At 56.1% G+C, this 53226-nt stretch carries 50 protein-coding genes and 6 tRNA genes; 21 read left to right on the plus strand and 35 right to left on the minus strand.

Features of this window, described 5'->3' with window-relative positions; all coding sequences use genetic code 11:
* Nucleotides 1-109: 109 nt before the first annotated feature.
* On the minus strand, nucleotides 110-1324 hold the full coding sequence (fabB, locus tag ACGS9J_RS24675; RefSeq protein WP_044552704.1) for a beta-ketoacyl-ACP synthase I: 1215 nt from the start codon (nucleotides 1322-1324) through the stop codon (nucleotides 110-112).
* Between the two features lie 170 nt (nucleotides 1325-1494).
* Here fabB and mnmC point away from each other — a divergent pair, with 170 nt between their 5' ends.
* The gene (gene mnmC, locus ACGS9J_RS24680) at nucleotides 1495-3519 is read left to right on the plus strand and encodes a bifunctional tRNA (5-methylaminomethyl-2-thiouridine)(34)-methyltransferase MnmD/FAD-dependent 5-carboxymethylaminomethyl-2-thiouridine(34) oxidoreductase MnmC (RefSeq protein WP_442233261.1); all 2025 of its coding nucleotides are present in this window, start codon (nucleotides 1495-1497) and stop codon (nucleotides 3517-3519) included.
* A 42-nt stretch (nucleotides 3520-3561) separates the two neighbouring features.
* Here the strand turns inward: mnmC and ACGS9J_RS24685 are convergent, their stop codons facing one another.
* The 6 genes from ACGS9J_RS24685 to prmB form a co-directional block, all read right to left on the minus strand.
* Nucleotides 3562-3843, minus strand: a complete 282-nt coding sequence (locus ACGS9J_RS24685) for a YfcL family protein (protein ID WP_442233262.1) — start codon at nucleotides 3841-3843, stop codon at nucleotides 3562-3564.
* Between the two features lie 31 nt (nucleotides 3844-3874).
* Nucleotides 3875-4432, minus strand: coding sequence for an elongation factor P hydroxylase (locus tag ACGS9J_RS24690; RefSeq protein WP_442233263.1), 558 nt, complete (start codon nucleotides 4430-4432; stop codon nucleotides 3875-3877).
* Between the two features lie 67 nt (nucleotides 4433-4499).
* Nucleotides 4500-5300, minus strand: coding sequence for a sulfite exporter TauE/SafE family protein (locus ACGS9J_RS24695; protein WP_442233264.1), 801 nt, complete (start codon nucleotides 5298-5300; stop codon nucleotides 4500-4502).
* A gap of 3 nt (nucleotides 5301-5303) precedes the next feature.
* Nucleotides 5304-6131, minus strand: a complete 828-nt coding sequence (gene mepA, locus ACGS9J_RS24700; RefSeq protein WP_442233265.1) for a penicillin-insensitive murein endopeptidase — start codon at nucleotides 6129-6131, stop codon at nucleotides 5304-5306.
* A gap of 5 nt (nucleotides 6132-6136) precedes the next feature.
* Nucleotides 6137-7222, minus strand: a complete 1086-nt coding sequence (gene aroC / locus ACGS9J_RS24705; RefSeq protein WP_442233266.1) for a chorismate synthase — start codon at nucleotides 7220-7222, stop codon at nucleotides 6137-6139.
* Between the two features lie 62 nt (nucleotides 7223-7284).
* Nucleotides 7285-8217: a 50S ribosomal protein L3 N(5)-glutamine methyltransferase gene (gene prmB / locus ACGS9J_RS24710; protein WP_442233267.1), complete on the minus strand. Its 933-nt coding sequence runs from the start codon at nucleotides 8215-8217 to the stop codon at nucleotides 7285-7287.
* 170 nt (nucleotides 8218-8387) lie between these two features.
* On the opposite strand from prmB, the gene smrB reads away from it, so the two are divergent.
* Nucleotides 8388-8918: an endonuclease SmrB gene (gene smrB / locus ACGS9J_RS24715; protein WP_442233268.1), complete on the plus strand. Its 531-nt coding sequence runs from the start codon at nucleotides 8388-8390 to the stop codon at nucleotides 8916-8918.
* Nucleotides 8919-8984: 66 nt separating this feature from the next.
* Here the strand turns inward: smrB and sixA are convergent, their stop codons facing one another.
* From sixA to ACGS9J_RS24735, 4 genes are all read right to left on the minus strand, one after another.
* Nucleotides 8985-9467, minus strand: coding sequence for a phosphohistidine phosphatase SixA (gene sixA / locus ACGS9J_RS24720; protein ID WP_442233269.1), 483 nt, complete (start codon nucleotides 9465-9467; stop codon nucleotides 8985-8987).
* Nucleotides 9468-9873: 406 nt separating this feature from the next.
* Nucleotides 9874-12039 carry a fatty acid oxidation complex subunit alpha FadJ gene (gene fadJ / locus ACGS9J_RS24725; protein WP_442233270.1) on the minus strand — a complete coding sequence of 722 codons (2166 nt, stop codon included), beginning with the start codon at nucleotides 12037-12039 and terminating at the stop codon, nucleotides 9874-9876.
* Nucleotides 12039-13349, minus strand: a complete 1311-nt coding sequence (gene fadI / locus ACGS9J_RS24730; RefSeq protein WP_442233271.1) for an acetyl-CoA C-acyltransferase FadI — start codon at nucleotides 13347-13349, stop codon at nucleotides 12039-12041. The genes fadJ and fadI overlap by 1 nt, the downstream gene beginning before the upstream one ends.
* Nucleotides 13350-13541: 192 nt before the next feature.
* A complete protein-coding gene (locus ACGS9J_RS24735; protein ID WP_020827916.1) occupies nucleotides 13542-13838 on the minus strand; it encodes a YfcZ/YiiS family protein in 297 nt (98 codons plus the stop codon).
* A 406-nt stretch (nucleotides 13839-14244) separates the two neighbouring features.
* On the opposite strand from ACGS9J_RS24735, the gene fadL reads away from it, so the two are divergent.
* Entirely contained in the window at nucleotides 14245-15567 is a 1323-nt protein-coding gene (gene fadL, locus ACGS9J_RS24740; protein ID WP_442233272.1) for a long-chain fatty acid transporter FadL, read from the plus strand.
* Between the two features lie 113 nt (nucleotides 15568-15680).
* Here the strand turns inward: fadL and mlaA are convergent, their stop codons facing one another.
* From mlaA to ccmA, 10 genes are all read right to left on the minus strand, one after another.
* Nucleotides 15681-16439: a phospholipid-binding lipoprotein MlaA gene (gene mlaA / locus ACGS9J_RS24745; RefSeq protein WP_442233273.1), complete on the minus strand. Its 759-nt coding sequence runs from the start codon at nucleotides 16437-16439 to the stop codon at nucleotides 15681-15683.
* A 35-nt stretch (nucleotides 16440-16474) separates the two neighbouring features.
* Nucleotides 16475-17686: a c-type cytochrome biogenesis protein CcmI gene (gene ccmI / locus ACGS9J_RS24750; protein WP_442233274.1), complete on the minus strand. Its 1212-nt coding sequence runs from the start codon at nucleotides 17684-17686 to the stop codon at nucleotides 16475-16477.
* Entirely contained in the window at nucleotides 17686-18159 is a 474-nt protein-coding gene (locus tag ACGS9J_RS24755) for a cytochrome c-type biogenesis protein (RefSeq protein ID WP_442233275.1), read from the minus strand. The genes ccmI and ACGS9J_RS24755 overlap by 1 nt, the downstream gene beginning before the upstream one ends.
* A complete protein-coding gene (locus tag ACGS9J_RS24760) occupies nucleotides 18156-18707 on the minus strand; it encodes a DsbE family thiol:disulfide interchange protein (protein ID WP_442233276.1) in 552 nt (183 codons plus the stop codon). The genes ACGS9J_RS24755 and ACGS9J_RS24760 overlap by 4 nt, the downstream gene beginning before the upstream one ends.
* Nucleotides 18704-20674, minus strand: coding sequence for a heme lyase CcmF/NrfE family subunit (locus tag ACGS9J_RS24765; RefSeq protein ID WP_442233277.1), 1971 nt, complete (start codon nucleotides 20672-20674; stop codon nucleotides 18704-18706). Before ACGS9J_RS24765 ends, ACGS9J_RS24760 begins: the two co-directional genes overlap by 4 nt.
* Nucleotides 20671-21165 (minus strand): cytochrome c maturation protein CcmE, encoded by a 495-nt coding sequence (gene ccmE, locus ACGS9J_RS24770; RefSeq protein ID WP_442233278.1) that lies wholly within the window; start codon nucleotides 21163-21165, stop codon nucleotides 20671-20673. The genes ACGS9J_RS24765 and ccmE overlap by 4 nt, the downstream gene beginning before the upstream one ends.
* Complete coding sequence (gene ccmD / locus ACGS9J_RS24775) at nucleotides 21162-21398, minus strand: heme exporter protein CcmD (protein WP_442233279.1); 237 nt, start codon at nucleotides 21396-21398, stop codon at nucleotides 21162-21164. The genes ccmE and ccmD overlap by 4 nt, the downstream gene beginning before the upstream one ends.
* Entirely contained in the window at nucleotides 21395-22132 is a 738-nt protein-coding gene (locus ACGS9J_RS24780) for a heme ABC transporter permease (RefSeq protein ID WP_442233280.1), read from the minus strand. Before ACGS9J_RS24780 ends, ccmD begins: the two co-directional genes overlap by 4 nt.
* Before the next feature lie 118 nt (nucleotides 22133-22250).
* Nucleotides 22251-22910, minus strand: coding sequence for a heme exporter protein CcmB (ccmB, locus tag ACGS9J_RS24785; protein WP_442233281.1), 660 nt, complete (start codon nucleotides 22908-22910; stop codon nucleotides 22251-22253).
* Nucleotides 22910-23542 (minus strand): cytochrome c biogenesis heme-transporting ATPase CcmA, encoded by a 633-nt coding sequence (ccmA, locus tag ACGS9J_RS24790; RefSeq protein ID WP_442233282.1) that lies wholly within the window; start codon nucleotides 23540-23542, stop codon nucleotides 22910-22912. Before ccmA ends, ccmB begins: the two co-directional genes overlap by 1 nt.
* Nucleotides 23543-23793: 251 nt before the next feature.
* On the opposite strand from ccmA, the gene ACGS9J_RS24795 reads away from it, so the two are divergent.
* The 4 genes from ACGS9J_RS24795 (at nucleotide 23794) to ACGS9J_RS24810 (ending at nucleotide 27229) form a co-directional block, all read left to right on the plus strand.
* Nucleotides 23794-24723 carry a formate/nitrite transporter family protein gene (locus tag ACGS9J_RS24795; protein ID WP_442233283.1) on the plus strand — a complete coding sequence of 310 codons (930 nt, stop codon included), beginning with the start codon at nucleotides 23794-23796 and terminating at the stop codon, nucleotides 24721-24723.
* Nucleotides 24724-24852: 129 nt separating this feature from the next.
* A tRNA-Arg gene (locus ACGS9J_RS24800) sits at nucleotides 24853-24927 on the plus strand.
* Between the two features lie 227 nt (nucleotides 24928-25154).
* A complete protein-coding gene (locus tag ACGS9J_RS24805) occupies nucleotides 25155-25694 on the plus strand; it encodes a DUF2058 domain-containing protein (protein ID WP_442233284.1) in 540 nt (179 codons plus the stop codon).
* 383 nt (nucleotides 25695-26077) lie between these two features.
* Nucleotides 26078-27229, plus strand: coding sequence for a porin (locus ACGS9J_RS24810; RefSeq protein ID WP_442233285.1), 1152 nt, complete (start codon nucleotides 26078-26080; stop codon nucleotides 27227-27229).
* A gap of 244 nt (nucleotides 27230-27473) precedes the next feature.
* Here ACGS9J_RS24810 and mltB read toward each other — a convergent pair whose 3' ends face one another.
* Nucleotides 27474-28559: a lytic murein transglycosylase B gene (gene mltB, locus ACGS9J_RS24815; protein WP_442233286.1), complete on the minus strand. Its 1086-nt coding sequence runs from the start codon at nucleotides 28557-28559 to the stop codon at nucleotides 27474-27476.
* A gap of 288 nt (nucleotides 28560-28847) precedes the next feature.
* Between mltB and ACGS9J_RS24820 the strand changes: the two genes are divergently transcribed.
* Entirely contained in the window at nucleotides 28848-29288 is a 441-nt protein-coding gene (locus ACGS9J_RS24820) for a hypothetical protein (RefSeq protein ID WP_442233287.1), read from the plus strand.
* 558 nt (nucleotides 29289-29846) lie between these two features.
* Entirely contained in the window at nucleotides 29847-29921 is a 75-nt protein-coding gene (gene ypdK, locus ACGS9J_RS24825) for a membrane protein YpdK (RefSeq protein ID WP_104410986.1), read from the plus strand.
* A 67-nt stretch (nucleotides 29922-29988) separates the two neighbouring features.
* Here the strand turns inward: ypdK and ACGS9J_RS24830 are convergent, their stop codons facing one another.
* From ACGS9J_RS24830 to ACGS9J_RS24840, 3 genes are all read right to left on the minus strand, one after another.
* A complete protein-coding gene (locus ACGS9J_RS24830) occupies nucleotides 29989-30513 on the minus strand; it encodes a cytochrome b (protein WP_442233288.1) in 525 nt (174 codons plus the stop codon).
* A 110-nt stretch (nucleotides 30514-30623) separates the two neighbouring features.
* Nucleotides 30624-31859: an alanine transaminase gene (alaC, locus tag ACGS9J_RS24835; protein ID WP_442233289.1), complete on the minus strand. Its 1236-nt coding sequence runs from the start codon at nucleotides 31857-31859 to the stop codon at nucleotides 30624-30626.
* Between the two features lie 120 nt (nucleotides 31860-31979).
* Nucleotides 31980-32519 carry a GNAT family N-acetyltransferase gene (locus ACGS9J_RS24840; protein WP_442233304.1) on the minus strand — a complete coding sequence of 180 codons (540 nt, stop codon included), beginning with the start codon at nucleotides 32517-32519 and terminating at the stop codon, nucleotides 31980-31982.
* A gap of 171 nt (nucleotides 32520-32690) precedes the next feature.
* Between ACGS9J_RS24840 and ACGS9J_RS24845 the strand changes: the two genes are divergently transcribed.
* The 3 genes from ACGS9J_RS24845 to ACGS9J_RS24855 all read left to right on the plus strand — a co-directional run bounded on the left by ACGS9J_RS24845 (nucleotide 32691) and on the right by ACGS9J_RS24855 (nucleotide 36468).
* Nucleotides 32691-33935, plus strand: a complete 1245-nt coding sequence (locus ACGS9J_RS24845; protein WP_442233290.1) for a DUF1479 domain-containing protein — start codon at nucleotides 32691-32693, stop codon at nucleotides 33933-33935.
* A gap of 110 nt (nucleotides 33936-34045) precedes the next feature.
* Nucleotides 34046-35737 carry a LytS/YhcK type 5TM receptor domain-containing protein gene (locus ACGS9J_RS24850; protein WP_442233305.1) on the plus strand — a complete coding sequence of 564 codons (1692 nt, stop codon included), beginning with the start codon at nucleotides 34046-34048 and terminating at the stop codon, nucleotides 35735-35737.
* A complete protein-coding gene (locus ACGS9J_RS24855; protein WP_442233291.1) occupies nucleotides 35734-36468 on the plus strand; it encodes a LytR/AlgR family response regulator transcription factor in 735 nt (244 codons plus the stop codon). Before ACGS9J_RS24850 ends, ACGS9J_RS24855 begins: the two co-directional genes overlap by 4 nt.
* A 10-nt stretch (nucleotides 36469-36478) precedes the next feature.
* Here ACGS9J_RS24855 and ACGS9J_RS24860 read toward each other — a convergent pair whose 3' ends face one another.
* A complete protein-coding gene (locus ACGS9J_RS24860) occupies nucleotides 36479-36811 on the minus strand; it encodes a DUF2502 domain-containing protein (RefSeq protein WP_442233292.1) in 333 nt (110 codons plus the stop codon).
* A 397-nt stretch (nucleotides 36812-37208) separates the two neighbouring features.
* Between ACGS9J_RS24860 and ACGS9J_RS24865 the strand changes: the two genes are divergently transcribed.
* Nucleotides 37209-38435 (plus strand): L-lactate MFS transporter, encoded by a 1227-nt coding sequence (locus ACGS9J_RS24865; protein ID WP_442233293.1) that lies wholly within the window; start codon nucleotides 37209-37211, stop codon nucleotides 38433-38435.
* A gap of 65 nt (nucleotides 38436-38500) precedes the next feature.
* Here ACGS9J_RS24865 and glk read toward each other — a convergent pair whose 3' ends face one another.
* Nucleotides 38501-39466: a glucokinase gene (gene glk / locus ACGS9J_RS24870; protein WP_442233306.1), complete on the minus strand. Its 966-nt coding sequence runs from the start codon at nucleotides 39464-39466 to the stop codon at nucleotides 38501-38503.
* A 342-nt stretch (nucleotides 39467-39808) separates the two neighbouring features.
* Between glk and ACGS9J_RS24875 the strand changes: the two genes are divergently transcribed.
* On the plus strand, nucleotides 39809-41056 hold the full coding sequence (locus tag ACGS9J_RS24875) for an ion channel protein (protein ID WP_442233294.1): 1248 nt from the start codon (nucleotides 39809-39811) through the stop codon (nucleotides 41054-41056).
* Here the strand turns inward: ACGS9J_RS24875 and ACGS9J_RS24880 are convergent.
* Nucleotides 41053-41745, minus strand: a complete 693-nt coding sequence (locus tag ACGS9J_RS24880; RefSeq protein WP_442233295.1) for an aspartate/glutamate racemase family protein — start codon at nucleotides 41743-41745, stop codon at nucleotides 41053-41055. The genes ACGS9J_RS24875 and ACGS9J_RS24880 overlap by 4 nt on opposite strands.
* Nucleotides 41746-41812: 67 nt before the next feature.
* The gene (locus tag ACGS9J_RS24885) at nucleotides 41813-42265 is read right to left on the minus strand and encodes a multidrug/biocide efflux PACE transporter (protein ID WP_442233296.1); all 453 of its coding nucleotides are present in this window, start codon (nucleotides 42263-42265) and stop codon (nucleotides 41813-41815) included.
* Between the two features lie 157 nt (nucleotides 42266-42422).
* Here ACGS9J_RS24885 and ACGS9J_RS24890 point away from each other — a divergent pair, with 157 nt between their 5' ends.
* Nucleotides 42423-43313, plus strand: a complete 891-nt coding sequence (locus ACGS9J_RS24890) for a LysR family transcriptional regulator (RefSeq protein ID WP_442233297.1) — start codon at nucleotides 42423-42425, stop codon at nucleotides 43311-43313.
* Here ACGS9J_RS24890 and ACGS9J_RS24895 read toward each other — a convergent pair.
* Nucleotides 43289-44950 (minus strand): alpha-keto acid decarboxylase family protein, encoded by a 1662-nt coding sequence (locus tag ACGS9J_RS24895; RefSeq protein WP_442233298.1) that lies wholly within the window; start codon nucleotides 44948-44950, stop codon nucleotides 43289-43291. The two genes, ACGS9J_RS24890 and ACGS9J_RS24895, sit on opposite strands and share 25 nt — an antisense overlap.
* 248 nt (nucleotides 44951-45198) lie before the next feature.
* Here ACGS9J_RS24895 and mgrA point away from each other — a divergent pair, with 248 nt between their 5' ends.
* The gene (gene mgrA / locus ACGS9J_RS24900) at nucleotides 45199-46188 is read left to right on the plus strand and encodes an L-glyceraldehyde 3-phosphate reductase (RefSeq protein WP_442233299.1); all 990 of its coding nucleotides are present in this window, start codon (nucleotides 45199-45201) and stop codon (nucleotides 46186-46188) included.
* Nucleotides 46189-46403: 215 nt separating this feature from the next.
* Nucleotides 46404-46805, plus strand: a complete 402-nt coding sequence (locus tag ACGS9J_RS24905) for a DUF2502 domain-containing protein (RefSeq protein WP_442233300.1) — start codon at nucleotides 46404-46406, stop codon at nucleotides 46803-46805.
* Nucleotides 46806-46849: 44 nt separating this feature from the next.
* Here the strand turns inward: ACGS9J_RS24905 and ACGS9J_RS24910 are convergent, their stop codons facing one another.
* Entirely contained in the window at nucleotides 46850-48082 is a 1233-nt protein-coding gene (locus tag ACGS9J_RS24910; RefSeq protein WP_442233301.1) for an Nramp family divalent metal transporter, read from the minus strand.
* Between the two features lie 378 nt (nucleotides 48083-48460).
* Here ACGS9J_RS24910 and ACGS9J_RS24915 point away from each other — a divergent pair, with 378 nt between their 5' ends.
* Nucleotides 48461-49648: a NupC/NupG family nucleoside CNT transporter gene (locus tag ACGS9J_RS24915; protein ID WP_414072770.1), complete on the plus strand. Its 1188-nt coding sequence runs from the start codon at nucleotides 48461-48463 to the stop codon at nucleotides 49646-49648.
* A 118-nt stretch (nucleotides 49649-49766) separates the two neighbouring features.
* Here the strand turns inward: ACGS9J_RS24915 and ACGS9J_RS24920 are convergent.
* From ACGS9J_RS24920 to ACGS9J_RS24930, 3 genes are all read right to left on the minus strand, one after another.
* Nucleotides 49767-49842: transfer RNA gene (locus tag ACGS9J_RS24920), tRNA-Ala, on the minus strand.
* Between the two features lie 60 nt (nucleotides 49843-49902).
* Nucleotides 49903-49978: transfer RNA gene (locus tag ACGS9J_RS24925), tRNA-Ala, on the minus strand.
* 60 nt (nucleotides 49979-50038) lie between these two features.
* Nucleotides 50039-50114: transfer RNA gene (locus ACGS9J_RS24930), tRNA-Ala, on the minus strand.
* A gap of 308 nt (nucleotides 50115-50422) precedes the next feature.
* On the opposite strand from ACGS9J_RS24930, the gene ACGS9J_RS24935 reads away from it, so the two are divergent.
* Complete coding sequence (locus ACGS9J_RS24935; protein ID WP_442233302.1) at nucleotides 50423-51208, plus strand: formate/nitrite transporter family protein; 786 nt, start codon at nucleotides 50423-50425, stop codon at nucleotides 51206-51208.
* 117 nt (nucleotides 51209-51325) lie between these two features.
* Here ACGS9J_RS24935 and gltX read toward each other — a convergent pair whose 3' ends face one another.
* Nucleotides 51326-52741, minus strand: coding sequence for a glutamate--tRNA ligase (gltX, locus tag ACGS9J_RS24940; protein ID WP_442233303.1), 1416 nt, complete (start codon nucleotides 52739-52741; stop codon nucleotides 51326-51328).
* 292 nt (nucleotides 52742-53033) lie between these two features.
* Between gltX and ACGS9J_RS24945 the strand changes: the two genes are divergently transcribed.
* Together ACGS9J_RS24945 and ACGS9J_RS24950 are read left to right on the plus strand one after the other, a co-directional pair.
* Nucleotides 53034-53109 (plus strand) — tRNA-Val (locus ACGS9J_RS24945).
* 40 nt (nucleotides 53110-53149) lie between these two features.
* A tRNA-Val gene (locus ACGS9J_RS24950) sits at nucleotides 53150-53225 on the plus strand.
* The last annotated feature ends 1 nt before the right edge of the window (nucleotide 53226 follow it).

A 53226-nucleotide genomic window follows, 5' to 3' on the forward strand; every position in this document is an offset into this window, starting at 1 on the left:
GAGGGAGTATTTTGGTTTTGCCATAAAAAACTGCACCTTATTCAGTTGGGTGTCCAACTTTTGGGGTGCAGTTCAAAATGCGGGCTTGATCCTGAGCTTTGGGCCGGAATTACTTCTGCAGCTTGCGCATCACCAGCGTGGCGTTGGTGCCGCCGAAACCGAAGCTGTTGGACATCACGGTGGTCAGCTCACGTTGAGTCGGCTGAGTCACGATGTTCATGCCTGCGGCTTTCTCATCCAGATTGTCGATGTTGATGCTCGGCGCGATAAAGCCGTGCTCAACCATCAGCAGGCTGTAGATCGCTTCCTGCACGCCGGCGGCGCCCAGTGAGTGACCGGTCATCGCCTTGGTGGAGGAGATTGCCGGGGTGTTGTCGCCAAACACTTCGCGAATAGCACCCAGCTCTTTCACGTCGCCTACCGGCGTGGAGGTGCCGTGAACGTTCATGTAGTCGATTGGCGTATCAACGCCCTGCAGCGCCATCTTCATGCAGCGCACTGCGCCTTCACCTGATGGAGCCACCATGTCGGCACCGTCTGAGGTCGCACCGTAGCCGATGATTTCAGCATAGATGTGCGCGCCACGTGCCAGAGCGTGTTCCAGCTCTTCAACCACCACCATACCGCCGCCGCCGGCGATGACGAAGCCGTCACGCGCAGAGTCGTAAGTACGGGAAGCTTTTTCCGGAGTGTCGTTGTAGCTGGTGGACAGTGCGCCCATCGCATCGAACTCACAAGCCATTTCCCAGCACAGTTCTTCACCGCCGCCGGCAAAGACCACGTCCTGTTTGCCCAGTTGGATCAGTTCAACCGCGTGACCAATGCAGTGTGCAGAGGTTGCGCAGGCAGAGCTGATGGAATAGTTAACGCCACGAATTTTGAATGGGGTTGCCAGGCAGGCAGAAACGCCTGAAGCCATAGCTTTGGTCACCATGTACGGGCCAACGCCGCGCAGGCCTTTGGCACGCATGCCATCGGATCCGGCAACCTGGTTGCGCGGAGAACCACCACCTGAGCCAACAACCAGACCGGTGCGATCGTTGGAAACCTGATCGGCAGCCAGACCTGAGTCCTTGATGGCTTCTTCCATGGAAAGATAGGCATAAACGGACGCGTCGCTCATAAAGCGCATCACTTTACGGTCGATCAGACCCGTAGTGTCCAGTTTAACATCGCCCCATACGTGACTACGCATGCCGGAATCTTTCAGCTCCTGGGAGAAAGTGATCCCAGAACGACCTTCCTGCAGGCTCGCCAGGACCTCCTGCTGGTTGTTACCAATGCTGGAGACGATTCCCAGGCCAGTAATCACTGCACGTTTCATTCAATACCTCTTCCACAATTTTACATTCGGGATTTTGCCTCGCACTTTAGCGTACAGATGTACGCCGAACAAGTCCGATCAGCGTTTTTCAGCTTTATTCTTATCCAGTTTGCGCCATAACGCCCGCACCGTTAGAATCCCGTCACCCCTTGAGTTACGAGCGACTAACCGTGAGCCACGCCCCGATCCAAACCGCAGCGTTATCCTGGAATGAACAGGGTACACCTGTTTCGAAACAGTTTGATGACGTCTACTTTTCTAATCAGGATGGGCTGGAAGAAACCCGCTATGTCTTTCTCAAGGGCAACCGATTACCGCAACGTTTTGCCGGGCACCCTCGCCCGCTGTTTATCGTCGCGGAAACCGGCTTCGGCACCGGACTTAACTTTTTAACCCTGTGGCAGGCCTTTGCTGCCTTCCGTGTAACCACGCCGAACGCCACGCTGCAGCGCCTGCACTTTATCAGCTTTGAAAAATTCCCGCTGCTGCAGGCCGATCTGGCGGCGGCGCATGCGCGTTGGCCGGAACTGGCTCCCTATGCCGATGAGTTACGCGCTCAATGGCCTTTGCCGCTGCCGGGCTGCCACCGTCTGTTGCTGGCCGAAGGCCGCATCACGCTCGATCTGTGGTTCGGCGACGTTAACGCATTGCTGCCGCACTTCGACGCCAGCATGAACCGCCAAATCGACGCCTGGTTCCTCGACGGTTTCGCCCCGGCAAAGAACCCGGATATGTGGACGGAGCAGCTGTTCGCCGCCATGGCGCGCTTTGCCCGGCCGGGCGGCAGCCTGGCCACTTTTACCGCCGCAGGCTTCGTACGGCGCGGTTTGCAGCAAGCCGGGTTCGATGTCATCAAAACCAAAGGGTTCGGCCAGAAACGCGAAATGTTGACCGGCGAGTTACCTGCCGATACGCCGGACATCCCCCATCCAGCCCCCTGGCTGCTGCGCCCGGCGGCGGAGAACACCGATGACATCGCGATTATCGGCGGTGGCGTTGCCAGCGCACTGACCGCCCTCGCCCTGTTGCGGCGCGGCGCGAAAGTCACGCTGTACTGTGCCGATCCGCAGCCGGCCGAAGGGGCATCGGGTAACCGTCAGGGTGCGCTCTACCCTTTGCTGAACGGCCGGGGGGATGCGCTGGAAAACTTTTTCAGTGCCGCCTTCCCGTTTGCCCGCCGCCAGTACGATGCGCTGGTGCAACAGGGCGTGGTGTTCGACCACCAGTGGTGTGGCGTCAGCCAACTGGCTTTTGATGACAAGAGCGCCGGGAAAATTGCCAAAATGCAGGCGGTTGAATGGCCGCAGGCGCTGGCGATGCCGGCCGATCGCACGACGCTCAGCGCCTTGTGCGGCGTCGACAGCGGTTTTGGCGGCATCAACTATCCGCAAGGCGGCTGGCTGTGTCCGGCCGAACTGACGCGCAGTGCGATTGCTCTGGCGCAACGTCAGGGAATGAACTGCCATTATGACTCAGCCGTCAGCGCCCTGACCGCCAAGGACTCAGGTTGGCAGCTCAGCTTCAACAGCGGCGAAACCCGCCAGCATGCGACGGTGATCCTGGCCAACGGCCACCGGCTTCCCGAACTGACGCAAAGTAAGGCGCTGCCGGTTTACGCGGTACGCGGGCAGGTTTCCCACATCCCCACCACTGCGGTGCTGAGTGAATTGAAGCAGGTATTGTGTTACGACGGCTACCTGACGCCGGTCAATGCCAACAACCAGCAGCACTGTATCGGCGCCAGCTACCAGCGCGGTGAAACTACCACCGACTATCGTGAGGAAGAACAGCAGGAAAACCGCGATCGTCTGCTGCGTTGTCTGCCGGATCAGACCTGGCCGTTGGAGGTGGACGTCAGCGGCCGCCAGGCTCGCTGCGGCGTACGCAGCGCCACTCGCGATCACCTGCCCATGACAGGCGCAGTGCCGGACTACCAGGCCACGCTGACGCAATACCAGGATTTGCAACGTCAGCACCAACGCGGCGAGGTTATCGCCGACGCGCCGACCTATCCAAATCTGTTTGTCATTGGCGGTTTAGGCTCACGCGGGCTGTGCTCTGCACCTTTGGTGGCGGAGATTTTGGCGGCGCAGCTGTTCGGCGAACCCTTGCCGGGCGACGCAGACATGTTGGCGGCATTGAACCCGAACCGGATGTGGGTAAGAAAATTACTGAAGGGACGTGCGGTGGTTTAAGGCCAATCTCACAGGGCGCGGCTGCGCCCTGTGGAAACAGTGTCAGGCGGTCGGCAGTGCGGTTTGGTACAGATTTTCCCACATGCCATACACCAACACCTGGTCCGGTGGCGACAACTCACCGGCGGCAATGGCTTTATGCAGGCTACCTTCTACCTGCGCCTTCAGCGCCTCCGCGGTGTGCTCACCCAGCTCTTCCACTTCGGCAACCGCCAGCGTCAGATGACCGCGCAGGTAGCCACCGGCAAACAGTTCATCATCGCTGGCGTGCTCTACCATGTCATCAATCAGCGCCAAAATGCGCGCTTCGAATTCTGCGATCATCAAATTTCCTCATTAAATAACAAACTGGCAATCAGTTGAGATCTTCCGGGTAGGGAAAATGCTCAGCCGCCAGCGGTGGCGTATTGTAAAACGATTGTAACGCCTGAATAAAGCGCGCAGGTCTTGTGGGTATTCCCTGTTCCAACAGCAACAGCACCCGTTCACGCACCTTGCGCTGGAAGGCGATGCGATCCGGCTCGCAGTCACCGTTGAGGTTGTCGCAACTGACATTGAACGGGAAACCGGCGGCGACGCAGAACATCCACTCCAAAGACTGCGGTTTAATTTCCACCGCTTCGAATTCGCTTTGCGTCTGCGCGTCTCGCCCGTCCGGGCAGTACCAGTAACCGAAATCCACCAGCTTGCGACGCTGTTCGCCGGCGATACACCAGTGCGAGATTTCATGCATGCCACTGGCGTAATAGCCGTGGGCAAAGACGATGCGGTGATACGGCAGTTCATCGTCGGCGGGCAAATAGATCGGCTCATCGTCGCCTTTTACCAGCCGCGTGTTGTAATCATCGCTGAAGCACTGATTAAAAATTTCAATCAGTTGGGAATATTGATGGGTAGCCTGTGTGTCTGACATAAATAAAAAACCCAATAACCACAAATATAAAGCGGTAATTATTTCACTTTACCGCTCTCTTGGCATGTTAAATATGCAATGCCAACCACTGCTGAATTTCAGCACCGTGATTGTCGTACAGCAGCTTGCAGCTCATCACCAACGAAACGATGACGATCATCGGCCGGATCAGCTTTTGCCCACGGGTCATCACCATGTGCGCCCCCAGACGTGCGCCGAGCACCTGCCCTACCAACATCACCAAACCTATGCCCCACAACACCTTGCCGCCGATGATAAACAACACCAGGCTGCCAAAGTTGGAAGTGAAGTTCAGCACTTTGGCGTGCGCGGTAGATTTAGCCAGGTTAAAACCGCACAGCGTCACATAAGCCAACGCATAGAAGGAACCGGCGCCAGGCCCAAAAAAGCCATCGTAAAACCCGACACAACCCCCGGCCACCAGCCCGAACGGCAAGGCGCTTAGACGGCGTTGCCGATCGTTTTCCCCCAAACGCGGGGTCAGCAGAAAGTACAGCCCAATGCCGATCACCAATAACGGCAGCATTTGCCGCAGCAGATCGGCGCGCATGTGCTGCACCAGGATCGCCCCGGCGATGGAACCGATCAGCGCCAGCAGAATAGTCAGTTTTTGATCGTTGAGATCGACTGCTCGTCGGCGGATAAAGTACAGACTGGCGGATAAGGAACCGCCTACCGATTGCAGCTTGTTGGTCGCCAGCGCCTGAGCCGGGGGAACCCCTACCGCCAGCAGCGCCGGCACGGTTAACAGGCCGCCGCCACCGGCGATAGAGTCGATAAAGCCTGCGAGTAATGCCACCACAAACAAAACCCCGAGCATCTCGGGGCCAACGACGAACCAGTCCATTTATTATTCCGCAGCGAAATGGTTATCCAGCAAAGCCTGACAGGTAGGCGGCAATGGCGGTGGCACCGGTTTACCCGGTTTGGCACTCGGTTGATGCGGCACGAACCAGCTTGCCAGTTCGGCACCACAACCGTCACCCGGCGGCGGCGTATCCTGTTCTTTACACTCCAGGCTGCCTGCCGGACAGCGCAGACGCACATGCATGTGCGCACGATGACCAAACCACGGGCGCACCTTGTGCAACCAATCGCGATCGGCGCCGGCATCCAGACACAGACGCTGCTTGATCGCCGGGTTGACGAAGATGCGGGTCACTTCCTGATCCTGCGCTGCAGCTTTGATCAGCGATTCAATCTGCGGTTGCCACTGGCGAGCGACTACCTGCTTGCCGTCGCCGGAAACCAAATCGATCGGCTGCGGCTTCAGCAGTTGTTGTGCGCTCCAACGCTGGCGCGGCAACTGTAACCAGATGTCGACATCAAGCCCGGACTGATGGCTGGCATGGCCGCTGCTAAAGCGTCCACCGGCCGGCATCGCCATATCGCCAATCAGCACCGTGCCCAAATTTCTTTGGTTGGCCTTGCTGCTCAGACGCTGGATAAACGCCAGCAGATCAGGATGGCCGAAATAGCGGCGCTGATCGGGACGCATCACCTGATAATCCGGCGAGTTCAGCGGCAGCGGCTGGGCACCAATCACACAACCATTGGCAAAACCGCCCACCGCCTGCGGCGCCCCGGCCACCGGGTGATCGATTTTCTGCCACGGCGTCAGCGCCAGGGCCGAGCCCGAAGCCATCAGGGCAACGATGCCCAACATCCAGTTTTTCATGGTGATTACCAGCGTGGAACGTTAGAGACCACATCACCGTTCTGCGCACGCTGGCGCAACAGGTGATCCATCAGCACAATCGCCATCATCGCTTCGGCGATAGGCACCGCACGGATACCTACGCAGGGATCGTGACGGCCACGGGTGACCATCTCTACCGCTTCGCCCTGACGATTGATGGTTCGGCCCGGCACCATAATGCTGGAGGTCGGTTTCAGTGCCAGATGGGCCACCACCGGCTGGCCGCTGCTGATGCCGCCGAGAATGCCGCCCGCATGGTTGCTCTGGAAGCCTTCCGGAGTGATTTCATCGCGGTTTTCGCTGCCGCGCTTGGTGACCACGGCAAAACCGTCACCGATTTCCACGCCTTTTACCGCATTGATACTCATCAGCGCATGCGCCAAATCCGCATCGAGGCGGTCAAATACCGGCTCACCGAGGCCGACCGGTACGTTTTCGGCGATCACGCTGACCTTGGCGCCAATCGAGTCGCCTTCTTTCTTCAGCGCGCGCATCAGCTCGTCCAGGGCTTCAAGCTTGTCAGGATCCGGACAGAAGAACGGGTTCTGTTCGACCTGCTCCCAGTCTTTCAGCTCACAGACGACGTCGCCGATTTGTGCCAGGTAGCCACGCACCTGCACGCCGAATTTCTGCTGCAGGTATTTCTTGGCGATAGCCCCTGCCGCAACGCGCATTGCGGTTTCACGCGCCGAAGAACGGCCACCGCCGCGATAATCGCGCACGCCGTATTTTTGCTCGTAGGTGTAATCCGCATGCCCCGGACGGAACACGTCTTTGATGGCGCCGTAATCCTGCGAACGCTGGTCGGTGTTTTCAATCATCAGCCCAATGCTGGTGCCGGTGGTCACACCTTCAAACACGCCGGAAAGAATGCGCACCTGGTCCGGTTCGCGACGTTGAGTGGTATAGCGAGAAGTGCCTGGACGGCGGCGGTCCAGGTCGTGCTGCAGATCGGCTTCGGTCAGCGGGATACCCGGCGGTACGCCATCTACGATACAGCCCAGCGCCACACCGTGAGATTCACCAAATGTGGTGACGCGGAAAATCTGCCCAATACTGTTTCCTGCCATCGCGGCTCCTTACCCTTAATTATTATCTTTGTGGGGCCCGCCAAAGCCGGCCCGAAGAATGCTTAGCTGCGGTAGAGGCTGAAGTGCTCTTTGCAATCCACCAGTTGCTGTTTGGTCAGCATGAACACGCCGTCACCGCCGTTTTCGAACTCCAGCCAGGTGAACGGAATATCCGGATACTGTTCCATCAGATGTACCATGCTGTTACCCACTTCACAAATCAGCACGCCGTCGTCGCTCAGGTAATCCGGCGCGCAGGCCAGAATACGGCGCACCAGCTTCAGGCCGTCGCTGCCTGCCGCCAGACCCAATTCCGGTTCAAAACGGAATTCCTGCGGCAGATCGGACATGTCTTCCGCATCCACATACGGTGGGTTGGTGACGATCAGATCGTACTGGATCGCGGGAACGTCGCGGAACAGATCGGAGCGGATCGGGATCACCTGCTGTTCAACCCCCAGCGCCTGGATATTGCGTTCGGTCACCGCCAGCACGTCGCTGGAAATATCAACCGCATCGACTTCCGCTTCCGGGAAAGCGTAGCCGCAGGCAATGGCGATACAACCGCTGCCGGTGCACATGTCGAGAATATGACGCGGTGGGTGTGGGATCAGGGCGCTGAAGCGATCGTTGATCAGCTCGCCAATCGGGGAGCGCGGTACCAACACGCGCTCATCGACATAGAACTCCAGATCGCAGAACCAGGCTTTGTTGGTCAGATAAGCGACAGGAATGCGCTCGTTGACGCGGCGGATCACGCGCTCAACGATGCGGTGGCGCTCGCTGGAGGTCAAACGTGCGGTGTGCATATCCTCTGGAATATCCAGCGGCAGGAACAGGCTTGGCAGCACCAATTGCACCGCTTCGTCCCACGGATTATCGGTTCCGTGACCATAGTAGATATCGGCGGCGTTAAAACGGCTGACCGTCCAGCGCAGCATATCTTGAATGGTGTGCAGTTCGTTCACTGCTTCCTCGACGAAAATTTTGTCCAATTTGCCCTCCGGCAGGCACTGTGATTCATGATTTAGCCGCATAGTTTGCCATGAAGCCCGCGACAAATCACGCTAACCCCTTGCGCTTTTCATTCTGGCGCGAATTTTGCGTCGACAGAGACCGGCGACAAGGTAAACTATCGCGATAAATGATTTCCGGTGAGTACAAAATGAAGAACAAGCACCCTCTGAGCAAAGACGAATTGCAGCTCTTCAGAGAGTCGGTAGTAGACGCAAAAAAGCTGCGTCAGGACACCATCGTCCACCGTAAACCCAAGCCGAAAACCAAGCAAGTTGCACCGCAGCGCCTGCTGCAGGAACAGGTCGACGCCAGTTATTATTTTTCGGACGAGTACCAACCGCAGTTGGAAGAGGAAGGTCCAACGCGCTATGTGCGCCCCGGTTACAGTGCCTTCGAGCTGAAAAAACTGCGGCGCGGCGATTATTCGCCAGAGCTGTTTCTCGATCTGCACGGCCTGACCCAACTGCAGGCCAAGCAGGAACTGGGGGCGCTGATCGCCGCCTGCAAACGCGAGCACGTGCACTGCGCCTGCGTGATGCACGGCCACGGCAAACACATCCTCAAACAACAAACGCCGCTATGGCTGGCGCAGCACCCTGACGTGCTGGTGTTCCATCAGGCGCCCAAAGAATGGGGCGGTAACGCAGCCATTTTGCTGCTGGTCGAACTGGCCGAGTAAACCGCAGAAATGACAAAGGGCGATGTTTGACATCGCCCTTTCGTTTTGGCCCCGCCTTGCGGTGCCTTATACTTTAGCCATCACCTGCGATGGACTGACCTGCCATTCAAACTTACCGTAGCTGCCGTCGGCTGCCAGATCAACATTGGCAATCGCCGAGGTCGCGAACATCGGTGGGCATTCGCCCGGACAGAGTTCAGCCACCAGATACCCCACCAGCGGTAAGTGGGAGACGATCAGCACCGAGTTAATCCCCTGCTGCGCCAGCACCTGCAAATAGCTGCCTACCAGGCTGGCGTCCCCGCCTGGCGTCAGCTCAGGCAGCACTTCTTCACTTGCCGGCAAGGTTAAAGCTTCGCGTACCGTAGCCAGCGTCTGCTCGGCCCGCAAGTAGGGGCTGACCAGCACTCGTTCAATATCCACAGACTTGGTATTTAACCAGGCCGCCATCTGACGTGACTCATCACGGCCACAAACAGTAAGAGGTCTTACCGAATCGCTGGCCGCATCAAGTGCCGCCTCTCCGTGACGCATAATCAAAACTTGCATATTGCACCGCTGTTGTTGACAAAATAACGCTATACAGAAACGCCGAGCGTGCTGTATCGCCGAGTTTTACAACCCCAAAGCAAAAGCTTTGAAACGATAACGCGCCGTCTCTTTATGGCGGCCGGGCATTTTGCCTGAAAGTTCACGTAAAGAAAACGCTGTTTTTTACATCAATGGCGCCATAGGGTGAACTTGACGCTCACATAACAACCAATTCAACAGGTTAAATTTTAACCTTTCCATCATGAATTTTATTGATGGCGATCAGGCTTTCACCGCCATCGGGGTACGTTACCGCGTCCCTATCTCCCTGTATAGCGTCAGGGATTGCCGGTATTGCAAGGAGTGATAGCGATCACAATGCAACCTTGATCCTACTCTAGTACAAATCACGTCACCGCGCCGCTCACGCCCCTTGCGGATAGAAGCGTTCGCCCTGCTGTGCCATGCGCTGCAGGCGTTCGCAAGGCGCAAAATATTCACCGTGCTGCCGCTGCAGATACTCCAGCGTTTTAACCACCTTCTCGGCGCCAAGTTGATCCATATAACGGAACGGCCCGCCGAGGAATGGCGGGAAACCAATGCCGAACACAGCACCGATATCGCCGTCGCGCGCGCTGCGGATCACGCCTTCATCCAGACAACGCGCCGCTTCGTTGAGCATCATCATGACGCAGCGCTGGGCGATGACCGCCGGTTGCAGATGCGACTTCGGTGTGATGCCTAACAATAGATAGACCGAGGTATCGGCACGCTTGCTCCGTTGACGCTGCTGGCCCTCGCTGGGATACAGATAGAAGCCACGGCCATTTTTGCGCCCTTTGCGCCCGTCTTTCAACACCGCCTCGAAGGCGGCCGGGGCGGCAAAGCGCGGACCCAACTGTTCCACCAATACCGGGATAATCTTGGTGCCGACGTCGATGCCCACTTCGTCCAGCAGGGTTATCGGCCCAACCGGGAAGCCAAAATCCACCAACGCCTTGTCCAGCGCTTCGATCGGCTCGCCTTCCAGCAGGCAACGAGTCGCTTCATTTATATAAGGTGCCAGAATGCGGTTAACGTAAAAACCGGCGCGGTCGGCGACGACAATCGCCGTCTTGCCCTGTTTATGCGCCAGTGCCACGGTGGTGGCAATGGTTGCCTCACTGGTGGTGGCGTGCGGGATCACTTCGACCAACGGCATTTTATCCACCGGGCTGAAATAATGCAGACCGATCACCTGCTCGGGTCGCTGCGCCTTGGCGGCAATCTGGCCAATCGGCAGCGATGAGGTATTGGAGGCAAAAATGGTGTGCGGCGCAGCATGCTGTTCTATCTCTGCCACCATCTGCTGCTTCAGCGTCAGATCTTCAAACACCGCCTCAATCACCACATCCACCTGTTCAAACCCGATGTAGTCGGTCGAGCCGGAGATCAGCATCATCTGTTTTTGCCGTTCCGCCGGGCGCATACGTTTGCTGCGTACCCGCTTGCCAAGCACGTCCCAGCTGTATTTCAACGCGTGGTTAATGCCCGTTTCGTTGACGTCTTTAATCCGCACCGGCAGACCACCGCGTGTGGCTGTCACACAGGCGATACCTCCGCCCATCAGGCCGCCACCCAGAATGCCGATACGGTGCAGTTCATGAGGTTGTGCGTTGCCGCCACGCTCTTTCTTCAGCGCGGTGGAGGCAAAGAACAGGCTACGCAACGCGGCTGACTGCGGCGTCATGGCCAATTCGCCAAACGCCCGCGCTTCGGCTTCATAGCCACTGGCGTTGCCGTGATCCAGACCGGTGCGCACCACCTGGATGATGCGTTCGGCCGCCGGGTAGTTGCCGTGCGTTTTCTCCAGCGTTTTCTTGCGCACGATGCTGAACAACAGGCTTTTGCCTAACGGGCCATTGAGCAAACGCTCCTGCCACGGCAATTCACGCCGGCTCTGCCAGCCCTGTTTGACCCGTTCGACAGCGACCTGCAGCAAAATCGACTGTGGCACCGCATCGTCCACCAACCCCATGCGCAACGCCTGACGCGCCCGAATATGTTTGCCGGTCAGGATCATGTCCAGCGCCTTGCTGGCGCCGATCAACCGCGGTAAACGTTGGGTGCCGCCGGAGCCCGGCAATAAACCGAGCTGAACTTCCGGCAGGCCGAGTGCGGTTTTATCATCCAGAGAACAAACGCGGCTGTGGCAAGCCAAAGCCAGCTCCAGCCCACCGCCCAAACAGGCACCGTGAATAGCCGCCACCACGGGAACCTGGAACGCGGCAATCTGTGCCAGCGTGCTTTGGCCTTTTTTCGCCAGCGCTTCGGCTTCTTTGGCGGTGGTACAGGCGGCAATCATGCTGATGTCCGCCCCGGCAATAAACGAATCCGGCTTGCCGGAAATAATCACCAATCCTTCCAGCGCCGGATGCTGCTGCGCACGGATCAGTACGTCGTTGACCTGTTCGACAAACTCGGCCTTCAGCGTGTTCACCTTCTCCCCCGGGACATCAATGGTAATCACACCGATGTTGTCCGGGCGAATGGTCAGCTGAAAAGCCGAGGGTTTGGCCCGCTGTTCGTGCAATGCATTTTCAAAGCTCATTATTCCACCTCTACGATCATTGCGGCCCCTAACCCTCCGGCCGCGCAGGCAGTAGTCAACCCCAGCCCGCCGCCACGGCGTTTCAGCTCGTGCAACGTTTGGGTGATCATGCGCGCGCCGGTAGCGGCAAATGGGTGGCCGTAAGCAATTGAGCCACCCAATACGTTGAATTTTTCCATATCCACTTCGCCAATCGCCCGGCTGCGGCCCAGCTTTTTCTGAGCGAACTCGTCGCTGGCAAACATCTTCAGGTTGGCCAGGGTCTGGGCGGCAAAGGCTTCATGCATATCGATGAGCGTCAGATCGGCCAAGCCGATGCCGGCGCGGTCCAGCGCCAGTGGCGTAGCGTAAGACGGGCCGAGCAGCATGTCTTCCCACACGTCGATGGCGGAGAAAGCAAAGCTGCGCAGGTAACCCAGCGGTTGTAACCCTAACTCTTTCGCGCGTGATTCGCTCATCATCAGCACCGCCGCCGCACCGTCGGTCAGCGGTGTGCTGTTGGCCGCGGTGACGCTGCCGTGCTTGCGATCAAATGCCGGTTTCAGCTTGGCATAAGAAGCCAGGCTGGAGTCTTTGCGGACGTTGTTGTCTTCGGTAATTTGCGTGCGGTACGGCGGCACATAGGCGGTCATCACCTCATCGTGCAGCAGCCCCTGCTCCCAGGCTCTGGCTGCCAACTGGTGAGAACGGTGCGCCAGGGCATCCTGCTCTTCCCGGGTGATGCCGTGGCTTTTCGCCATTTGCTCGGCGGTATCGCCCATGCGCAGCCCCGTGGAATATTCGGCCACCGCCGGCGGCACCGGCATCAGGTCGCGAAACTTCAGCCGACTGAATAATTTAAGACGCTGTGAAAGGGTGCGAGCTTTGTTGACGTCCACCAGCGTGCGCGCCAGCGCTTTGCTGACGCCGATGGGCAGAACGGAAGACGAGTCGGCCCCCCCGGCGATGCCAATACTGATGCTGCCCGCCATGATGCTTTCCGCCACGTTGGCAATCGCCTGGAAGCTGGTAGCGCAGGCGCGCGACACGCTGTAAGCGTCGGTATGTACGCTCATGCCGGTGCCGAGCACAATTTCACGCGCAATATTCGGCGCTTCAGGCATTTGCACCACCTGGCCGAACACCAGTTGTTCAATCAACGTCGGATCAATACCGCTGCGAGCCAACAGTTCACTGACCGCCGTTTTGCCCAGCTCCACCGCCGGAATACCGTGATACGCGGTCGCCTGTTTGGCAAAGGGAGTCCGCAGTCCATTTACAATCGCAATACGGTCACCGTGACGGGTCACCAGCGGCAGTGCCTTACTCATAAACGCTCCTGAAGAGAATAACGTCAGCGCAACGGTCAAAAAGAGGTCTGACCTGATGAGAGCATTGTTAACCAAATGTTTACATTTGGCAAACCGGCAGAGGTGAAAACTGAGAGCAGGAGCAACTTTCTAACGGGGGATTAATCAGGAAGGGCGCAGTGCGGGTTGCCCCGCACTATTTTGAAGCCGTTATTAACGCAGGCCGAGCTGGAAAATCAGGGTTTCCGCCTGGCAGGCAAAGGTGAAATCAGCCACCAGTTCCACACCACCGTCAACCGGTTTAATGCTACTGCTGATGTCACAAGGGTCAGATTCCACGCCCCGGGCTTTTTCGGTCAGCGTGGCCAGCATTTTCTCTGCATCCTGCTGATTGGCAAACACCTGGCTGTAGGAGGCGGTGCAATCGGTATTGTCCATCACGGTACCGACATCAACACAGCAACAGGCGGCAGTTTCCTGGGCGCTACATTTATTAATGGGATTGGACATGATTAATTCTCCTCAGGGACCGCCATTACGCGAGTCCGAATTGCCATTTAGCTACTAGTGCAAAGACACAAGATTCTGCGCTTATTTTACTCTGCGATGAAACCGATCACTAGCACTTACTTTTTATAGGTGTTTTAAGTGATGGAAATCACAAATGAAAATCGCTGTCTGCTAAGGAACGGTAAGAATATTGTTATGCATTGCTGGTTTTTTGTTATGCAGATCTCCTTTTTGATATCAATTTGGAAATATCTCAAAAACAATGTTGCAACATTTTCACAGGTCGGACCTATAATTCAGCCACTGGTCTGATTTGTCTGAATAGGATCGGACCCTACAATCGCGCGCTCCTTGTTACTCTATGTAACATGTTTAAATAATAAACACATAAAATGAGGTTTTGGTCATGAGCCAGAAAAACCTATTTACTAAATCAGCTCTCGCAGCTGCAGTGGCAATTATTTCTTCAAACGTGTCTGCCGCAGGATTCCAGCTGAATGAGTTCTCATCAGCTGGTTTAGGACGTTCGTATTCTGGCGAAGGCGCCATGGCAGACACCGCGGCTTCAGCCAGCCGCAACCCAGCCCTCTTGATGATGTACACCCGCCCGGAACTCTCCCTCGGTGCAGTATTTATCGATCCGGACGTAGACATCACCGGCAAATCACCCTCTGGTGCCAGCCTGGACTCCAAGAACATCGCCCCGGTCGCCTGGGTGCCAAACCTGCACTATGTACAGCCGATTAACGATCAGTTTGCCGTGGGCGGCTCGGTCACCAGTAACTACGGTCTGGCCACCGAATTCAACGACGGCTATACCGCAGGCGCTTACGGCGGTAAAACCGACCTGACCACCATCAACCTGAACCTGAGCGGTGCCTACCGTCTGAACCAACAATTCAGCTTCGGCCTGGGCTTCGATGCGGTTTACGCCAAAGCCAAGCTTGAGCGTTATGCCGGCGAATTACCAAAACTGATCGCAGGTTCTGGTCAACTGCCACCACAATTGGCCGGCCCGGTCTCGCAGATCCCGGCGGATACCCAGATTTCTCACCTGAAAGGTGACAAATGGGGCTTTGGCTGGAACGCCGGTATCTTGTATGAAGTAGATGAAAACAACCGTTACGGTTTCACCTACCGTTCCGAAGTTAAAATCAAGTTTGACGGTGATTACAAAAGCAGCCTGCCATCCGCCTATAACCCACTCTTGGGCGCTCTCGGTCTGCCTATGGGCACCGACGGCACCACCATCCCTGGTTCTCTGGATCTGAACCTGCCGGAAATGTGGGAAATCTCGGGTTACAACAAGGTTGCGCCGCAGTGGGCTATCCACTACAGCCTGGCTTACACCAGTTGGAGTCAGTTCCAGGAGCTGAAAGCTACCGGCAACAGCGGCCAAACGCTGTTTGAGAAGCATGAAGGCTTTAAAGACGCTTACCGCATCGCGCTGGGTACCACCTACTTCTATGACGACAACTGGACCTTCCGTACCGGTATCGCCTTCGATGACAGCCCGGTACCGGCTCAGAACCGTTCTATCTCAATCCCGGATCAGGACCGTCTGTGGCTGAGTGCCGGTACCAGCTATGCGTTCAACAAAGACGCCTCTGTCGACGTTGGTATTTCCTACATGCACGGCCAGAAAGTCACCATCAAGGAAGGTCCATACACCTTCAACTCGGTGGGCAAGGCCTGGCTGTACGGCGCCAACTTCAACTACCGCTTCTAATCTTGTCGATCAAGAAGCCGAGAGCGCCCTTAGGGGCGCTTTTTTTTGCCTGCTTATACCCAAGCACAAAAAACCCGCCATCGAGGCGGGTTCTTTATGTTCGCTAACCGAGATTATTGCGAGTCGATATCGTCCAGATCGCCCTGGATCGCCTCGGCGTTCGGGTTGGTTTCCGGCTTCAGCGAGCCACCGTTCGCCAGGAAATCGTTACGCTGGAAGTAGGCTTCGCGCACCATCAGGTACGGATCGGAAGAGTTGTGCAGCAGGCCGTCGGAATCCAACAGCTCGGCGCGGGTTTCAATCCCTTCAACCACCCATTTGCCCGCCGACATCCAGAAGGTCAGGTAGCTCAGCACCGGATAAACGGTATCTGCCCAGTCACCGCCCTCTTCACGCAGGGTGAAACTGCCGTAGCCCGGCAACATCACATAAGGACCGTAGCCAACGCCATAATGCCCCAGGGTGCTGCCGAAACGGTTCGGCTCTTCGCGAGCCAGTTTCGGGTTGGCCATCCCCGCCACGTCGATCAAACCGCCCATCCCCAGAAGGGTATTGAGGAAGAAACGGTTAAAGTGGATCATCCCTTTGTACGGGTCGCCTTTCAGGAAGGAGTTGACCATGCTGGCCGGCTCTTCCAGGTTGGAAGTAAAGTTGCTGATGCCATTACGCGCCGGCATCGGCAAATAATTGCGCCAGGCCACGGCCACCGGGCGAAGTACGTACGGATCCAGGACGTTATAGTTGAAGTTGAACATCGTCCGGTTAAATCCTTCCAGAGGATCGGATCGCCCTTGTGGTTCATCTTGTGGCGCGCTGGCACAGCCCACCAATAATACCGTTGTGAAAGCCAGCCCAGTCAGGCGAAAGTTCATATTTTTCTCCATAAAAACACGTTCGGTCTTTTTATTTAAGGGACCTGTTTGTTTATCTGAACGTCAATCTGCTCTTTACCGCTGAAATTCTGCAGCGCACTCTCGCCGAACCAATCACCCGACTGTGGTGTGGCCAGACCATCCTGAGAAATTCGTACCCGCACCTTGACCTGATGCTGAGCCGAAAGCAGGCGTTCCGGCATCATGGCGTTGCTGTCATCCAGAGAAAATGACAGCGGGAAACGGCTTAAGGGCAGTTGTTTCACCGCAACCGGTACCGGACTCGTACCATCGGTCACCGAGATGACCAGGGTCCCCTGCTGCGGCAAAGCGTTCGTCGCCTGTGGCGATATCGTCACGTTAACCCCAAGTTTAACAGTTTCTTCGCCCGCCTGCGTTTTTGCTTGTTCAATGCTGCGCTTTATCACTTCGGCGCGTTGATCGTTGGCCGGCAACAGTTTCAGCATCACCTGCCAGGCGCCGATCGCCTGCTTGAAATCACCCTGTTCGAAGGCGTTGAACGCCAACAAACTCAGCACGCGCATATTGGTATGATCTTCGGCGATCATCTTGCGCAGCATCTGTGTGGCCTGCTTGTTATCCTCTGGATCGTTGGATCGCGTCAAGACTTCTGCATAGCCGAGGCGAACTTCCAGACTATTCGGATCCAGTTGATAAGCATGCGCAAATGCCTGAGTGGCGGTGGTTGCGTTGTTCAGCGCCATCCCCACCCGGCCGAGCATCATCCAGTCGTTGATGTTGCGATCGTCTTGTTGCAGCGCGGTGCGCAGTCCCAGTCCGAGGCGGGCAATCTCTTCCATGCTCAGCGGTTGTGCGCGTTCATTAGCGACGCGTGCGCGCAGATCCGGCATTTGCGCCTCGACCTGCTGCCAGTCCAGTACCTGCGCCAACCCGCCGGTTTTCAGATAAAACCCCAGGGTGACCACCACCAGCAAGGCGACTCCGGGCACCAATGCCCAGCGATTGATGGGCTTTTCCTGCGTGTCTTGTTGACCGGGAATATCATTCAGCAGATTTTGCTGCAGTTCCTTCACCAGCTCAGGGCGTTCGGCAACCACGCCCTGTTCTTCGTCCTGCTCCAGCTCGTGCAGACGATCTTGATAAAACGCCTTGTTCAGCGTATCGCGGCTAGCGGCGGTGCTTTTACCGCTGTGGCGCATCGCCGGCACCACCAGCAACGCCGCAGCGCCTACCAGCAGTACAATAATAGTCAGCCAAAAAGCCATTAGGGTTTCTTCCTGTCAGTCTCTTTCAGCAGCGCCGCCAGACGCTGTTGCTCCTGTTCGGAGAATTCATCGTTAGCATTAGCGGCACCGACGCGACGATGGCGAGTGCGCAGTATCACTACCGCGCCGCCGATCAGCACAAACAACAACGGGCCAACCCACAGGATCAGCGTCGCCGGGGTGAGCGGCGGTTCGTAGGTGACGAAATTACCGTAGCGCGCCACCATGTAGTCGATAATCTGCTGCTTGTTCTGCCCCTGCATCATCAGCTCGTACACCTTGGTACGCATGTCCGCCGCGATGATGGCATTAGAATCGGCGATGCTGTTGTTCTGGCATTTAGGGCAGCGCAGTTGCTCCGTCAGCTCCCGGTATTGCTGTTCCTGCTCGACCGAGTTGAACCGGTAAGTATCGATAGCCGCAGCGGCGCTCCAACTCAGCAGCGCGGCGAACACCAGGGTCAGTAACCTCATGCCTCACCCCCATACTTTTTGTACAGCGGCAAGACTTCCTGCTGCCAAACGCGCTCGTTCATGTCCCCGGCATGGCGGTAGCGAATAATGCCTTGTCCGTCGATCAGGAAGGTTTCCGGCGCGCCGTACACCCCAAGATCCAGTCCCAGCATGCCGTCGCCGTCATACAGGCTGAGCGCATAAGGGTTGCCCAGAGAGTTCAGCCAGGTCACCGCTTTGCCGCGATCGTCTTTATAGTTCAGCCCCACTACGCGAATGCCGCGTGCGGCCAGCGTATTGAGGTATTGATGTTCGGCGCGACAGGTTGGGCACCAGGTCGCCCAAACGTTGAGCAACATCGGCTTGCCATTGCGCAGCACTGCCTGATCGTAGGTATTGCCGGGCTGATCGAGGGATTCCAGCTTGAAGGTCGGCACCGGCTTGCCGATCAACGCCGACTCCAGCATGGTCGGGTCCTCGCCACCGGCGTTGCGCGTCAGTTGCACCATAAACGCCGCCACCAGCAGCAGAAACAGGATTAACGGGATAAACAGCAATTTACGGTTCATGCCTGCTCCTCCAGCTTACCTTCACGCTTGAGTTTTTTGCTCATCCGATAGCGCGGATCGAGAATGCACAGGATACCGCCGATCGCCATAAATACCCCACCGAACCAGATCCAGCGTACGAAGGGTTTGTAGTACAACCGCACCGCCCAGGAACCGTCGTCCAGTTCCTCGCCCAGCGCCGCATACAGGTCACGGCTGAAACCGCCGTCAATTGCCGCTTCGGTCATCATGCTGCGCGCTACGCTGTAATAGCGTTTCTCCGCGTGCAGCGTCGCCTCCGGCTTGCCATTGCGCGTAACGTCGATGATGCCGACGCCGCCGCTGTAGTTCGGCCCGCGAATGTCGTGCACGTCGCGGAACACAAAGTGATAGTTGTGGATATCCACGCTGTCGCCGGCCTTCATGCGCACATCGCGTTCCACGCTGTAGTTTTGGCTGAATGCGATGCCGATTACCGTTACCGCCACACCCAGGTGGCCCAGCACCATACCCCAGTGGCTGCGGGAGAGATGGCTCAGGCCGCGCCAGAAACCGTGGCGATGGGTTGCACGTTCATGCAGCTCCATCAGCGTCAGGATAATCACCCAAACCGCCATGATCAGCCCCACCACCGTCATACCGGCGATGCTGTCTTGTAGCAGCCACGGCAGCAGGATCGACAGCACCAGCGTGATCACCAGCGCCACACTCAGGCGGCGCCACAGCTTGGTCGGTTCGTCACGGCGCCAGCGTACCAGTGGGCCAATGCCCATCAGCAAAGCCATCGGCGCCATCAGCCAGGTGAACATGGTATTGAAGAATGGCTCGCCGATAGAAATGCTGCCCAGGCCCAGTTGCTTGTGCACCAGTGGTAACAGCGTGCCCAGCAACACCACCAGCATGGCGGCGATCAACAGCACGTTATTGCCCAGCAAGAAGGTTTCCCGCGAGAAGGTTTCATGCTGCACCCGGCTGCGTACCTGCCCGCCCTTGACCGCATACAGCAGCAGGGAACCGCCGATCACGATCACCAGATAGGCGAGGATAAACATGCCGCGCGCCGGGTCAGAAGCAAAGGAGTGCACCGAAACCAATACGCCGGAGCGCACCAGGAAGGTCCCCAGCAGACACAGCGAGAAGGCGGTAATCGCCAGCAGCACCGTCCAGGCTTTGAAGGTGCCACGTTTTTCGGTCACCGCCAACGAGTGCATCAGCGCGGTACCGGCCAACCACGGCATAAATGAAGCGTTTTCTACTGGATCCCAGAACCACCAGCCGCCCCAGCCCAGCTCGTAATAGGCCCAGGCGGACCCCAGTACGATGCCCATGGTGAGGAACACCCAGGCCGCAGTGGTCCAGGGCCGCGACCAGCGCGCCCAGGCGGTATCGAGCCGACCGGCCATCAGTGAGGCGATGGCAAAAGCGAAGGCTACCGAGAAACCGACATACCCCATGTACAACAGCGGCGGATGGAAAATCAGGCCAATATCCTGCAGCAGCGGGTTGAGGTCACTGCCGTCGATCGGGAAGTTCGGCAGCGTACGAGTGAACGGGTTGGAGGTCATGATGATAAACAGCAGGAAGCCTGCGGTGATCATGCCCATTACCGACAGCACGCGCGCCACGGCATCTTGCGGCATCGAACGGCTGCACAAGGCCACCGCCAGCGACCAACAGCTCAGCAACAGCACCCACAGCAGCAGCGATCCCTCATGGGCGCCCCAGGTGGCGGCAATACGGTAATACACCGGCAGTTGGGTGTTGGAGTTGGCGGCCACATAAGCCACGGTAAAATCGTTGACGACAAAGGCGTGCACCAGGCAGACAAACGCCAACGCAATGGCGGCAAACATGCCATAGGTCAGCGGGCGTGCCACCGCCATCATGCGACGGTCCTGACGCGCCGCGCCCCACTGCGGGTAAATGCTCAGCAGCAGCGAAATCGCCAGCGCCAGGCACAGCAGAAAACTTCCCGTTTCCGGCATCATGATTTAGCGCCCTCATTTTGCGGGGTAGCGTAGGCCGAAGCCGGTCCCTTGTGATTTTCTTTCATGGCGTCGGCCACTTCCGGCGGGGTGTATTTTTCATCGTGTTTCGCCAGCACTTCACGTGCGTTCACCACGTTGCCTTCTCCCAGTACGCCCTGCGCCACCACGCCCTGCCCTTCACGGAACAGATCCGGCAGGATACCGGTGTAGGTGACGTCGATCGCACCGCGCGCGTCATAAACTTTGAAACTGACCTGCAGCGTTTTCTGATCGCGTTTTACCGTTCCTGGCATCACCATGCCGCCAATGCGCAGGCGCTGGCCCACTTCCGGCTTCTCATGGTTTTCGCCCTTGCCCTGCAGAATTTCACTCGGGGTATAAAACAGATCGATGTTGGAGCGCAGCGCATACAGCATCAGGGTCGCGGTCAGCGCAACGCCGATCAGCACTACGATTGCCAGATACAGGCGACTTTTACGACGTGGGTTCACAATGATTTCTCCCGCGGGTTAGCGGTTTTTTGTTTCGACTGCTGCGACTGACGAATACGTCGTTCGCGCGCCTGACGGCGTCCGATTTCATCCAGCAATTGGCGGCGCTGCCAGAAAGTATGAGCCACCAGGCCCAGCAACGAGAGCAGCGTAACGGCTACCGCCAACCAAACGTAGAAGGCATAGCCCCCCATGGCGAAAAACGCCTGCCAGGAAGTAAAGGCGGCATTCATGGTTGGCGCTCCTTATTGACCAGCCCGGCCACCCACGGACGCTGGCGTTCCTGAGACAAAATCAGATTGCGCAGACGCATCAGGGTGAGAGTGATGAAGAACAGCAGATAGCCGAGGATCGCCCAACGCAACGGGGTGCGCATGCTTGGCGCGATGCTCTGTTGCATATTGGTGGACCCCTGGTGCAGGGTGTTCCACCATTCGACCGAGAAATGAATAATGGGGATGTTCACCACCCCGACCAGCACCAGAATGCCGGCGGCACGGCCCGCCAGGCGGCGGTCCTCAAAAGCGTTGTACAGCGCAATGATGCCAATATAAAGAAACAGCAACACCAGTTCAGAGGTCAGACGCGCGTCCCACACCCACCAGGTGCCCCACATCGGCTTGCCCCAGGCGGAGCCGGTGACCAACGCAATGAAGGTAAACACCGCGCCGACCGGTGCCATCGCCGCCACCACGGTATCGGACATTTTCATCTGCCACACCAGGCCGATAAATGCCGCTACCGCCATCGAACCGTAGATCCCCATCGACCACATCGCCGCCGGCACGTGGATATACATGATGCGGAAGCTATCGCCCTGTTGGTAATCCTTGGGCGCGAAGCCGAATCCCCAGACCCAGCCCAGCAGCAGGCAAGCCGCACCGGCCAGCCCCAGCCAGGGGATAAAGCGGCCGCAGACGTGATACAGCCGTTCAGGCTGGGCAAATTGATGTAACCATTTCCACATTGTCGTCATTGCTCACGGTAAATTTATACGGTGGCCGCCTCGTTTACCGGGGCGACGAAAATTGCTTTTGCGGTGGAACACGCTCTTGGTGGCGTTAACCCGCATTTCAATAAGTTAGCTAGTGCACGCTCACTCGCAGCGCCGCGGCGGTGGCGAAAGGCGCCAGCGTTATGCTCCCCGCCAGCATCGCGCCCAGTATCGCCAGGTAGCCGTCGATCGGCATTCCCATAGAGGCGGCATCGATGGCAGCGGTAGAAAATATCAGCACCGGGATATACAGCGGCAGCACCAGCAGGCTTAGCAGCACGCCGCCCTTGCGTAACCCGACGGTCAGCGCCACGCCGATAGCGCCAATCAGGCTCAGCGTCGGCGTGCCCAACAGCAGCGTAAAAGCCACCGCCAGCCAGGTATTCATATCCAGCGACAGCAACAACGCCACCAGCGGCGACAGGATTAACAGGGGTAAGCCTGTTACTACCCAGTGAGCACACACTTTGCCTAACACCGTCATCGGCAGCGGCGTTGGCAATAACAACAGTTGCTCCAGCGAGCCATCGAGGAAATCATCGCGAAACAAACGCTCCAGCGACAACAGCGCCGCCAGCAGCGCCGCCACCCAGATAATCCCCGGCGAAATACGCGCCAGCAGCTGCGGCTCCGGCCCAATCCCTAACGGAAACAGCGTGATAACGATCAGGAAGAACCACAACGGATTAACGATTTCCGACCCTTTGCGAAAGGCAATCTTCAGCTCACGGCGCAATACAGTCAAAAACATCAAAGAGTCTCCACGCGGTTTTCCGTCAGGCTGATTTTTCCTACCGCCTGCGTTGCGCCGGCCAAATCCTGATGCGTGGTCAACAATACCATGCCGCCCTGCTGAGCATGTTGCTCAAAAAGGCTAATTAATTCAGCCACGCCCTGCTTGTCTATTGCCGTCAGCGGCTCATCCAGGATCCACAGCGGACTGTCGCTGAGCCATAACCGCGCCAGCGCCACTCGTCGCTGTTGACCGGCGGAAAGCTGCGCCACCGGTAAATCTTCATAACCCACTAACCCCACCTGCTCCAGCGCCTGCCAAATGGCCTGACGTTCGGGCGTGCCACGCACCGCCTGGTAAAACTGCAGGTTTTCAAAGGGTGTCAACATGGCTTTAATCCCCGGCTGATGGCCAAGGAACAACAAATCCTGATAATAACGTTCGCGGTGGCGCAACGTATTTTGCCCGTGCCAGCAGACTTCACCGCCTTCCGGGCGCGCCAGGCCGGCCAAAATCCGCAGCAGGCTGGTCTTCCCCGCCCCGTTTGGCCCTTCCACCTGAATAATATCGCCCGGCTTCACCGTAAAGCTTAACGCGCTAAACAGGGTGCGTTCATCACGGACGCAACTCAGATTTTTAGCTTCCAGCATCGGGAGAACTCATATTTTTCTTTGGGATAGCGATCATAGCATAAGCCATCTGCGGCACGTAGCCCGCCGCAGGTCACTCAACTACTCCAATAGGGGTAATATTGCGCCCCAGATCAAAAATGCGCAGAAAAAACCGACGGCGTTAAACTCTTGTTACTTTTTTCTGCAATTTGCCACAGCGCTTTCGCCTCACCTCCGGGCCAACTACGCTTAATCCGTGACCCTGACAGCATGTGATGGAGAAGCAGACAATGAGCGACCAACAGCAACGCCCGGATGCAGAGGCGGAAAATAACCTGCAGGTGGAGAGCAAAGAGCATGAACAGGGCAAAAGCGAAATTGAGGTAAAGGAAGAGAACCTGCCCTCACGCGCAGCGGCAGTACATGAGCAGATCCGCATGGAGGGAGAAAAAGAGTTGGAGCGCGACTGGCTGGCGTTGCTGTGGTCAGCGGTAGCCGCCGGGTTGTCGATGGGTGCCTCACTGATGGCGAAAGGCATTTTTCATGCCCGTTTGCCGGACGACCCCAGCCGCTTCTTTATCGAGAATATTGGCTACACCTTTGGCTTTATCATCGTGATCATGGCCCGCCAGCAGTTGTTTACCGAGAATACGGTCACCGCCGTGCTGCCGATCATGCAAAAACCGACGCCGAGAAACTTCCTGATCCTGTTTCGCCTGTGGGGTGTGGTGCTGTTAGGCAACCTGGTAGGTACCGGGCTGGCGTCGCTGGCCTTTATTCACATGCCGATTTTCGACGAGAACACCCGCAGCGCCTTCGTTAGCCTGTCGCAAGAGGTGATGAAAAACTCACCGTCGGAAATGTTCGCCAATGGTATTCTGGCCGGCTGGATCATCGCCACCATGGTGTGGATGTTCCCCTCTGCCGGTGCCGCCAAGATTTGGGTCATCGTACTGATGACCTACCTGGTGGCGATCTGCGATCTGACCCATATCGTGGTCGGATCGGTAGAGATCCTTTATCTGGTGTTTAGCGGCGTCATTCCCTGGCAAGATTTTATCTATCCGTTTGCCATCCCGACGCTGGCCGGCAACATCATTGGCGGCACCTTTATTTTTGCGTTAATCAGCCATGCGCAGATCCGTAACGATATGAGCGACAAAAACAAGGCGGAGCGACTGGCGGCCGAAAAACAAACCGACAAGGCGAGAAAATCGTGATCGCGGTCAGAGCAGTACGCGAAAAACGGCGCATATTGGCGAGGGAATGAGCAAACGCACCGCTAAGCGCTTATTCTGCGGGTAAAAAAAGGTATACTGCCCCGGCAGCCTTGGTTGCCAACCCGCAGCGTCCCCGTAGTTAAACGGATATAACAAGCCCCTCCTAAGGGCTAGTTACTGGTTCGATTCCAGTCGGGGACACCATGAACTTATAGACTCACCGCGATCAAAACCCATTAATTCCACGTTATACAAAACGTTAAGCCATTCTTGTCGTCTCATGGTTCAGTCCTGATTCTCAACACGTCCGCTTTGGCACGGAAATCTCGTGTTATCAAGATGATGCATGACCAGCCCCCACAATCTGGCACAACGCCGAATATTAAAGGTATAATCTCGCCCACTCTATTTAATCGATTTTAGAAACGAAGATGACAAAACTGACATTACAAGAGCAGATGCTCAAAGCGGGATTAGTCAGCAGTAAAAAGCTGGAGAAAGTGCAAAGAACCACTAAAAAATCGCGCGTGCAGGCTCGTGAGGCCAGAGAAGCGGTGGAGGTCAATAAAAAGGCGCAAATCGAGCGTGACCGACAGCTGAGTGAACAGCAAAAGCAGGCGGCTTTATCTAAAGAATATAAAGCCCAGGTAAAACAGTTAATTGAAATGAACAGGATCGTCATTTCAAATGGCGACATCAGCTATAACTTCACGGACAATAATTTAATTAAAAACGTACGTGTGGATAAAGTGACTCAGGCTCAGTTAATAAACGGGCGTCTTGCCATTGCACGTCTGGTTACTGAAAATAACCCTGATGGCGAATATGCCATTATCCCTGCCGTTGTGGCCAATAAAATTGCGCAACGCGATGCGAGCTACATAGTATTAAGCGCCGAACTCAGTCAGGAAGCTAAAGACGAAGAAGATCCTTACGCCGACTTTGTTGTCCCTGATGATTTGATGTGGTAATCAGGGCTTTTAGGGCAACGGGCTGTCCCCCTTGCCCTAACAACGCATTTTACTCTATTCCGTTACGCTGAAATTACTCGGCACATACCTTTCTCTGGCAAGTGAAAAATATACAGCCTTGTGTCAGATGAGCTGTGGCAGCGCGGTTCTGCCATTGCGTTGAGCCTTTTCTGCACCAGTGACTCCTGCCCCCATCCTGCCGCTTAAAAACAAATCCAATAATTAGCAAGAAAAGTAACTTTTTGTGTCGCACATTGTGTTACATATGCATTTCGCTTTACTTACACCTAAAAACTTTGAAAACGCTCAGAAAATTTCCTGAGCAACTTACTGATGCCGTTAGGTTTCGGTGAGATTGGGCCATCTACACACAGGGATAAAAAATGACATACCCATTGCGCGCATTAACTCAGGCCATAGCCCTGGGACTGGTTGTCGGCAGTGCTTCTTTCGCTGCCCAGGCTGAGATCACCTTGCTGAAGCAGGATCCACAGGCGGGCGATCCACTGAGCCGTCTTAACTTTACCGTTGGCGGCAGTATTCGCCCGCAGTTCAACAACATGACCGGCGATGGCGATAAAGGTTCTTACAAACGTAACGGTTTCGACGGCGGTACCCGTTTCCGCTTTGCCGCCGATTACTACCTGTTCGACGATATTAGCTGGATCAGTTACTACGAGCTGGGGGTCAATATCCCTGCGCTGTTCAACTGGGATAATCACTACGCCGACGGTGCCAACGACACCAGCCGCCGCATGCTGTACACCGGTCTGAAAAGCAAAACCTGGGGGCAACTGACCTTTGGCCAGCAAAACAGCATTTACTATGACGTGGTCGGCGCCAAAACCGATATCTGGGACTACGACATGTTGGCTCAGGCACCGGGTAACGGCATCAATGGCGATTACGACGGCTCCTACCGTTCACGCAAGATGCTGAAGTACAAAAACAGCTTCGGCGATGCCGATATCTATGCCTCTTACCTGTTCAGCGATGGCGAATATCTGCCGGGCAACGGCCTGCGCTACAAGCGCCAGGGCGGCGGCTCACTGGGCGTGGATTATCACCTGACGCCGGATCTGACCTGGGGCACCGCGTGGAACTATACCCGCGCCGAAATGCGTAACCCGTCCACCAGCGGCTCGAAAGATTACGATCAGAACATTGTTGGTACGGCGATCAGCTGGAAACCGGACAACTGGACACTGACCTTTGGCGGCGGCTGGTACAACAACTTCCTGACCACCAAAAAAGCCAACGTTGACGACTACTTTGCCGGTGATGCCTGGGGGATTGAATACCTGGCCGGGTATACCGTGCCGGTAGGGCAGTATGCGGTGAAATCCGTGATGCCGTACTTTATGGGCGATCGCTTGGAGTACGTGAGCGGCCGTAACTATCAGCGTATCGATAACGGTCTTGGCGTGACGGTGCAGTTTGACTATGGCTTCCGCGTCGATGTGGAACATGTGCTGACTTCCAGCACCGACAACCTCGGTGATATGACGCTGGTGCGTTTGCGTTACGATTTCTAATCGCAACCGACGTAAAAAAGGCCGCTTGCGCGTAATGCCGGTCAGTTAAGCAAAGTTCTGAATAAGAATGTACGACGTTGTTTAAGTGGGCGTCCCCCTCTCCAGAGGGAGAGGGCCGGGGTGAGGGGGCTTTTGCGTTGGTATGTATCCCCTCACCCTAACCCTCTCCCAAAGGAGAGGGGACAATATCGCCTTAACTGACAAGCATTACGCTTGCGCGGCCTGTTTCATTGCTTCTCCGGCATCAGAATCCGCCGCGCGCCGAACGACCCACCGCTTCACCCAATTGCCACACCGCCATCGCATAATGGGTGCTGTGGTTGTAGCGGGTAATGGTGTAGAAGTTTGGCAGACCATACCAGTACTGGTAGCCGGTGCCGATATCCAGACGCAGCAGGCTGGCTTCCTGATTGTCGCCCAACGATCCTTGCGGGCTCAGACCGGCCTCCGCCAGACTGGCAACCGAGTAGCGGGTTTTAAAGCCATTTTCCAGCCCAGGTGCCTGACCGTTTGCCTGTATCGCCACCGGTTCCCCTTTGGCCCAGCCATGCGCTTTAAAGTAGTTGGCGACGCTACCGATGGCATCCACGGGATCCCACAGGTTGATATGACCATCACCGTTGAAGTCAACCGCATAGCTCTTGAATGAGGACGGCATGAATTGGCCGTAGCCCATCGCCCCGGCGAAAGAACCGCGCAGCTCCAGCGGGTCATCCCCTTCGGTGCGTGACATCAGCAGGAAAGTTTCCAGTTCGCCGGCAAAGTAATCGGCGCGACGCGGATAGTTGAAGGCCAGGGTAGCCAACGCATCGATAATGCGGGTTTTCCCCATCACGCGGCCCCAACGGGTTTCAACACCGATAATGCCGACGATGATCTCCGGCGGCACGCCGTAGACCTGATAGGCGCGCTGCAACGCATCCTGATACTGATTCCAGAACTGCACGCCGTTTTGCACGTTGTCCGGCGTGATGAACTTGTTGCGATAGCGCAGCCAGGAGCCGTTCGGCCCTGATGGCGGCTGCGTGGTTGGCGTAGGTGCCTGGCGATCCATCAGCCGCAGCACAGAGTCCAGCCGTCTGGCCTGAGCCAACACGTCATGCAGTTGCTGACGATCGAAACCGTGTTCCTGCACCATTTTATCGATAAAACGGGCGGTGTTCGGATTATTGGCGAAATCCCCTCCCAGCAGTTGGCCAGAATGCGCGGGCGTCAACAGGAAACCGCCCTTCACGGTCGTCTCCTGAGGCGTGGCCGGGGTCGACTTCGGCCCGCTGCTACAGGCAGTGAGTAAGGTGAGCAGAGGGAGAAGAACAACTAAATGACGCATCGGATATCCATATAAGCCAAGCCAGTGATAAGTGTGGGTTATGTTAATCCATTGTCAGGTACGAACAAACCGGATTATGTCGCTCATCACAGAACCACCAGCCACTGCAATATAAAGTGTGATCGACAACACAGAAACAAAGCACCACTTAGGGTAAATCGGCGAGGCTGGCAAAAACCTCAGCCTTGATTAAATAGCACGCAAGGCCGGTTAGGCCTATCGCCACTGGCTATCTGTGGGCCAAGCGGTCACAATGCCGCATCTCTCCCGGCCCAAACAGGAAATACCATGTCTTGCCACTACCCCGCCCATTACGCCTTTGATAACGAAAGCGACGCCTGGCAGATCCGCTTTCGCGATTTTCCTGAACAGCAGGCCGCCTGCTATAAACGTGAAGATATCGAACTGGAAGCACAGGAAAGCCTGCTGATTGCCATCGCCATGGAGATGGAAGAAGGCCGTCCGGTGCCCGCCCCCTCCCCTGCTCTGCCGGATGAGTTGGCGATCCACCTGCCGGTGCTGGTGAAGCTCAAGCTCGAACTGCATAACATTATGCTGGCCGAAGCCACCGCCAAAGCCGACCTGGCACGCAAACTGGGCTTTAACGCCGGACAAATGGATCGCCTGCTGGATGTGGCCTATGCCTCAAAAGTGGAAGCACTGGAACAGGCTCTTTACCTGTTGGGGTATGAAGTGCAAACCTCGGTAACAGAGGTTCGCCAAGGTTAAGAAAAATATTTTTGTCGGGGGCTAAATATTCTCCACTTTTCGCCGATGTGTTGGTTACCGAATCACCAAAAGCAAAAAGTGAAGGCTAAAAATGGAGTGGAGTCGCCGCAATATCTGGGCCATTATTCTGCTGTCGTGCCTTGTCTTCTGGGCCATCCTGCTGACCGGCGCCAACGCCGTCGCCTGACCCCTTTCATAACATCACAGCAAGCATAATGATAAAGCCCGCTTCAGCGGGCTAATGCGTTTTTTACCGGATAAAAAAGGTAAATAAAAATCGTTTAAAAACAGTCAGCACTGGTTAAGAAACCGTCAATAAGTGTGATCAAAAACACAGTATTGTAATCAGGTTGGCATTGGGGGTACATTAGCGCCGATCCTGTCGTGATTCATGTTTTACCTCAAGGACGTTGAAACGCGACAACCGGGTAATCCGTGGCCAAGGACGTTGTTCTTCCTATTGAAGGATCCGCCTATTAGCCTTGGACTACCCACAAAACACTCAGCACAACAATCGGGATCATTGGCTTGCGAGGGACTCCAAACGGGAGTTGTTCAGTGAAATATTTTGTTATGGGCGTTTCATTCATGTTGGTAACATGGATTGGCACCTTTATGCTGATGGTTGCATAACCAAGGCATGACCGGGAATTTAGATAAAGGGGCGCATAAGCGCCCCTTTGTTGTTTCTGCGCGCCGGTTATTTTCCCGGCATCATGCGGCGCAAAGTGTCATCCTTGCGCAAATAATGGTGATATAACGCCGCCAACGCATGGGCGCCAATAATAAAGTAACCGGTATTGGCCAGCGTCTCGTGCGTGCTTTTGATTACCCGGCGCAGCAACGGATCCGGCGTGACGAACTGCGGCACCTGCCAGCCCAACAGCACCCATTCCTTTCCCCCGTAAGCCAGCGTCAACACGCCCAGCACCGGCAAGGTCAAAAACAGCAGATAGAGCAAGGCGTGAAAGATTTTGGCGCCCCATTCCTGCCACTCTTCAAGCGGTGGCGTGGTTGCCGGAGTGGCATAACGCCGACGCAACCCCAGCCGAATGAACATCAGCAGGAACACCGTCAGACCAAAGTTAAAATGCAGATTTTTTACCCACGACGCCATATCATCCGGCACCGAATTTTTCAGCAGCATTGCCGCATAGGTGAGGATCACCATCAGCAGTGTCAACCAGTGCAGAACAATTTGCGATTTTGCGTAACGATGCCCCATATACTTTTCCTGATAAATAAAGAAAATCTTATTGGAGCATAGTGGGTAAATAATGAAGAAAACCTTAGCAGGAACAAAAAAGGCCGGGACGAATGCCCGGCCTGAAGCCATTACCTGGTTGCAGCCGGGGTGCTCTTGGCCGGTTTGATCAGCCCATCGGCGCGGAACATCGCTTTGATGCCGCGTACCGCCTGGCGGATACGATCCTGATTTTCGATAAGCGCAAAGCGCACGTGAGTGTCGCCGTAATCGCCAAAACCGATACCTGGCGAGACGCAGACCTTGGCCTCCGCCAACAGGCGTTTGGCAAATTCCAGCGAGCCGAGGTGCGCATAAGGCTCGGGGATCTTGGCCCAGACGTACATGGACGCTTTCGGGTTTTCCACCATCCAGCCCGCCTCATGCAGCCCTTTCACCAACACATTGCGACGCTGACGATACTGCTCTGCAATGTCCAGCACGCACTGCTGATCGCCTTCCAGCGCAGCAATCGCCGCGACCTGCAGCGGGGTGAAGGTCCCGTAGTCGTGGTAACTCTTGATGCGCGCCAGCGCGTTGACCAACTCCGGGTTACCGACCATAAAGCCGATGCGCCAGCCCGCCATATTGTAGCTTTTCGACAAGGTGAAAAATTCGACCGCGATGTCCTTGGCGCCGGGCACCTGCATAATCGACGGCGCTTTCCAGCCGTCATAAACAATGTCGGCATAGGCCAGATCGTGGATCACCAGCACGTCGTACTGCTTGGCCAGCGCGACCACGCGTTCGAAGAAATCCAATTCAACGCACTGGGCGGTTGGGTTTGACGGGAAACCGAGGATCATCATTTTCGGACGCGGAATGGTTTCACGAATGGCGCGCTCCAGCTCACCAAAGAAATCCACGCCGTCCACCAGCGGCACTGAACGTACCTGGGCACCGGCAATCACCGCGCCGTAAATGTGGATCGGGTAACTCGGGTTCGGCACCAGCACCGTGTCGCCGTGATCGAGCGTCGCCAGCATCAGGTGCGCCAGCCCTTCTTTCGACCCTATGGTGACAATAGCTTCGCTTTCGGGATCGATCTCCACCTGGTAGCGGTCGGCATACCAGCGTGAAATGGCGCGACGCAAACGCGGGATACCGCGCGAGGTAGAATAACCGTGGGTGTCGTCACGCTGCGCAACGGTGCAGAGTTTTTCCACGATGTGCGGCGGCGTCGGCCCGTCGGGGTTGCCCATGCTGAAATCGATAATATCCTCGCCGCGACGGCGTGCAGCCATCTTGAGTTCGGCGGTGATGTTGAAGACATAAGGGGGAAGACGTTCAATACGCGTGAAACGGCGTTGCGGACTATTATCAGCCATAGGGACCTCGAAGTGACGTTAGCGCCCGGACCATCCGAGCGACGCGGGCCAATCCAGGATTGGCCGGATATTGAACATATCCCAGCCTCGGCAGGATTGTCGATACCCGGCACAACATTTTTATTTTCTCGCCCGAAACTCCCTCGCCAACAACCCCAGTTGCCAATCATTGCACCACTGCCCTGCCAGCTGGAAATTATCGCGCAGCGTGCCCTCCAGCAAAAAGCCGCAGCTTTCCAGCAGCCGGCGCGAAGCCAGATTGCCCTCGGTCACGGTGGCGTTCACTTTGTGGAAGCCGCAGGCGTTAAAGGCAAAATCCAACACCGCCGGCAGCCATTCCTTACCGTAGCCCTTGCCCTGCGCTTCCGGCAGGCAGCCAAAACCCACTTCCGCCTGTTGGTAGGGCAACCACTGCGGGCGAAACCCGGTGATGCCCAACACCTGGCCATTGGCCTTTTCGCGGATCACCAGACACAGCCATTGTTCCCGGTGCTTATCCCAGGTCGGTAAGCGAGCCTCAAACCGGCCGCGGATTTCCTCTTCACTGCACGGATCGGCGATATAACGTATCACCAACGGATCCTGATACAGGCGTAAAAAAAGCGGCCAATCGTCGGCGGTCATCGTCTGCAGGGTTAAACGCTCAGTTACCAGTTTGATCACAAAAATCTCCGAAAAACGAAAATGAGGAAGTTACGAATGAAAGATATCCCTTTATTTTCCTCTATTAAATCCAGATAATCATTAACGTCAAAACAACAAAACCATAACGCCTTACCCGGTCCTCTACAACCGTCCGTCGTTGCCTAACGGCAGCGCGAGGAGAACATCATGGCTTCCTTATTCATTGACGATATTCCCAGCGCCATTAAAACCGTCAAGCAGCAACTGCGACAGGCATTGCCGCATTACCGCGAGGCTTTTCTGGCACTGGAAGAAAACATCCGCCAACAGGTTGAACAAATCCGTCAGGAGCTGGCCGCCGGTCAGAATCCGGTGCCGCAAATCGATGCCGAAGATATTCTGCAGCAACGCGTCAGCGAGCAGCAAAAAGCGTTGATCAAACAGCGCGGCGCCTGCGCCATTCGTGGCGTATTCCCGCGCGACAAAGCTGAGGCCTGGAACCGGGAAGTCGGCAACTATCTCGAGCGCAACAATTTCGTTGAACGCCTGAAAGGGGCCGCCGAAGACAACTACTTTGGCAAACTGGCCGCCAGCAAGCCGCAGATCTACGGCATTTACTGGTCAAAACCGCAGGTGGAAGCACGTCAGGACGCTCGCATGCACGCGGTGCAGGTGTTCCTCAACAGCCTGTGGGAAACCGAGAGTAACGGCAAACAACATTTTGACCCGACGCGTGTCGCCACCTATGCCGATCGCACCCGTCGTCGTCCGCCAAACTCCTCTTCACTCGGGCTGTCGCCGCACGTAGACAGCGGCACTATCGAACGCTGGCTGGATGAGAACTTCCGCTACGTTTACCGTCACGTGTTCTCCGGCAACTGGCAGGCATACGATCCTTTCGCCGCCGACGGGCGCACCGAAGTGCGCGAGATCGCCTCACCGGCGGTGTGCTCGATGTTCCGCACCTTCCAGGGTTGGACAGCGTTAACACCGCAGCGTACCCACGCCGGTACGCTGAATCTGGTGCCAATCGCCAACGCCATGGCCTATGTGTTATTGCGTGCGCTGCAGGATGACGTCGCTGACGACGATCTGTGCGGCGCCGCCCCGGGCCGCGCGTTGTCAATCTCCGAAAAATGGCATCCCCTTTTATTAAGTGGGATTTCCCCTATTCCCGATCTGGAGCCGGGCGACACGGTGTTCTGGCACTGCGACGTGATCCACGCGGTGGAAAATGAACATAACGGTGAGTTCGACAGCAACGTGATGTACATCGCCGCCGCGCCAGGCTGCGAGAAAAACGACGCTTACCTGCAACGCCAACTGCCCAGCTTTATGAGTGGTAAAACACCGCCGGATTTCGCGCCCGATGATTTCGAAGTGGATTTCGAAGGACGCGCCACAGTGGATCTGTTGACGCAGCTCGGCAAGGAACAGTTAGGCATCAAATAACGCCGTCCCCCGTGGCGCGCCGCCCGGCCGCCACGGGATCAATCCGCTGTGATATACTCCGCCCTATCTTTCTGCCGCCGCGAGAGTCCGTCGTGCACCCTTTTTTTGAAATGTTGTTAGCGGTATTCGATCGCGCAGCGCTGATGCTGATCTGCCTGTTTTTCCTTACCCGCACTCGCTTGTTCCGTCAGTTGCTGCAAAAAGAGGACCATACGCCGCTTGAACTGGGCATGGTCACCGCCATTTTCTCGCTGTTTGCCCTGTTCAGCACCTATTCGGGCGTCAACGTTGAAGGCTCGCTGGTCAACGTGCGGGTGATCGCCATCATGGCCGGTGGCATCCTGTTCGGCCCCTGGGTGGGGGTAATCACCGGTGTCATTGCCGGGGTACACCGCTACCTGATTGATATCGATGGCATCACCTCGGTTCCCTGCCTGATCACCAGCATCATTGCCGGTATCAGCGCTGGCTATATCAACCTGAAGGTGAAAAAAGAGCAACGCTGGCGCGCCGGGATCATCGGCGGCATGCTGTGCGAATGCTTGACCATGCTACTGATCGTGCTGTGGGCCAAGCCGACCGAACTGGGGCTGGATATCGTTTCCAAAATTGCCCTGCCGATGATCCTCGGCACCGTGTGTATCGGTCTGATCGTGCTGCTGGTGCAGAGCGTGGAAGACGAAAAAGAAGTGATCGCCGCGCGGCAGGCCAAGCTGGCGCTGGATATTGCCCGCAAAACGCTGCCCTATTTTCGCAATATCAACAGCGAATCGCTGGCCACCATTTGCGACATCATTCGCCAGGACATTCAGGCCGACGCGGTGGCGATCACAGACACTCACCAGGTGATGGCCTATGTCGGCGTGGGGGAAGAGGCCTACCCGATTGGCCGCGAAGGGTTGAGCCGCGTGACCCGCGAAAGCATCCGGCACGGCAAGATCATCATAAAAAATAACCTGGAGAACCCCGCCACGCCGCAAATCCACTCGCAGTTGGTGATCCCGCTATGGGAAAAGGGGGAAGTGACCGGTGCGCTGAAAATTTACTACTGCCACGCCCACCAGATCACCAATACGCTGAAGGTGATGGCGGTCGGCCTGTCGCAAATCATCTCCACCCAAATGGAAGTGTCACGCATTGAGCATCTGCGCCAGATGGCGGACAAGGCGGAAATGCGCGCTCTGCAGAGCAAAATCAACCCCCATTTCCTGTTCAACGCCTTGAACGCCATTTCCTCTTCGATCCGCATCAATCCGGACACCGCCCGCCAGTTGATTATCAACCTGTCGCGCTACCTGCGTTATAATTTGGAACTGAACGACGAGTTGATCGACATCCGCAAGGAGCTGCACCAAATCCAGGATTACATCGCCATCGAACAGGCGCGTTTCGGTGCCAAACTGACGGTGATTTATGACATCGATGACGATATCTCGGTACGCATTCCCAGCCTGCTGATCCAACCGCTGGTGGAGAACGCCATCGTGCACGGCATTCAGCCGTGCAAAGGCAAGGGAGTGGTGGTGATTGCGGTGAAAGATCAGGGCGATCGGGTCAGAATTTCGGTCAAAGATACCGGCCACGGTATCGACCGGCAAGTCATCGAACGTGTCGCGCGCAACGAGATGCCGGGGCACAACATCGGCCTGCTGAACGTGCATCACCGGGTGTCTCTGCTGTACGGTGAAGGGCTGCGCATTCGGCGCCTGGAACCTGGTACCGAAATTGCCTTTTACATCAGCAAAAACGGCGGCAAACTGCCGGTGGATAACCGCGCATTGCCGGCCAGGGAGCCATCATGAAAGCCATCATCGTCGAAGACGAGTTCCTCGCTCAGGAGGAGCTCAGCTACCTGATCAAGAAGCACAGCAATATCGTCATCGAAGCCACCTTCGAAGACGGGCTGGACGTGCTGAAATACCTGCAAAACCATCAGGTCGACGCCATCTTTCTCGACATCAATATTCCGTCGCTGGACGGGGTGCTGCTGGCACAAAACATCAGTAAATTTGCGCACCGGCCTTCGATTGTGTTTATCACCGCCTATAAAGAACATGCGGTGGAAGCGTTCGAAATCGAGGCGTTTGACTACATTCTCAAGCCCTATCACGAAGCGCGCATCGTCACCATGCTGCAAAAGCTGGAAGCGCTGCATAGCCGCCCCGCCAGTCTGCCGGAGCAGGCCAGCGCGCCGAACCGCAGCAGCCACAGCATTAACCTGATTAAAGACGAGCGGATTATCGTTACCGACATCGACGACATTTACTATGCCGCTGCCGATGAGAAAGTGACGCGGGTTTATACCCGACGCGAAGAGTTTGTGATGCCGATGAACATCACCGAGTTTTACGGTCGTCTGCCCGAAGAACATTTCTTCCGCTGCCACCGTTCCTACTGCGTCAATCTGTCGAAAATTCGCGAGATCGTGCCGTGGTTCAACAACACCTATATTCTGCGGCTGAGCGACCTCGATTTTGAAGTGCCGGTCAGCCGCAGCAAGGTAAAAGAGTTTCGCAAGCTGATGCGTCTGTAATCGCCAGAGGCTACCAGCGCGGTCCCGGCCCGTAGTAATAGCCCGGGGGTGGCGGAGGGGGCATGCGGTAATGCGGACGATCACGCCATTCACGCCGTGGCGGGCCGTAATAGATCACCCGTGGCGGCGGGCCATAGTAATAACCCCGTGGCCGTTCATAGCCCCGGTGTTCTGCCCACCAGCGCGGATCGCGCCAGCGACCGCCGTCCCAGTAGTGCCCGCGATCATCGCGATCGCCAATATGCAATGAAAGCCCCGGCACATTCACGCCGATGGATACGTCCGCATGGCTCACCAACGGTAGCGACAGCAGTGCGGCTAATAACAACAGTATTTTTTTCATCTTAACGACTCCTGCAGAGCGGAACCCGTCCGTTCACCGTTAACATAGGCTTGCGCCGGCGGCCGCTCTATAGGAACAGTGCCCATTTACGCCTTTCGCACACATCCTTCACAATTCAAACACAATCATGCACCGTTGATTTACAATAAATCGCTGATATTCTTGATATAGATCACGTCTCATCAGGTGCATTTCATCCCCTTTTACCCGCTAAAACGGCAACTCATGCACTGCCTGATGCATTTCATTCCTCCCCTTGTGCAACTCATTCCCGATCCGCCGCCGAGTGGTACTACCAGCCATATAATATGCCCATACCGCGGGGCATCAGACGCTACCGCAAATTCTCGCCAACGGCTGACCGCCCGGCAATGCACACACAGGAAGGAGACCGGCCATGAACACCAAACCGGCAAATCGCAGCTTAATCGTTCTGGGCACCATCATCTGCCAGATGGGTCTCGGTACTATCTATACCTGGAGCCTGTTCAACCAGCCGCTGGTCGACAAGTTCCACTGGGGCCTCGGTGATGTTGCTACCACCTTCTCCATCACCAGCTTCTTCCTGGCCTTCGCCACCCTGTTTGCCGGCAAGCTGCAGGAACGCTTCGGCATCCGTAACCTGACGCTGTTCTCCGGTATCCTGGTCGGTCTGGGCCTGATTGCCAGCGCCTACGTCAGCTCACTGGATATGATTTACCTGCTGGCCGGCGTGGTGGTCGGTTTCGCGGTAGGTATCGCCTATATCTCTACCCTGTCCAACCTGATCAAGTGGTTCCCGGCCAACAAAGGGCTGATCTCCGGTATCTCGGTGGGTGCCTTCGGCAGCGGCAGCCTGCTGTTCAAATACGTTAACGCCGCGCTGATTGCCGACGTCGGCGTGTCCAGCGCCTTCTTCTACTGGGGTGCCATCGTGATGGCGCTGATTGTTCTGGGCTCCCTGCTGCTGAAAGAACCCGTACTGGCGAGCCAATCTGCACAACAACGCGCAGGCAACCTGGGTAACGACTTCAGCGTACGCCAGATGCTGGCCACCAAAGAAGCCTACCTGCTGTTCATGATTTTCTTCGCCGCCTGCATGAGCGGTCTCTACCTGATTGGCATCGTGAAAGACATGGGTGTGCAACTGGCCGGGATGGATTTGGCGACCGCCGCCAACACCGTGTCCGCCGTCGCTATCTTCAACACCGCAGGCCGCATCATTCTGGGTACGCTGTCAGATAAAGTGGGCCGTATGCGCGTCATCAGCTTCACCATGCTGGTTACCGTGCTGGCGATTGTGGCGCTGAGCTTCCTTACCCTGAACCACACGCTGTTCTTTATCTGCGTCGGCGCAGTCGCCTTCTGCTTCGGTGGCAACATCACCGTCTTCCCGGCGATTGTCGGTGACTTCTTCGGCCTGAAAAACCACAGCAAAAACTACGGCATCATCTATCAGGGCTTTGGTTTGGGCGCGCTGGCCGGTTCATTTGTCGCCAAATACTTCGGTGGCTTCCACGCGACCTTTATGGTGATTGGCGTGCTGTCCATCGCTTCCCTGGTCATCACCCTGTTCATCAAGGCACCGAAAGCGGTGGCGCAGGAAGAAGATCAATTCCAGCCGGCACATCTGGCTAAAGCCTGATACCTCAAACGGCAAAAGGGGCGCAACCCATAAGGTTGCGCCCCTTTTTTTATCGCTGCATCAGGTTACAGATGCATGCCCAACGTTTGGCGCAGGTGGGCACCGGCACCCAGCAAGCCCGGCTGGCCATGGGTGATCATGAATACCGGGATCTCACGTACATAATCTTTGAAACGCCCTTTATCCTCGAACGCCGCACGGAAACCAGAGGCTTTAAAGAACTCCATAAAGCGCGGCACAATGCCCCCGGCAATGTAAACGCCGCCAAAGGTTCCCAGGTTCAACGCCAGGTTCCCGCCGAACCGGCCCAAAATAACGCAGAACAGCGACAGAGCGCGGCGACAATCGATGCAGCTGTCGGCCAGCGCTCGCTCGGTAATGTCCTTCGGCTCCAGTTTTTCCGGCAGGCGGTTATCCGACTTGACGATGGCGCGATAAAGGTTGACCAGGCCCGGCCCGGACAAGACGCGCTCGGCGGAAACGTGCCCCACTTCGGCGCGCAACACCTCCAGAATGATGTCCTCTTCTTCGCTGTTCGGCGCAAAATCCACGTGGCCGCCCTCACCCGGCAGGCTCACCCAGCGGCGGTTAACGTGCACAAGGTGCGCTACCCCCAGACCGGTACCGGCACCGTAGACTGCAATCGGTTTGCCTTTCTGCGCGCTGCCGCCGCCGAACTGCAACACGTCGTCCTGCGACAGCATCGGGATCGCCATCGACACGGCGGTAAAATCATTAATCACTTCCAGATGGTTCAATCCCAGATTGGCCTTCATCTCTTTAATCGAGAACGCCCAGGTATGATTGGTCATGGCAACCCAGTCTTCGGTGACCGGGCAGGCAATCGCGATACAGGCGTCTTGCACCTGAATATCATGCTCTTGCACGTATTGACGGATCACCGCTTCCAGACTGTCAAACTCCAGGCCGGAATAGGTTTTCGCCTGGGTAATCTCACCCGTCGCCACAGTGCACAACGCCAGGCGGGCATTAGTGCCGCCTACATCACCTACGAGGGCATAGGTCATCAGTATCTTCTCCGCAAAATGAATAATAGAAAGCTGCCCACACTGTAAAATCCCGCTGCAAAAACAACAATCACCATCCTTCACGCTGCCATCCATTAGCGATCCAGATCACAAAAAACGTTTCAGCCCGACCGTTTCATGCCGATTTGAAACAAATTGCGGCAAAAAACGCACCGCCGTGGCTGTTAACCGTCATCACTCAAAGGCACTATTAACCCGTTGTGAACCTGGCCCAGCCGGAAATTTCTTTGCGTGCCTGCCTGGCGATTGTCTGGCAAGCTGGCGCTATAACCCAATCACCCGTTCGCCCTGCCAGCCAGAGGGCCATTGACAAGGGATCCCCGCATGTTGCACCCGCGCGCCAATGCCATGTTGGCTTTCGCTCTGCCAGCTCTCGTTATCGGTTCTGCCTCAAGTTTGGTGCTCATTCTGGTGATGAAGTTCGCCGAGGCGCTGCAACGGCTGCTCTGGGTCAATGTTCCCGCGGCGTTGAATATCGACACTCACTCCCCCTGGTGGTTAATCGGCATGTTGACGCTGACCGGCGTCGCCGTCGGCTTGATTATCCGCTATCTTCCCGGACATGCCGGGCCGGATCCGGCGACCGAGTCGTTGATCGGTATGCCGTTGCCGCTGGCGGCAGTCCCCGGACTGGGGCTGGCGCTGATTATTGGCCTGGCGGGTGGCGTCAGTTTGGGGCCGGAAAACCCGATCACCGCCATCAATATTGCTCTGGTGGTGGCGGCAGGCTCGCGTTTGCTGCCTAAAGTACCGCGCATGGACTGGATTATTCTCGCGGCGGCCGGCACCATCGGCGCGCTGTTTGGCACCCCGGTTGCCGCGGCGCTGATCTTTTCGCAAACCCTGGCGGGCAACAATGATGTGCCGCTGTGGGACCGGCTGTTCGCTCCGCTGATGGCGGCGGCGGCCGGGACGGTCACCACCCAGCTATTTTTCACCCCGAATTTCTCGCTGCAAATTGATGCCTATGCCGCCACCCGGCTGGCGGATATTTTCAGCGGCTCGATCGTCGCCCTGATCGCCATCGCGCTGGGCATGGTGGCGGTGTGGAGCTTTCCGCACGTCCATCGCCTGTTCCACTCGCTTAAAAATCCGGTGCTGATGCTGGGGTTAGGCGGCTTTGTGCTGGGGCTGCTGGCGCTGATCGGCGGCGAAATCACGCTGTTTAAAGGGCTGGATGAAATGAAGCGGCTGGCAATTGGCGAGAATTTCTCCGTCACCGAGCTGCTGCTGATTACGCTGACCAAACTGGCGGCGCTGGTGATTGCCGCTGCCAGTGGCTTTCGCGGCGGACGCATCTTCCCGGCGGTGTTTGTGGGCGTAGCCCTGGGGCTGATGTTGCATCAGCACGTCCCGGCAGTGCCCGCGGCCATCACCGTCTCTTGCGCGATTATGGGGTTAGTGCTGGTGGTCACGCGTGACGGCTGGCTCAGCCTGTTTATGGCCGTTGCGGTGGTGCCGGAACTGCACCTGTTGCCGGTGTTGTGCATCGTGATGCTGCCCGCCTGGTTGGTACTGGCGGGCAAACCGCTGATGCTGGTGGGCAAACGCCAACCGCCCCACGAGGATTAGGCGAGCGCGTATTCCGCTGCGGCGCGCGCATGGATCTCGGTGGTATCAAATACCGGCACCGATGCATCTTGCGCGCTGACCAGCAGGCCAATCTCGGTACAGCCGAAAATAATGCCCTGTGCGCCCTGTTGCTCCAGGTCGCCGATAATGCGGCGATACTCATCGCGCGACCCATCGCGGATTTTGCCCAGGCACAGCTCTTCATAAATAATGCGGTGCACGATGTCGCGATCGGCGGCGACCGGGGTGACCACCTCAATGCCGTACTTTTCCTGCAGCCGTCCGCGATAGAACTCCTGCTCCATGGTAAAGCGGGTGCCAAGCAACCCAACGCGACGAATGTCCTGTTGGCGCACTTGCAGCGCCGTGGCGTCGGCGATGTGGATCAGCGGTAAACCGCTGGCCTGCTCAACCGCATCCGCCACCTTGTGCATGGTGTTGGTGCAAATGACAATGGCCTGCGCACCGGCGGCGCGTAGAGAGGCGGCGGCGTCAGCCAACAAGCGTCCTGCGCCGTCCCAGTCGCCCTGATGCTGCAGGCGTTCCACCTCGTGAAAATCGACGCTGTAGAGCACGATTTTAGCCGAATGCAGACCGCCCAACTGTTGCTTAACCTGTTCGTTGATCATGCGGTAATAAGGAATGGTCGATTCCCAACTCATGCCGCCCAACAGACCCAACACTTTCATCGTTCGCTCCCCTGTCCATTGCCGTAATACTTCGACATTACCTGAGAATCGAAGCGATGACGACGGCTTATTTCGCACCGGAATTAGCCGGCTGGCGCGTCTCGAACCAACGCTGACGCAGCGTATCGTAGGCCCAGTTATAGACCATGGTGTACGGCAGGAAGAACAGGAAGAAACCGAGCTCCAGCATAAAGGCCTGGACGAAAGAAATATTCAGCATCCAGGCGGCAATCGGCACACCGATCAGCACAAAACCGGCCTCAAAACCCAGCGCGTGGAACACCCGCACTTTAAGGTTACGCACCACGCGGCTCACCGGCCACAGACGGTCAAATACGGTGTTATAAATCATGTTCCACACCATGGCGACGGTAGATAACATCACCGCCAACGCACCGACCTGTACCATCGAACGGTTGAGCAGCCAGGCGCCCAACGGGGCGCAAATCATCACGGCAATAGCTTCGAAACCGATGGCGTGGACGATACGTTCAATGAAAGACTTGTTTTGCAGTTGCATACATCACCTGTTTTTTTACCTTATGAATTTGCAGGGGCGCGCAAGTCACGCCCGTATTAATCGGAGCGAGTTTATTCGCCTCCTCCGAAAACAAGGTGATTATCATCTGATTTTTAGGTAGGTTAAAGATAGGTTCCATCGATAAAGTAGATACATTATGCGCTATTCCCCCGAAGCTTTGCTGGCGTTTGTCGAGGCAGCCGCCCTTGGCTCTTTCTCTGCCGCGGCCCGTAAACTGCGCAAAAGCCAGTCGACCATCAGCACCGCGATCGCCAACCTGGAGGCCGATCTCGGTTTGATCCTGTTCGATCGCCAGGCACGGCAACCCGTGTTAACCGCCGCCGGCCACAAAGTGCTGGGCCATGTGCAGGAGATACTCGCAGCCAGCGAACGGCTGGACGCACTGAGCATTCGGCTGGCGGATAATATTGAGCCACGCCTCAGCCTGGTGTTTTCCGATACCTACCAACCGAAACACCATGACCGACTGATGCATCTGTTCGAACAGCGCTATCAGGATATCGAACTGGAATGGATGATCGCCGAAGACGGCGACGTCCTCGATCTGTTGCAAAGCGGCCGCGCGCATCTCGGTATGGTGGAAGTTCAGGCCAGCTACCCGCCGGACATCGGCTTTGCGCGCCTGCCGGAACAGACGGAAATGGGATTGTTCATCGCGCATACGCACCCGCTGGCACAGACGGCCTCGCCGACGCCTGAACAACTGTCGAGCACCCGCCAACTGATCTTGAACACCTATAGCGGCGCTGAAACTGCCCGCTCTGGCGGCCGGGTGTGGTCCGCCCCCAGCTACCTGCTGTTGCTGGAAATGGCGGAACAAGGGTTCGGCTGGGCGGTACTGCCGAACTGGCTGGTAAAACAATATGGGCGTGACAAATTAACCGAACTCAAACCACGGGGCTGGCCGAAACTGATTTCAGTCGATGCGGTATGGTCCAAGTTGACCCCGCCGGGACCGGCGGGGTATTGGCTGCTGGAGCGCCTGTTGGAAAGCGAGCAGGATCAGGCCGCCGCGTTGCGTAACTGAAGGGCGCGCGAGATGGTATCCAGCAGTTCGGGAATATCCATCTTCGGCAGTACTACTTCAATAAAGGCCAACTGTGGGCTGTCGGCCACTTCGCTCAGTGCCTGCCGCAACTGTTCCGGCTCGGTTACGCGTAGCGCTTTCACCTGATGTTCGCCGCCCAACGCTTGCGGCACCTGGGTCCAGTTCCACTGGGCGATGTCGTTATAACGCTGTTGCGGGCCGTGGATCGCCCGCTCAATGGTGTATCCGTCATTATTCAGCAGGAAAATCACCGGCTTCAACCCATCACGCAGCATCGATCCCAATTCCTGCACGGTCAGTTGCGCCGAACCATCGCCGATCAACAGTATCACTCGCCGATCCGGCTCCGCTGTCTGTGCACCGAACGCCGCCGGCAAGGTGTAACCGATGGATCCCCACAGTGCCTGGACGACAAAACGACAGCCTTGCGGCAGGCTCAGCGATGCCGCGCCAAAACAGGCAGAGCCTTGTTCGGCGAACAGGATATCGCCCGGCCGCAGAAAATCCTGTATCTGTTGCCAAAAACCGTGCTGATCCAGGCCACTGCCGTTCGGATCCGGCAACACCGAGCGTTTGATGTCCGGCAGTTGCCATTGTTTTGCCAGTGACAACGTTAACTGGTGTAACGCGATGACCGCGTCGCGCATCGGGATTTGGCTAAACACCTGCTGCCCTACACGCGCTTCAAATGGCTGAATATCAATGCATTTCTCCGCAGGAAGATGCTGACTGAAACCGGCGGTAATGGTATCGGTAAAGCGGACCCCAACGTTGATCACCACGTCGGCGTTCTCAATCAGTTGTTTCACCTGTGGCTCGCTGGCCGCACCGACGTAGGTCCCGGTAAAACAGGCATGGGTTTCATCCAACACGCTCTTGCCCAGCAACATGGTCGAATGCGGCATATCCACTTCGTTCATCCACTGTTCCAGCACCCTTTCGGCCCCGAAGCGCTCAGCCAGAAAATCCGCCAGCAGAGAAACTCGCCGGGCCGGCAACAGGATTTCGCGCGCGGCGCCAATAAAGGCTTGCAGCGAAGCCTGGGAAAGATTGGCCTGCCGTAGCATCAGCGGGGCCGGCCGAGACACCAGCGGCGCTTCCGCCACATCGCTCGGCAACAGCAGATAGACCGGACGGCGCTCAAACAACGCCGTGGTCAGCAGACGATCGATTTCCCCCTCGGCGTTGTCGGCGGTGAGGCTGGCCTGCGCGACGGTCACCTCTTTCGCCATACGGGCAAAGTGGCCAAAATCCCCATCGCCCAGGGAGTGATGCAGCAACTCCCCGGCCCGTTGCGCACGCAGCGCCGGGGCACCCACCACGTGGATCACCGGCAGATATTCGGCGTAACTGCCGGCAATACCGTTGACCGCGCTCAGTTCGCCTACGCCAAAGGTGGTCAATAGGGCGGCGGCAGGTTTGCAGCGCGCGTAACCGTCTGCGGCATAGGCGGCATTGAGTTCGTTGGCACACCCCACCCAGGTGATTTGCGGATGGTCGATCACATGATCGAGAAACTGCAGATTGTAGTCCCCGGGCACGCCAAAGAAGTGCCGGATGCCGATCTGAGCCAAACGATCGAGTAGGTAATCAGCCACCGTATAGTTTTTACTCATGATCATCACCTGCCAAAGGTTAAGATTTTCAGTATTAAGTATCGGAGATGTTGTATAAATTTCGAGCTTTATGTTTAAAAGGTGACTGGAAACCCTGCGTTACATCTACGCACCCTTGGCTGGCATAAGGGATACCTCATAAGCAGTATTTATAATGCCCTGAGGGCTAAGCGTGATCGACGGCTCTGACAAACCGTGTGAAAGCGCATACACTAAAATTCATTTCACCTCTGCTGAAAAGGGTTCGTATGCGCTACCAGGCTGATTCTTCGCGCTATCAAAATATGGAATACCGCCGCTGCGGCCGTAGCGGCCTGAAGCTCCCGGCAATTTCACTCGGTTTATGGCATAACTTTGGCGACACCACGCTGCATGACAATGCGCGCAAGCTGATCCACTGTGCGTTCGATCTCGGCATTACCCACTTTGATCTGGCCAACAACTATGGCCCGCCTCCCGGTTCCGCCGAGGAAAACTTCGGCCGCATTCTCAACGCGGATCTCAAGCCCTGGCGCGATGAACTGATCATCTCCTCAAAAGCCGGTTACACCATGTGGCCTGGGCCTTATGGCGATTGGGGATCGAAAAAGCATCTGGTCGCCAGTCTGAACCAAAGCCTGCAACGGATGGGGCTGGAATACGTGGATATCTTCTATCACCACCGTCCGGATCCGGATACGCCGCTGGAAGAAACCATGGCCGCGCTGGACTTGCTGGTGCGTCAGGGCAAAGCGCTGTACGTCGGGTTGTCCAACTATCCTGCCGACCGCGCGCGCCAGGCGTTCAGCATTCTGCAGCAGCTCGGCACGCCCTGCGTGATCCACCAACCGAAATACTCCATGTTCGAACGCTGGGTCGAGCCAGAGTTACTGGATACGCTGGAAGAGCATGGCGTGGGCTCCATCGCCTTCTCACCGCTGGCCGGCGGCCTGTTGACCGATCGCTATTTGCATGGCATTCCGCAAGATTCACGCGCCGCGGGCAGCAGCCAATTCCTGCAACCGGGGCAGCTCACCGAAGATAAATTGGAAAAAGTACGCGGGCTTAATGCTCTGGCGCAACAACGTGGGCAGAAGCTGTCGCAGATGGCGCTGGCCTGGGTATTGCGCGGCGATCGCGTCACTTCGGCACTGATTGGCGCCAGCAAAACCAGCCAGATCGAAGACGCCGTCGGCATGTTGGCGAACCCTACCTTTAGCGAGGATGAGATTGCGCAGATCGAGCAGATATTAATGTAATCGCTTACAATTATCGCCGGTTTCCCGCCGGCGATACCCTTTAATCGCGCCAGACAAATCTTAAATCACTCCCCCTGCCCCGTTTTTAAGAATGCTGCTAAGATTCAGCCCTATTCGCAAAGGCTAATATGCCGATATTGCAGGTAAAACTATAAGGCCGTTTTAGCTTCATTATTATAAAACCGGCCAAGCCGCTGCGGCGGAAAGGAGAATTCATGTTTAAACCTCTGTTATTGGCCGCCCTGTTGGTGGCATCAACGGTACCTGCCATACAGCAGGCACAGGCTGAAGGTCTCAGTATCAATCTGATGCCGGGCGTCTCATTACGTATCGGTGAAGAAGATAACCGCGGCCGCTACTGGGACGGTTATGACTGGCGCGATCGTGACTGGTGGCAGGGCCATCAGGGACGCTACCTGGGCGAACGCAATCGCCGGGGCTACAACTGGGATGGTTATCGCTGGCGCGACAACGATTACTGGCGCAAGCATTATTACTATCATGAGGGGCGCTACCGTAAATACGATAAGCACTACTATAAGCATCATGAAAAGCATCACGGGAAAGGCCGACGTCATGATGACCGCGATCATCGCCATCATGACCACGATGACTGACAGCAAAAGGCCGGCATTCGCCGGCCTTTTCGTTTTGTACCCGATCACAAAATGCTGTTGACCAACAGGTAACCATTCAGCCCAACCACCACCAGCACAATCAATTTACCGACCGTCTGTATACTGCGGCTGTTCACCATGTCCCCCATCAGTTCACGGTTGCCGGTGAACGACAGCAACGGCACCAGCGCCAGTGCAATACCGAAACTCAGCAGCACCTGGCTCAGCACCAGAATACGCGTCGCATCCATTCCCATCATAATGACGATAAACGACGGCAACATAGTCACCACGCGACGGACCCACAGTGGAATGTAAAAACGCACAAACCCCTGCATGACGACCTGCCCTGCCAACGTCCCCACCACGGTGGAGGATAACCCTGCGGCAACCAGACTCAGCCCGAAAATGGTCGCTGCCGCCTGACCCAACAGCGGTTGCAGCGTCAGATAAGCCTGATCGAGATCGGCAATGCCGCTGTGGCCATTAAAGTGGAAAGCCGCGGCGGCGGTGGCCATCATCGCCAGGTTCACAAACCCGGCAATGGTCATGGCAATCGCGACATCGACCTTGGTGGCGGCGTAGCGATCGGCTTTTGAATTCTCGTCGCCAGTCTGCGTTAGCGACGAATGCAGATAAATCACGTGCGGCATAATGGTGGCGCCAAGCACCCCGGCGGCCAGGAATACCGCATCACCATTCGGCAGATCCGGTATCGCCATGCCTTTCAACAACGGCTCCAACTGCGGTTGGGAAAATACCAGTTCCACCATATAGGCCGCGGCGACAAACAGCAGCAAACCGCCGATCACCATTTCCAGCGGTTTCTGCCCGCGTTTTTGCAGCATCAGGATCAGGAAGGTCGCAATACCGGTCAGGATCGCCCCCTCCAGCAGCGTCACGCCCAACAACAGTTTGAAGCCGATCGCCGCGCCGATAAACTCGGCCAGATCGGTAGCCATAGCGATAATTTCAGCCTGAACCCAATAGGCCCAAACCGCCGGGCGCGGGAAACGATCGCGAATATGTTCCGCCAGGTTTTTACCGGTAGCAATACCAAGCTTGGCGGATAACAGCTGGATCAACATCGCCATGACGTTGGCCCACACCACAACCCACAACAGGGTGTAGCCAAAAGAAGCGCCGGCCTGGATGTTGGTGGCAAAATTGCCGGGGTCAATATAGCCGATGGCCGCAATAAATGCGGGGCCCATCAAGGAAAGTTTAACCTTCCTGGAAGGGCGACTAGTGGTCTCAACCACATCACTGTTCAGCATGCTCTGAACCCTTACTTCTAATAAGCCTGGGGTTATTTTATGTAAATGATAATAATTATCAAGTGCATTTAGAGCGGTAGTACTTATCTCTGCAATAGAGAATAACCACGGGTTTAACGAAAGGTTTGGCGGGTAAATGAACATTTTCCGCACTCTGCCGCGCCCCATTCAGCGCACCGCGCCGTTTGAAATCAATTCGGCTCAGGAATAGGAATTTCATATGGTTCTATTAAGCTCTTGATTTTTTATGCTTTACCGTACTAGTTTAAGATGTTTCCCACTATGATTTTCCATATTTGCAATGAAGCTCTCGTTTTTAAACGTGGCGTTACATAAAATGACATCCGAAATTCAGCCTGCCTCAAGTTTGGAGCAAACATGTCCCATATTGCGCACTTTGCGTTGGCGTTAGTGGTCGTTGCGATCCTGGCACTTTTAGTGTGCCGCGATCGTAAAAGCATCCGCATTCGCTACGTTATTCAACTGTTGGTTATTGAAGTACTGCTGGCCTATTTTTTCCTGCATTCGGAAGCGGGTTTAGGCTTTGTAAAAGGATTTGCCGCGCTGTTTGACAAGCTGCTCGGGTTTGCTGGGCAAGGGACTGAATTTGTATTCGGCGGTATGGGCGACAAAGGTCTGGCCTTCTTCTTCCTGAAAGTACTGTGCCCAATCGTCTTTATCTCTGCGCTGATCGGTATTCTGCAATACATTAAAGTTCTGCCGTTTATCATCCGCATTATTGGTACCGTACTGTCAAAAGTAAACGGTATGGGCAAGCTGGAGTCATTCAACGCCGTCAGCTCGCTGATCCTGGGCCAGTCTGAAAACTTCATCGCCTATAAAGATATCCTGGGCAAGATGTCGGAAAAGCGCATGTACACCATGGCGGCAACCGCGATGTCCACGGTTTCCATGTCCATCGTCGGCGCTTACATGACCATGCTGGACGCCAAGTTTGTGGTAGCGGCGCTGGTACTGAACATGTTCAGCACCTTTATTGTGCTGTCATTGGTGAACCCGTATGACACCAGTAAAGAAGAAGAGCTGCATCTGGGCAACCTGCATGAAGGCCAGAGCTTCTTCGAAATGCTGGGTGAGTACATTCTGGCGGGTTTCAAAGTTGCGATTATCGTTGCTGCGATGCTGATCGGCTTTATCGCCCTGATCGCCGCGCTTAATGGCCTGTTCAGCGCCATCTTCGGCCTGAGCTTCCAGGAAATCCTGGGCTACTTCTTCTATCCATTCGCCTGGATTATGGGTATTCCCAAGCACGAAGCGTTGCAGGTTGGCAGCATCATGGCAACCAAGCTGGTTTCCAACGAATTCGTGGCGATGATGGAGCTGCAGAAAATCTCTGCTGAACTCTCTCCACGCAGTATGGGTATTCTGTCCGTGTTCCTGGTTTCCTTCGCCAACTTCTCTTCCATCGGTATTGTGGCCGGTGCGATTAAAGGGCTGAATGAGCATCAGGGCAACGTGGTTTCCCGCTTTGGTCTGAAGCTGGTTTACGGTTCAACGCTGGTCAGCATCCTGTCTGCGTCCATCGCAGGCCTGGTTCTGGGCTAAGCTTAAAAGCCAGTCATGTAAAGGTCGCTTCGGCGGCCTTTTTTATTGCCTGCGATTCAGCTGTGGGAAGGAATGACAGAAAGCAAAAAGCCGACCCTGAGGTCGGCTTTTTAAATGGTGGTGGAGCTAGACGGGATCGAACCGTCGACCTCTTGCATGCCATGCAAGCGCTCTCCCAGCTGAGCTATAGCCCCACAAAAGTGGTACGCTTTAACCGGCGTTACGGTCATCACCAACCCTTCTGAGATAAAGGTTGGTGGAGCTAGACGGGATCGAACCGTCGACCTCTTGCATGCCATGCAAGCGCTCTCCCAGCTGAGCTATAGCCCCACAAAAGTGGTACGCTTTAACCGGCGTTACGGTCATCACCAACCCTTCTGAGATAAAGGTTGGTGGAGCTAGACGGGATCGAACCGTCGACCTCTTGCATGCCATGCAAGCGCTCTCCCAGCTGAGCTATAGCCCCAATCCACAATCACGAAATCCTGTGAACGGGGCGCATGATATGAAACCCCTGAAACACTGTCAACGGCTAAATTGAATTACTCGATCAAGCGCTGAAAAAGCCGCCAAATCAGAACGTTTCACGCTAAAAAATCGCCATGACGGATAAAAATCAGCCGCTACTGGGCTTACTTCACAAAAAACAAAAAACCTTATCCATTGTGTTGCTTTTTAATTAACGGAATGTTAGCGAAATACCCTTGAGTCATCCCCCTCACAGGCATAGACTTCCCCGCGTCGTAAATCCCACAACAATAAACCGAGTCAGTTATGTCGTTGCATTCACCAAAAGAAATCGCTGCGTTAGCCATTCAGGCCGGCGTAAACAAAAGTCGGGCGTCACTCGCCAATCTGCTTATTCTGGGCTTTCTCGCCGGCGCCTTTATCGCGACCGGCTTCCTGCTGGATATCCACGTTATCGGCACCCTTCCAGCCGAATGGGGCTCCTTCGGCGCATTGCTGGGCGCGGCCGTCTTCCCGATAGGACTGATCCTGACGATTCTGGCCGGCGGCGAGTTGCTGACCGGCAATATGATGACCTTGCCTATCGCTTGGTTTGCCCGCCAAATATCGCTGTTCGCCATTGTGCGCAATTGGTTCTGGGTCACGCTGGCCAACTTCGCCGGTAGCCTGGCCGTCGCCTATTTCTTCGGTCACCTGCTTGGCCTGACCGAAGGCGCATTTCTGCACAAAACCCTGTCCATCGCACAAGCCAAAGTGGATGCCGACTTCCTGCACGCCTTTATTTCCGGCGTCGGTTGCAATTGGTTGGTGTGTTTGGCGGTGTGGCTGGCCTTTGCCAGCAAGGACGTACCGGGCAAAGTGATTGGCATGTGGTTCCCGGTGATGGCCTTTGTCGCCATCGGCTTTCAACACGTGGTGGCAAACATGTTTATTATTCCGGCCGCCATCTTTGCGGGCGGTTTAAGCTGGAGCCAGTTCCTGCCCAACTTCACGGCCGTGTTCCTCGGTAACGCGCTGGGCGGCGCAGGCTTCGTCGGCCTGATGTACTTCCTCGCTTACCGCCCCGCCGTTCCGGCCAGTGAACAGGCCTGATGTACTTCCTCGCTTACCGCCCCGCCGTTCCGGCCAGTGAACAGGCCTGATCGATATCGATAAAAAAAGCCCCGGGATTGCTCCTCGGGGCTTTTTCATTTATGGGTCCAGAAACTATCAGGCCTGAGCTTCACGCCCAGCGATGTAAGCCAGCGCCAGATCGATGCGCTGCAAAGAACGCGCCTGACCGATAGCATGCACGGTCACGTCCATGCCCGGTGACTGACCGGCACCAGTGACCGCTACGCGCAGCGGCATGCCGACCTTGCCCATGCCTACGCCCAGCTCATCTGCCGTGCCCTGAATAGCGTCATGCACGTTTTCCGGCGTCCAGGCAGTAATCGCCGCCAATTTGGCGCGCACCGCTTCCAGCGGCTGACGAGCAACCGGACGCAGATGTTTCTTGGCCGCATCAGCGTCAAACTCGCTGAAGTCTTCGTAGAAGTAACGGCAAGACTCCGCCATTTCCTTCAACGTTTTGCAGCGCTCGCCCAGCAGCTTGACGATATCTTTCAGCTCTGGACCATTGCGGGTTTCGATGCCCAGCTGTTCAACATGCCACGCCAGATACACGGCAACTTCTTCGGCCGGCATATGGTTAATGTAATGGTGGTTCAACCATTGCAGTTTTTCGGTATTGAAGGCGCTGGCAGATTTGTTGATCGCTTCCAGAGTGAAGAATTCTTTCATCTCATCAATAGAGAAGATTTCCTGGTCGCCATGAGACCAGCCCAAACGCACCAAATAGTTCAGCAGCGCCTGCGGCAGGTAACCGTCGTCGCGGTACTGCATCACGCCCACGGCACCGTGGCGTTTGGACAGCTTTTTGCCGTCGTCGCCAAGGATCATAGAAACGTGCGCGTATTCCGGTACCGGTGCGCCCAGCGCTTTCAGAATGTTGATCTGACGCGGGGTGTTGTTGATGTGGTCTTCGCCGCGGATCACATGGGTGATTTCCATATCCCAGTCGTCGATCACTACGCAGAAGTTATAGGTCGGCGCACCGTCGGTACGACGAATGATCAGGTCATCCAGTTCCTGGTTGCTGAACTCGATTGGGCCACGGATCTTGTCATCGAAGATCACCGAGCCTTCCTGCGGGTTACGGAAACGCACCACGTGCGGCTCGTCGTCGGTGTGGCTGCATTGGCTGTCACGGCAGTGACCGTCGTAACGCGGTTTTTCACCGTTTTCCATCTGCTTTTCACGCAGCGCTTCCAGACGTTCCTTCGAGCAATAGCATTTATAGGCAGTTCCCTGCACCAGCATGTCGTCAATTACCGCGTTATAGCGGTCAAAACGCTTGGTCTGGAAGTACGGGCCTTCGTCCCAATCCAGGTTTAACCAGTTCATGCCATCCATAATTGCGTCGATAGCATCCTGGGTTGAGCGTTCCAGATCGGTATCTTCGATACGCAGAACGAATTCACCGCCCAAATGGCGAGTGAATAACCAGGAGTAAAGCGCAGTACGGGCGCCACCGACGTGAAGATAGCCGGTTGGGCTCGGTGCAAAACGGGTTTTGATTTTCATTGGGTTCACTGCCTTATTACGCAACGCATGTCAGCGGTTGCCGACGATTGCTCGGAATTTAAAAAAGTGGGCGACATTGTATCACCACGCGCTAATTCCTCAACGCTGACACGATATTGCCACACCGGCTTTCGTCATCTCTGCGGCGCTTTTCGCATAACAATGTGCAAAGAATCATCATTGCAGGCGATAAATATCGCATCCTGTTTAAATTTGCGGCGAACGGTTGAAATCATTTTAAAAACCGTTGACTCACTTTCAACTATCCCTATAATGCGACTCCAACAAGACGGGGCGATTAGCTCAGTTGGTAGAGCATCTCCTTTACACGGAGGGGGTCGGCGGTTCGAGCCCGTCATCGCCCACCATCTTGTTGAGCAGTAAAGCAGTAAGAAATGAGAAGAATGAGGGTGATTAGCTCAGTTGGTAGAGCATCTCCTTTACACGGAGGGGGTCGGCGGTTCGAGCCCGTCATCACCCACCAC

It is taken from the genome of Serratia quinivorans (assembly GCF_052113645.1).
GTDB lineage: Bacteria > Pseudomonadota > Gammaproteobacteria > Enterobacterales > Enterobacteriaceae > Serratia > Serratia quinivorans_B.

What these genes read in the sequence shown, in the direction of transcription:
- fabB (WP_044552704.1), bottom strand. Translation starts at nt 1,324, where the DNA reads ATGAAACGTGCAGTGATTACTGGCCTGGGAATCGTCTCCAGCATTGGT.
- ACGS9J_RS24685 (WP_442233262.1), bottom strand. Translation starts at nt 3,843, where the DNA reads ATGATCGCAGAATTCGAAGCGCGCATTTTGGCGCTGATTGATGACATG.
- ACGS9J_RS24690 (WP_442233263.1), bottom strand. Translation starts at nt 4,432, where the DNA reads ATGTCAGACACACAGGCTACCCATCAATATTCCCAACTGATTGAAATT.
- ACGS9J_RS24695 (WP_442233264.1), bottom strand. Translation starts at nt 5,300, where the DNA reads ATGGACTGGTTCGTCGTTGGCCCCGAGATGCTCGGGGTTTTGTTTGTG.
- mepA (WP_442233265.1), bottom strand. Translation starts at nt 6,131, where the DNA reads ATGAAAAACTGGATGTTGGGCATCGTTGCCCTGATGGCTTCGGGCTCG.
- aroC (WP_442233266.1), bottom strand. Translation starts at nt 7,222, where the DNA reads ATGGCAGGAAACAGTATTGGGCAGATTTTCCGCGTCACCACATTTGGT.
- smrB (WP_442233268.1), top strand. Translation starts at nt 8,388, where the DNA reads ATGAAGAACAAGCACCCTCTGAGCAAAGACGAATTGCAGCTCTTCAGA.
- sixA (WP_442233269.1), bottom strand. Translation starts at nt 9,467, where the DNA reads ATGCAAGTTTTGATTATGCGTCACGGAGAGGCGGCACTTGATGCGGCC.
- fadJ (WP_442233270.1), bottom strand. Translation starts at nt 12,039, where the DNA reads ATGAGCTTTGAAAATGCATTGCACGAACAGCGGGCCAAACCCTCGGCT.
- fadI (WP_442233271.1), bottom strand. Translation starts at nt 13,349, where the DNA reads ATGAGTAAGGCACTGCCGCTGGTGACCCGTCACGGTGACCGTATTGCG.
- ACGS9J_RS24735 (WP_020827916.1), bottom strand. Translation starts at nt 13,838, where the DNA reads ATGTCCAATCCCATTAATAAATGTAGCGCCCAGGAAACTGCCGCCTGT.
- fadL (WP_442233272.1), top strand. Translation starts at nt 14,245, where the DNA reads ATGAGCCAGAAAAACCTATTTACTAAATCAGCTCTCGCAGCTGCAGTG.
- mlaA (WP_442233273.1), bottom strand. Translation starts at nt 16,439, where the DNA reads ATGAACTTTCGCCTGACTGGGCTGGCTTTCACAACGGTATTATTGGTG.
- ccmI (WP_442233274.1), bottom strand. Translation starts at nt 17,686, where the DNA reads ATGGCTTTTTGGCTGACTATTATTGTACTGCTGGTAGGCGCTGCGGCG.
- ACGS9J_RS24755 (WP_442233275.1), bottom strand. Translation starts at nt 18,159, where the DNA reads ATGAGGTTACTGACCCTGGTGTTCGCCGCGCTGCTGAGTTGGAGCGCC.
- ACGS9J_RS24760 (WP_442233276.1), bottom strand. Translation starts at nt 18,707, where the DNA reads ATGAACCGTAAATTGCTGTTTATCCCGTTAATCCTGTTTCTGCTGCTG.
- ACGS9J_RS24765 (WP_442233277.1), bottom strand. Translation starts at nt 20,674, where the DNA reads ATGATGCCGGAAACGGGAAGTTTTCTGCTGTGCCTGGCGCTGGCGATT.
- ccmD (WP_442233279.1), bottom strand. Translation starts at nt 21,398, where the DNA reads ATGAATGCCGCCTTTACTTCCTGGCAGGCGTTTTTCGCCATGGGGGGC.
- ACGS9J_RS24780 (WP_442233280.1), bottom strand. Translation starts at nt 22,132, where the DNA reads ATGTGGAAATGGTTACATCAATTTGCCCAGCCTGAACGGCTGTATCAC.
- ccmB (WP_442233281.1), bottom strand. Translation starts at nt 22,910, where the DNA reads ATGTTTTTGACTGTATTGCGCCGTGAGCTGAAGATTGCCTTTCGCAAA.
- ccmA (WP_442233282.1), bottom strand. Translation starts at nt 23,542, where the DNA reads ATGCTGGAAGCTAAAAATCTGAGTTGCGTCCGTGATGAACGCACCCTG.
- ACGS9J_RS24795 (WP_442233283.1), top strand. Translation starts at nt 23,794, where the DNA reads ATGAGCGACCAACAGCAACGCCCGGATGCAGAGGCGGAAAATAACCTG.
- ACGS9J_RS24805 (WP_442233284.1), top strand. Translation starts at nt 25,155, where the DNA reads ATGACAAAACTGACATTACAAGAGCAGATGCTCAAAGCGGGATTAGTC.
- ACGS9J_RS24810 (WP_442233285.1), top strand. Translation starts at nt 26,078, where the DNA reads ATGACATACCCATTGCGCGCATTAACTCAGGCCATAGCCCTGGGACTG.
- mltB (WP_442233286.1), bottom strand. Translation starts at nt 28,559, where the DNA reads ATGCGTCATTTAGTTGTTCTTCTCCCTCTGCTCACCTTACTCACTGCC.
- ACGS9J_RS24820 (WP_442233287.1), top strand. Translation starts at nt 28,848, where the DNA reads ATGTCTTGCCACTACCCCGCCCATTACGCCTTTGATAACGAAAGCGAC.
- ACGS9J_RS24830 (WP_442233288.1), bottom strand. Translation starts at nt 30,513, where the DNA reads ATGGGGCATCGTTACGCAAAATCGCAAATTGTTCTGCACTGGTTGACA.
- alaC (WP_442233289.1), bottom strand. Translation starts at nt 31,859, where the DNA reads ATGGCTGATAATAGTCCGCAACGCCGTTTCACGCGTATTGAACGTCTT.
- ACGS9J_RS24845 (WP_442233290.1), top strand. Translation starts at nt 32,691, where the DNA reads ATGGCTTCCTTATTCATTGACGATATTCCCAGCGCCATTAAAACCGTC.
- ACGS9J_RS24850 (WP_442233305.1), top strand. Translation starts at nt 34,046, where the DNA reads ATGTTGTTAGCGGTATTCGATCGCGCAGCGCTGATGCTGATCTGCCTG.
- ACGS9J_RS24855 (WP_442233291.1), top strand. Translation starts at nt 35,734, where the DNA reads ATGAAAGCCATCATCGTCGAAGACGAGTTCCTCGCTCAGGAGGAGCTC.
- ACGS9J_RS24860 (WP_442233292.1), bottom strand. Translation starts at nt 36,811, where the DNA reads ATGAAAAAAATACTGTTGTTATTAGCCGCACTGCTGTCGCTACCGTTG.
- ACGS9J_RS24865 (WP_442233293.1), top strand. Translation starts at nt 37,209, where the DNA reads ATGAACACCAAACCGGCAAATCGCAGCTTAATCGTTCTGGGCACCATC.
- ACGS9J_RS24875 (WP_442233294.1), top strand. Translation starts at nt 39,809, where the DNA reads ATGTTGCACCCGCGCGCCAATGCCATGTTGGCTTTCGCTCTGCCAGCT.
- ACGS9J_RS24880 (WP_442233295.1), bottom strand. Translation starts at nt 41,745, where the DNA reads ATGAAAGTGTTGGGTCTGTTGGGCGGCATGAGTTGGGAATCGACCATT.
- ACGS9J_RS24885 (WP_442233296.1), bottom strand. Translation starts at nt 42,265, where the DNA reads ATGCAACTGCAAAACAAGTCTTTCATTGAACGTATCGTCCACGCCATC.
- ACGS9J_RS24890 (WP_442233297.1), top strand. Translation starts at nt 42,423, where the DNA reads ATGCGCTATTCCCCCGAAGCTTTGCTGGCGTTTGTCGAGGCAGCCGCC.
- ACGS9J_RS24895 (WP_442233298.1), bottom strand. Translation starts at nt 44,950, where the DNA reads ATGAGTAAAAACTATACGGTGGCTGATTACCTACTCGATCGTTTGGCT.
- mgrA (WP_442233299.1), top strand. Translation starts at nt 45,199, where the DNA reads ATGCGCTACCAGGCTGATTCTTCGCGCTATCAAAATATGGAATACCGC.
- ACGS9J_RS24905 (WP_442233300.1), top strand. Translation starts at nt 46,404, where the DNA reads ATGTTTAAACCTCTGTTATTGGCCGCCCTGTTGGTGGCATCAACGGTA.
- ACGS9J_RS24910 (WP_442233301.1), bottom strand. Translation starts at nt 48,082, where the DNA reads ATGCTGAACAGTGATGTGGTTGAGACCACTAGTCGCCCTTCCAGGAAG.
- ACGS9J_RS24915 (WP_414072770.1), top strand. Translation starts at nt 48,461, where the DNA reads ATGTCCCATATTGCGCACTTTGCGTTGGCGTTAGTGGTCGTTGCGATC.
- ACGS9J_RS24935 (WP_442233302.1), top strand. Translation starts at nt 50,423, where the DNA reads ATGTCGTTGCATTCACCAAAAGAAATCGCTGCGTTAGCCATTCAGGCC.
- gltX (WP_442233303.1), bottom strand. Translation starts at nt 52,741, where the DNA reads ATGAAAATCAAAACCCGTTTTGCACCGAGCCCAACCGGCTATCTTCAC.